The 57,671-nt window shown below is 41.4% G+C and carries 46 protein-coding genes and 5 tRNA genes (2 of these 51 cut by a window edge); 36 read left to right on the forward strand and 15 right to left on the reverse strand.

Annotation, left to right across the window (positions count from 1 at the left end; genetic code table 11):
- Nucleotides 1–254 carry the 5' portion of an ATP-binding protein gene (locus FTU55_RS01675; protein WP_168405100.1) on the reverse strand. Its footprint begins 625 nt before the window's first position, so the window shows 254 of its 879 coding nt (coding positions 1–254); it begins with the start codon at nucleotides 252–254; its stop codon lies beyond the left edge, outside the window.
- Nucleotides 255–434: 180 nt separating this feature from the next.
- Here FTU55_RS01675 and FTU55_RS01680 point away from each other — a divergent pair, with 180 nt between their 5' ends.
- The 6 genes from FTU55_RS01680 (at nucleotide 435) to FTU55_RS01705 (ending at nucleotide 3,345) form a co-directional block, all read left to right on the forward strand.
- Nucleotides 435–1,949, forward strand: coding sequence for a DUF3336 domain-containing protein (locus tag FTU55_RS01680; protein ID WP_005177157.1), 1,515 nt, complete (start codon nucleotides 435–437; stop codon nucleotides 1,947–1,949).
- Nucleotides 1,915–2,751 carry a protein kinase gene (locus tag FTU55_RS01685; protein ID WP_104498224.1) on the forward strand — a complete coding sequence of 279 codons (837 nt, stop codon included), beginning with the start codon at nucleotides 1,915–1,917 and terminating at the stop codon, nucleotides 2,749–2,751. Before FTU55_RS01680 ends, FTU55_RS01685 begins: the two co-directional genes overlap by 35 nt.
- Before the next feature lie 107 nt (nucleotides 2,752–2,858).
- A tRNA-Leu gene (locus FTU55_RS01690) sits at nucleotides 2,859–2,943 on the forward strand.
- Between the two features lie 33 nt (nucleotides 2,944–2,976).
- Nucleotides 2,977–3,050, forward strand: a tRNA-Trp gene (locus tag FTU55_RS01695).
- Between the two features lie 39 nt (nucleotides 3,051–3,089).
- Nucleotides 3,090–3,174, forward strand: a tRNA-Leu gene (locus FTU55_RS01700).
- 86 nt (nucleotides 3,175–3,260) lie between these two features.
- Nucleotides 3,261–3,345 (forward strand) — tRNA-Leu (locus FTU55_RS01705).
- A gap of 158 nt (nucleotides 3,346–3,503) precedes the next feature.
- Here FTU55_RS01705 and FTU55_RS01710 read toward each other — a convergent pair.
- On the reverse strand, nucleotides 3,504–3,707 hold the full coding sequence (locus FTU55_RS01710; protein WP_005177162.1) for a hypothetical protein: 204 nt from the start codon (nucleotides 3,705–3,707) through the stop codon (nucleotides 3,504–3,506).
- Nucleotides 3,708–4,159: 452 nt separating this feature from the next.
- Between FTU55_RS01710 and FTU55_RS01715 the strand changes: the two genes are divergently transcribed.
- Nucleotides 4,160–4,432: a hypothetical protein gene (locus FTU55_RS01715; RefSeq protein ID WP_075166696.1), complete on the forward strand. Its 273-nt coding sequence runs from the start codon at nucleotides 4,160–4,162 to the stop codon at nucleotides 4,430–4,432.
- A gap of 15 nt (nucleotides 4,433–4,447) precedes the next feature.
- On the opposite strand, the gene gloB is transcribed toward FTU55_RS01715, so the two are convergent.
- On the reverse strand, nucleotides 4,448–5,182 hold the full coding sequence (gene gloB / locus FTU55_RS01720) for a hydroxyacylglutathione hydrolase (RefSeq protein ID WP_180045964.1): 735 nt from the start codon (nucleotides 5,180–5,182) through the stop codon (nucleotides 4,448–4,450).
- A gap of 129 nt (nucleotides 5,183–5,311) precedes the next feature.
- On the opposite strand from gloB, the gene FTU55_RS01725 reads away from it, so the two are divergent.
- Entirely contained in the window at nucleotides 5,312–7,288 is a 1,977-nt protein-coding gene (locus tag FTU55_RS01725; protein WP_180045966.1) for an acyltransferase family protein, read from the forward strand.
- 61 nt (nucleotides 7,289–7,349) lie between these two features.
- On the opposite strand, the gene FTU55_RS01730 is transcribed toward FTU55_RS01725, so the two are convergent.
- Nucleotides 7,350–8,582 (reverse strand): pyridoxal phosphate-dependent aminotransferase, encoded by a 1,233-nt coding sequence (locus FTU55_RS01730; protein WP_005177173.1) that lies wholly within the window; start codon nucleotides 8,580–8,582, stop codon nucleotides 7,350–7,352.
- Between the two features lie 155 nt (nucleotides 8,583–8,737).
- Between FTU55_RS01730 and msrB the strand changes: the two genes are divergently transcribed.
- Together msrB and FTU55_RS01740 are read left to right on the forward strand one after the other, a co-directional pair.
- Nucleotides 8,738–9,157, forward strand: coding sequence for a peptide-methionine (R)-S-oxide reductase MsrB (gene msrB / locus FTU55_RS01735; RefSeq protein ID WP_005177175.1), 420 nt, complete (start codon nucleotides 8,738–8,740; stop codon nucleotides 9,155–9,157).
- Nucleotides 9,154–9,636 carry a glutathione peroxidase gene (locus FTU55_RS01740; protein WP_104469920.1) on the forward strand — a complete coding sequence of 161 codons (483 nt, stop codon included), beginning with the start codon at nucleotides 9,154–9,156 and terminating at the stop codon, nucleotides 9,634–9,636. The genes msrB and FTU55_RS01740 overlap by 4 nt, the downstream gene beginning before the upstream one ends.
- Nucleotides 9,637–9,760: 124 nt before the next feature.
- Here FTU55_RS01740 and dapC read toward each other — a convergent pair whose 3' ends face one another.
- From dapC to FTU55_RS01765, 5 genes are all read right to left on the reverse strand, one after another.
- Nucleotides 9,761–10,930, reverse strand: a complete 1,170-nt coding sequence (gene dapC, locus FTU55_RS01745; RefSeq protein ID WP_104511227.1) for a succinyldiaminopimelate transaminase — start codon at nucleotides 10,928–10,930, stop codon at nucleotides 9,761–9,763.
- Between the two features lie 24 nt (nucleotides 10,931–10,954).
- Entirely contained in the window at nucleotides 10,955–13,618 is a 2,664-nt protein-coding gene (glnD, locus tag FTU55_RS01750) for a [protein-PII] uridylyltransferase (protein ID WP_075166700.1), read from the reverse strand.
- A 23-nt stretch (nucleotides 13,619–13,641) separates the two neighbouring features.
- A complete protein-coding gene (gene purT, locus FTU55_RS01755) occupies nucleotides 13,642–14,847 on the reverse strand; it encodes a formate-dependent phosphoribosylglycinamide formyltransferase (protein WP_075166701.1) in 1,206 nt (401 codons plus the stop codon).
- Between the two features lie 189 nt (nucleotides 14,848–15,036).
- Complete coding sequence (ygaH, locus tag FTU55_RS01760; protein ID WP_104472645.1) at nucleotides 15,037–15,384, reverse strand: L-valine transporter subunit YgaH; 348 nt, start codon at nucleotides 15,382–15,384, stop codon at nucleotides 15,037–15,039.
- A complete protein-coding gene (locus tag FTU55_RS01765; RefSeq protein ID WP_045795021.1) occupies nucleotides 15,374–16,132 on the reverse strand; it encodes an AzlC family ABC transporter permease in 759 nt (252 codons plus the stop codon). Before FTU55_RS01765 ends, ygaH begins: the two co-directional genes overlap by 11 nt.
- A gap of 102 nt (nucleotides 16,133–16,234) precedes the next feature.
- Here FTU55_RS01765 and FTU55_RS01770 point away from each other — a divergent pair, with 102 nt between their 5' ends.
- Nucleotides 16,235–16,729, forward strand: a complete 495-nt coding sequence (locus FTU55_RS01770) for a hypothetical protein (protein ID WP_005177204.1) — start codon at nucleotides 16,235–16,237, stop codon at nucleotides 16,727–16,729.
- A 355-nt stretch (nucleotides 16,730–17,084) separates the two neighbouring features.
- On the opposite strand, the gene ychF is transcribed toward FTU55_RS01770, so the two are convergent.
- Both ychF and FTU55_RS01780 read right to left on the reverse strand, forming a co-directional pair.
- Nucleotides 17,085–18,176, reverse strand: a complete 1,092-nt coding sequence (ychF, locus tag FTU55_RS01775) for a redox-regulated ATPase YchF (RefSeq protein WP_005177206.1) — start codon at nucleotides 18,174–18,176, stop codon at nucleotides 17,085–17,087.
- Between the two features lie 22 nt (nucleotides 18,177–18,198).
- The gene (locus FTU55_RS01780) at nucleotides 18,199–18,444 is read right to left on the reverse strand and encodes a hypothetical protein (RefSeq protein ID WP_168390519.1); all 246 of its coding nucleotides are present in this window, start codon (nucleotides 18,442–18,444) and stop codon (nucleotides 18,199–18,201) included.
- A 54-nt stretch (nucleotides 18,445–18,498) separates the two neighbouring features.
- Between FTU55_RS01780 and FTU55_RS01785 the strand changes: the two genes are divergently transcribed.
- The gene (locus tag FTU55_RS01785) at nucleotides 18,499–19,263 is read left to right on the forward strand and encodes a glutathione S-transferase family protein (protein WP_180045968.1); all 765 of its coding nucleotides are present in this window, start codon (nucleotides 18,499–18,501) and stop codon (nucleotides 19,261–19,263) included.
- Between the two features lie 58 nt (nucleotides 19,264–19,321).
- Here the strand turns inward: FTU55_RS01785 and FTU55_RS01790 are convergent, their stop codons facing one another.
- Nucleotides 19,322–20,803 carry a hypothetical protein gene (locus tag FTU55_RS01790; protein ID WP_180045970.1) on the reverse strand — a complete coding sequence of 494 codons (1,482 nt, stop codon included), beginning with the start codon at nucleotides 20,801–20,803 and terminating at the stop codon, nucleotides 19,322–19,324.
- Between the two features lie 400 nt (nucleotides 20,804–21,203).
- Here FTU55_RS01790 and FTU55_RS01795 point away from each other — a divergent pair, with 400 nt between their 5' ends.
- Nucleotides 21,204–21,674, forward strand: a complete 471-nt coding sequence (locus FTU55_RS01795) for an Lrp/AsnC family transcriptional regulator (protein ID WP_005177212.1) — start codon at nucleotides 21,204–21,206, stop codon at nucleotides 21,672–21,674.
- Nucleotides 21,675–21,726: 52 nt separating this feature from the next.
- Here the strand turns inward: FTU55_RS01795 and FTU55_RS01800 are convergent, their stop codons facing one another.
- Together FTU55_RS01800 and FTU55_RS01805 are read right to left on the reverse strand one after the other, a co-directional pair.
- Nucleotides 21,727–22,476 carry a YebC/PmpR family DNA-binding transcriptional regulator gene (locus FTU55_RS01800; protein WP_005177213.1) on the reverse strand — a complete coding sequence of 250 codons (750 nt, stop codon included), beginning with the start codon at nucleotides 22,474–22,476 and terminating at the stop codon, nucleotides 21,727–21,729.
- A gap of 109 nt (nucleotides 22,477–22,585) precedes the next feature.
- Nucleotides 22,586–23,152, reverse strand: a complete 567-nt coding sequence (locus FTU55_RS01805; protein ID WP_005177219.1) for a 1-acyl-sn-glycerol-3-phosphate acyltransferase — start codon at nucleotides 23,150–23,152, stop codon at nucleotides 22,586–22,588.
- Between the two features lie 753 nt (nucleotides 23,153–23,905).
- Between FTU55_RS01805 and FTU55_RS01810 the strand changes: the two genes are divergently transcribed.
- Nucleotides 23,906–23,982, forward strand: a tRNA-Ile gene (locus FTU55_RS01810).
- A gap of 107 nt (nucleotides 23,983–24,089) precedes the next feature.
- On the opposite strand, the gene FTU55_RS01815 is transcribed toward FTU55_RS01810, so the two are convergent.
- Nucleotides 24,090–24,866: a hypothetical protein gene (locus tag FTU55_RS01815; RefSeq protein ID WP_180045972.1), complete on the reverse strand. Its 777-nt coding sequence runs from the start codon at nucleotides 24,864–24,866 to the stop codon at nucleotides 24,090–24,092.
- A gap of 100 nt (nucleotides 24,867–24,966) precedes the next feature.
- Between FTU55_RS01815 and FTU55_RS01820 the strand changes: the two genes are divergently transcribed.
- The 22 genes from FTU55_RS01820 to brxL all read left to right on the forward strand — a co-directional run.
- Nucleotides 24,967–25,206: a helix-turn-helix domain-containing protein gene (locus tag FTU55_RS01820; RefSeq protein WP_019384228.1), complete on the forward strand. Its 240-nt coding sequence runs from the start codon at nucleotides 24,967–24,969 to the stop codon at nucleotides 25,204–25,206.
- 51 nt (nucleotides 25,207–25,257) lie between these two features.
- Nucleotides 25,258–25,710, forward strand: coding sequence for a transporter (locus tag FTU55_RS01825; protein WP_180045974.1), 453 nt, complete (start codon nucleotides 25,258–25,260; stop codon nucleotides 25,708–25,710).
- A 4-nt stretch (nucleotides 25,711–25,714) separates the two neighbouring features.
- Nucleotides 25,715–27,943 (forward strand): hypothetical protein, encoded by a 2,229-nt coding sequence (locus FTU55_RS01830; protein ID WP_257223320.1) that lies wholly within the window; start codon nucleotides 25,715–25,717, stop codon nucleotides 27,941–27,943.
- Entirely contained in the window at nucleotides 27,877–30,429 is a 2,553-nt protein-coding gene (locus FTU55_RS01835; protein ID WP_180045976.1) for a hypothetical protein, read from the forward strand. The genes FTU55_RS01830 and FTU55_RS01835 overlap by 67 nt, the downstream gene beginning before the upstream one ends.
- A gap of 1,429 nt (nucleotides 30,430–31,858) precedes the next feature.
- On the forward strand, nucleotides 31,859–33,217 hold the full coding sequence (locus tag FTU55_RS01840) for an NAD(P)-binding domain-containing protein (protein WP_005177227.1): 1,359 nt from the start codon (nucleotides 31,859–31,861) through the stop codon (nucleotides 33,215–33,217).
- Between the two features lie 72 nt (nucleotides 33,218–33,289).
- Nucleotides 33,290–33,694, forward strand: a complete 405-nt coding sequence (locus FTU55_RS15080) for an IS66 family insertion sequence element accessory protein TnpB (protein ID WP_227523651.1) — start codon at nucleotides 33,290–33,292, stop codon at nucleotides 33,692–33,694.
- The gene (gene tnpB, locus FTU55_RS01850; protein ID WP_180045977.1) at nucleotides 33,691–34,026 is read left to right on the forward strand and encodes an IS66 family insertion sequence element accessory protein TnpB; all 336 of its coding nucleotides are present in this window, start codon (nucleotides 33,691–33,693) and stop codon (nucleotides 34,024–34,026) included. Before FTU55_RS15080 ends, tnpB begins: the two co-directional genes overlap by 4 nt.
- Before the next feature lie 74 nt (nucleotides 34,027–34,100).
- Complete coding sequence (locus FTU55_RS01855) at nucleotides 34,101–35,705, forward strand: IS66 family transposase (RefSeq protein ID WP_180045979.1); 1,605 nt, start codon at nucleotides 34,101–34,103, stop codon at nucleotides 35,703–35,705.
- A 700-nt stretch (nucleotides 35,706–36,405) separates the two neighbouring features.
- On the forward strand, nucleotides 36,406–38,040 hold the full coding sequence (locus FTU55_RS01860; protein ID WP_180045981.1) for an HNH endonuclease: 1,635 nt from the start codon (nucleotides 36,406–36,408) through the stop codon (nucleotides 38,038–38,040).
- Between the two features lie 88 nt (nucleotides 38,041–38,128).
- Complete coding sequence (locus FTU55_RS01865) at nucleotides 38,129–38,713, forward strand: bifunctional 2-polyprenyl-6-hydroxyphenol methylase/3-demethylubiquinol 3-O-methyltransferase UbiG (RefSeq protein WP_180045982.1); 585 nt, start codon at nucleotides 38,129–38,131, stop codon at nucleotides 38,711–38,713.
- A 144-nt stretch (nucleotides 38,714–38,857) separates the two neighbouring features.
- Nucleotides 38,858–39,436: a LexA family transcriptional regulator gene (locus FTU55_RS01870; RefSeq protein WP_180045984.1), complete on the forward strand. Its 579-nt coding sequence runs from the start codon at nucleotides 38,858–38,860 to the stop codon at nucleotides 39,434–39,436.
- Nucleotides 39,433–40,728, forward strand: coding sequence for a Y-family DNA polymerase (locus tag FTU55_RS01875; RefSeq protein ID WP_180045986.1), 1,296 nt, complete (start codon nucleotides 39,433–39,435; stop codon nucleotides 40,726–40,728). Before FTU55_RS01870 ends, FTU55_RS01875 begins: the two co-directional genes overlap by 4 nt.
- A 104-nt stretch (nucleotides 40,729–40,832) precedes the next feature.
- Complete coding sequence (locus FTU55_RS01880; protein ID WP_218949078.1) at nucleotides 40,833–41,834, forward strand: HNH endonuclease domain-containing protein; 1,002 nt, start codon at nucleotides 40,833–40,835, stop codon at nucleotides 41,832–41,834.
- A gap of 118 nt (nucleotides 41,835–41,952) precedes the next feature.
- A complete protein-coding gene (locus FTU55_RS01885; protein WP_180045988.1) occupies nucleotides 41,953–42,840 on the forward strand; it encodes a WYL domain-containing protein in 888 nt (295 codons plus the stop codon).
- Entirely contained in the window at nucleotides 42,830–43,432 is a 603-nt protein-coding gene (locus tag FTU55_RS01890) for a DUF1819 family protein (protein ID WP_180046026.1), read from the forward strand. Before FTU55_RS01885 ends, FTU55_RS01890 begins: the two co-directional genes overlap by 11 nt.
- Nucleotides 43,433–43,453: 21 nt before the next feature.
- Nucleotides 43,454–44,029 carry a DUF1788 domain-containing protein gene (locus FTU55_RS01895; protein WP_180045990.1) on the forward strand — a complete coding sequence of 192 codons (576 nt, stop codon included), beginning with the start codon at nucleotides 43,454–43,456 and terminating at the stop codon, nucleotides 44,027–44,029.
- A 47-nt stretch (nucleotides 44,030–44,076) separates the two neighbouring features.
- Nucleotides 44,077–47,733, forward strand: a complete 3,657-nt coding sequence (brxC, locus tag FTU55_RS01900; RefSeq protein WP_180045992.1) for a BREX system P-loop protein BrxC — start codon at nucleotides 44,077–44,079, stop codon at nucleotides 47,731–47,733.
- A 39-nt stretch (nucleotides 47,734–47,772) separates the two neighbouring features.
- Nucleotides 47,773–51,318: a BREX-1 system adenine-specific DNA-methyltransferase PglX gene (gene pglX, locus FTU55_RS01905; protein WP_180045994.1), complete on the forward strand. Its 3,546-nt coding sequence runs from the start codon at nucleotides 47,773–47,775 to the stop codon at nucleotides 51,316–51,318.
- Nucleotides 51,319–51,320: 2 nt separating this feature from the next.
- Complete coding sequence (locus tag FTU55_RS01910; RefSeq protein ID WP_180045996.1) at nucleotides 51,321–53,258, forward strand: DUF262 domain-containing protein; 1,938 nt, start codon at nucleotides 51,321–51,323, stop codon at nucleotides 53,256–53,258.
- On the forward strand, nucleotides 53,255–54,619 hold the full coding sequence (locus FTU55_RS01915) for a hypothetical protein (protein ID WP_180045998.1): 1,365 nt from the start codon (nucleotides 53,255–53,257) through the stop codon (nucleotides 54,617–54,619). Before FTU55_RS01910 ends, FTU55_RS01915 begins: the two co-directional genes overlap by 4 nt.
- Nucleotides 54,619–57,240, forward strand: coding sequence for a BREX-1 system phosphatase PglZ type A (pglZ, locus tag FTU55_RS01920; protein ID WP_180046000.1), 2,622 nt, complete (start codon nucleotides 54,619–54,621; stop codon nucleotides 57,238–57,240). The genes FTU55_RS01915 and pglZ overlap by 1 nt, the downstream gene beginning before the upstream one ends.
- Nucleotides 57,241–57,271: 31 nt before the next feature.
- Nucleotides 57,272–57,671 carry the beginning of a protease Lon-related BREX system protein BrxL gene (gene brxL / locus FTU55_RS01925; protein WP_257223322.1) on the forward strand. It continues 1,637 nt past the right edge of the window, so the window shows 400 of its 2,037 coding nt (coding positions 1–400); its start codon is at nucleotides 57,272–57,274; the stop codon falls past the right edge of the window.

The following is a 57,671-nucleotide window of genomic DNA, read 5'->3' on the forward strand; positions in this document are numbered from 1 at the left end:
TCATTGGCCGGTAAGCCTTTTAAAAACTGCAAGGTATTTTGAATTACTTTTTCTTTTTGTTTTTCAATGCCTTTTAAATCTTCCAGATAGATTTTTCGTGGCTGGTAAATGGCTTTTAACTGTTGATCCTGCCATTTAAATGCCGATGCAGAAAAATCGGTGGCTTGCTTGAGTTCAGGCAAATGTTGCTGGAGCTGCTGTAAAACGGTTGCAAGCGAGGTGAGAATATTATCGGGTAAATCAATATGCGCCATGATTATTCAGCTTTTCGGTCTAGGTCAAAAGATTATCGGGTGCACAAACGACTGTATACCAAGGCGAAATGATTTAGCAATGAAAACATGAATTATGCAATTGAAGAATGTCTGAAATTTCTGCATAGTTAGGAGACATCGACAGATCAGCGCCTATTCAGCGAAGCGCAGAGGGAAGCTATGTTGTTTAAAGAGTTTAGCCAGGACATTAATCCTCATCAGGCCTATCGGATCAAAAAATTAAAACGAAAAATAGAACATGCCGAGAGTTACGAAGAATGGAAAAATCTGGCACTAAAAATAGATGAAGAATCGGGGGCGCAGGAATGGAAGTATGACAACACCTCGCCGTATTTTGATGCTGAAATTATTGCCCATCGTCTGAATTTATTACGCCGTTACCGCCTGGCAGAGCGCACCAGCGACCTGATGTATATTCTGCGTGAAGGCCTGACCTATGATGTGGCCAATATTGCCCATCCGATGCTGTTTACCGCGACCTATGTCGGCACCAAAAAAATTATTGAAGATTATATTGAAGAAGTCAGCAACAGTCTGGCCTTTATTGCATCCAAAGAATGCCATTTACTCAGTACTCAGGAAAAGATCGAATTTTTTAAAAACTGTCAGGTGGCCTATGGCCAGCCGGCGATTATGTTTTCAGGCGGGGCAACCCTGGGTCTGTTTCATACCGGCGTGTGCAAGGCGCTGCTCGAGCGTGACCTGATGCCGCAAGTGCTGTCCGGTTCCAGTGCTGGGGCGATTATGACCGCCATGCTTGGCATTTCTAAACCATCGGAGATGATGCACATTTTAAATGGCGAATCGTTCTTTACTGAAGCTTTTCATTTTCGCCGCTGGGAAGACATTTTAAAGGGCAATGGCGGTATTGCCGATGTGCGCTATCTAAAAAAATTCCTGCTCACCAACCTGGGTGATGTCACCTTTGAAGAAGCCTTTAAGGTGTCCGGGCTGCATATCAATATTGCAGTCGCACCGTATGATGCATCACAGGAAGCACGCATCATGAACAGTTATACCTCGCCAGATTTGCTGGTCTGGAGTGCGGCTTTGGCTTCCTGTGCGGTGCCGGTGCTGTTTCCGCCGGTGCGTTTAACCAGTAAACGGCAGGATGGTGAACATACACCCTATATGGGCAGAACCCGCTGGGTCGATGGCAGTGTGCGTAGTGATTTCCCGCAGGAAAAAATGGCGCGTTTGTATAATGTGAATTACACCATTGCCAGTCAGGTCAATCCGCATGTGGTGCCGTTTATGCAAACCGATGCCGAGCGTTTCCGTAAAGATATGCTGAGCTGGCCGGAGCGCATTGTGCGCCGTCAAGGCAAAGTGATTAGTAAGGGGATTATGGACTTTACCCGTGAACGTGTCGGTGGTGTGCCGGCGGTACGCCGTCTGCTCGATCATGGCCATGGCATTGTCGATCAGCGTTATTATGGTGATGTGAATATTGTTGGCAAATATGGCTGGCGTCATTATAGCTATATGTTGCAAAATCCGCGTCCACACCTGTTCCGATTGCTGCAACGCGAAGGTGAACGCGCCACCTGGCCAAAAATCTCCATGATTGAAACCCATGCCCGCGTGGGTAAAACCATTCAGCATTGTCTGGAACTTTTAGAATATCAGCAGAACCCCGTTGAACACGCCAAATCCGAATTTATTGCCGTTTAGTCCGGCTGAACTTGAACACTATTGTTTTGAGTTAAAAACCAAGCCGCAAAGCTTCAAGATGGGGCGGCGTCTGTTTCAGTTTCAACAAGGGCAATCCTTATATTGGCTGAAAGCCCAGCAGATGGATGCGCATCCGCAACTGAGCGCGGGTTTTTGCCGAGAGCTGGATTTTTATCGCCAGTTTCAGCAGGCAGATGCACCGGATTTTCTGCTACCTTTCTATTGTGCGCAAAATACCGAAATCCTATGCATCCAGCAGGAGAGCTTTCAGGATTATCTGATTGTGCCGGATGCGCCAGCGTTTTTTGCTTTAGCACCCTCACAATTTAGCCTAAGCCAGATTCAAACACGTTTGCTGCAGGTGTTAGACAGCCTGGAACAGCTAACACGGTTGGGCTATCTACATGCAGATTTAAAAGCCGAACATTGGCGTGAATGGGCAGGGCAGGTCAAATTGATTGATTTTGAACAGCTGCAGGCCATAAATGCTCCAGCAGCGTCAGATATGACTGCCACACCACGCTATATGGCGCCTGAATTATTTCATGGTGAAGCCAAAACATTGGCCAGTGATCTCTATGCATTGGGGATTATTGTCTATGAATGGCTGACTCAGCGCCGTTTACAGGCCAAAAGCTATCAGGATTGGGCCTATTTGCATTGTCAGCAGCTTAAAATTGAGTTACCCGCAGCGTATTTGGGCTTTCAGGACCTGCTTGAGGCGATGCTCAACAAACAAAAAAGCCAGAGAGAAGTCAGTTTTTTGGCCTTAAAAACACTGTTAAGCACTGAAAATGCTTAAGAAAAAACCAAAATAGAGGCTTTTGTTTTTTATTTAAACAAACAAGTGGCTTTTTCATAAAAAGGGCTTGTCATCGGGAAGTGATCTCTATAATATACACAGCCATCGGGGGCGTGGCGAAATTGGTAGACGCACTGGATTTAGGTTCCAGCGCTGCGAGGCGTGAGAGTTCGAGTCTCTCCGCCCCCACCACTTAAATATCAAGTGAGCTTGATTTTAGGTAACAGAGGATTGGTGTAATGGTAGCATGACGGTCTCCAAAACCGTTCGTCAAGGTTCGAATCCTTGATCCTCTGCCAGAATTTTGAGAAATCCAGCATTAAGTTGGTACCCGGTATGGGGGCGTGGCGAAATTGGTAGACGCACTGGATTTAGGTTCCAGCGCTGCGAGGCGTGAGAGTTCGAGTCTCTCCGCCCCCACCACTCAAAATCAGCAAGGTTAAACTCCTCGCTTCTTTTGTTGAACCGGCCAGCTTGAGTATTTCTTCAAAAAAATGGCATCTTTATATGGGGATGTGGCGGAATTGGTAGACGCACTGTGTTCAGGTCGCAGCGCCGCAAGGTGTAAGAGTTCGAGTCTCTTCATCCCCACCAAATTCTGAAAAAGCAGGGCAGATGTCCTGCTTTTTTATTGCCTGTTATTTTGTCAGGCCTTTATCTCGCCCAAAGAAAAGCCCGCAGAACAGACGGTTCAACGGGCTCAAGTTATGAGAACACTTTATTTTTCTCGATCAAAGAGTGCGTAAACGAATTCAGGCTTTTAAGTGGTCCTCAAATTCTTCACCGAGTTGTACGGCTAGTGCATTGCCGGCCAGTTCACCAGTGACCAGACCATATTCTTTTTTAAAACTAAAGGTAAAACCACGGCCATCGGCTAAATTTTTGACTGAATATCCCAGTTTTTCTAACCAAATACGAAAGGCAATTAAATTTTTAGCTTTTACCACTTTTTTCACGAGTGTACTCCCTTATCTTCAATAAAGTATAGATATGGTTATATCAAGATTTTTTAAAGGGCAAAATTCAAGAATGTGTCAAAAAATATTGAGATTGATGATTTTTGCAGCAAAAAAGACAGAATTTGAGCGCCTGAAAAACATGTATTGATGAATAAAGCGGCAGAATTTTAAGCAAATTTTAAATTAATTGATTGATATATTTGATGTATTTTTATTCTAAATTTTCAATATTATCCATTGGCTATTTAAGCCGGCTTGAAATAATTTGTTAAATATTGATGACAACACATCTTTAAGTATTTCTTACAACCTCGGCCCGGCGCGAGATAAAAAGTTGTAGCGATCTGCCGGCTATAATTTGCATACGCTGAGTGATTGATGGCTTTATTTTAAGCCATAGCGGGCCTGGAGATCGGGTATCATAAAGTACAGCCACAGGAGTGAGTAAGATGACGCCAAATACCATTGAAGCTGACGTACAGCAGACCATTCAACAGATGCAGCAACAGGGCCAAACCCCGGTGGCGGTAATGCTAGGCCACGAAGACTGGCTGGTCTTTGCCGAACAATCGCAGGTGGCCTATACTCCATTTGGCAGTGCGCGTCGTTATCAACCAGCATTAGGCGGCTTACTGCTGGTACGCATTGATGAAATGAATGCGGTACGTGTGGTGACACAGACCGAACTGGATGCGTATGCGGCCAGTCACCAGCTATTATAAACCGGTTAAACCGTTTTAAAAATTATCTTTCATTTCACGTAATTTTTGGAATTCTTCGACGCTGTCCACCCGTAAAAAAGGATTGGTCTGCAGTTCCAGTTCAATTGTACTTGGCAAGGTCGGCTGATTTAGCAGGCGTAAATCTTCCACCTGCTGATAACGCTGTTGCAGCGTCAGATTATCCGGTTCAACATGCAGGGCAAATTTGGCATTGGACAGGGTATATTCGTGGGTGCAGTACACTTGGGTGCGCGCTGGTAATGCCGCCAGACGGTTTAAAGAGTGATACATCTGCTCAAAGGTGCCTTCAAAAACCCGGCCGCAGCCCATCGCAAACAGGGTGTCACCGCAAAACAGGGTATCGATGGCATCAATAAAATACACAATATGCCCCAGGGTATGGCCGGGAACCGCCAGTACATCCACCTGCAGATCATGAAATTTAAAATGGGCTTCATGCTGCAAAGGGTGGGTGATAAACGGGATTTTACTCAGCTCTTCGCGTGGTCCATACACTGGAATATTGCGTGATTGCAGCAGCTCCGGCACACCCCCAATATGGTCTTTATGCCAGTGAGTCAGCCAGATCTGGCTTAAATTTAAACCATGCTCACGGCAATACTGTTCCACCGGTTCGGCTTCGGTGGGGTCGACCACAATCACATCTCTGGATATGGTATGTTCCAGCAGCCAAATATAATTCTGTAACTGGTTCTGAATATCCAGCAGACGCACTTTATAGTTGCTCATCCCTCACCCCCACATAATATGATGCCCAGTATAGCCTGAAAGCGATGTTGTCGTCGCTGTGTATCCAAAATTGATCTTTGACTGAAAAGGTCTACAATAAGCCACGTTTCAATTTTCCCCTGCACGTTCATGAGTTTTGCCTATCGCGCCGATATTGACGGTTTAAGAGCGATTGCCGTCCTGTTGGTGATTTTTAATCATATTGGCCTGTCTATTTTCCCCGGTGGTTATATTGGCGTCGATATTTTCTTTGTGATTTCGGGCTATTTAATTACCTTAATTTTAAGCAAAGAAATCCAGAACCAGACTTTCTCAATCGGTCGCTTTTATAAAAAGCGGGTGGTGCGTTTGGCACCGGCCTATTTTACTGTACTGAGTGTGGTGAGTCTGGTGGCCTGGCAGGTGATGCTGCCCGATGAGCTGAGTCGTTATTTCGACAGTGTCTTTTATGCCACGTTTCTGATGGCCAATATTTATATGCAGCGTGAAGTCGGTGATTACTTCAGTCAGAGTGTCAATGAAGTGCCGCTGCTGCATTTATGGTCGTTGGGTGTTGAAGAGCAGTTCTATATTTTCTGGCCGCTGATTCTGCTGTGCTTTATGAAAAGAAGTAACCGGCAATGGGGTCTGCTGATGGTCGGATCTTTTATTCTCATGTCGTTGCTGTATGCGCAGCAGCAGTTGAGCGTGAATGCCGAGAAAGCCTATTACAGTATGCCGGTCCGCGCCTTTGAACTGCTCTTGGGTGCGCTGATCTGCTTTTTGCCACAAATAAAATGGTCAAAATGGCTGGCGCAAACGCTGGTCTGGAGTTGTCTGGCGCTATTGTTAGGCACAGCAATGTGGTTTGATCATGTCACACCATTTCCGGGTGCAATGGCGCTGATCCCATGTCTGGCAACCGCATTGATTATTTATATCGGCCAGAGCGTGCAGTCGCAGAATGTGGTGCTGACCAATCGTTTTAGCCTCTGGATGGGCAAAATTTCCTATCCTTTATATTTATGGCACTGGCCGGTAATTGTACTGTTCAGTATCTATATGCTGCCGGTTAATGCCGGTTATCAGCTGGCCATGGTGCTGCTCAGTATCGCGCTGGCCTATCTGACTTATCGTTATATTGAACAGCCGAGCAAAGGTTTTGTGATGGCTGCCAATTACAAGGTCATTCTGAGCGGTTTTGTGGCGCCGGCGCTCTGTTTTATTGGTCTGGCGCAGCTGGTCAGCCAGCATCAGGGTTTTCCGGAGCGCCTAAGTCCGCAAGTACAAAACCAGATGGCGGCCTTAAACTCGTTTGCGCATGGCATCCGGCAGAAATGTCACAGCTTTCCCAATCCGGAAACGCTGGCCAATCCGCAAGACTGTGTGCTGGGCGTGGAAAAACCGCAGATTGATTTTATGCTGATAGGTGACTCACATGCCAACAGCTATACCGGACTGCTGGATGTCTGGGCCAAAGATGCCGGACTGCGCGGCTATGACAGCACTCAGGATACCACTATTTATTTACCGGGCGTCCAGCGTGGCCGTGGTGAGCATGAAGTGGCTGCCTTTCAAGCCCGCAATGATGCCATTGAGGCGCATTTAAAGCAGCATCATTACCAGTTTGTGGTGATGTCAGCCGCCTTTAGCCAGTATTTAGATGCCGGGCATGATCTGCATCCGAGCGCAGAAGAGGGCAGTCAGGTCGCGGATCATTTAGACAGTTATTTTGCCGGTTTACAGGCCGCGGTAGATAGTGCGCTGGCCAGCAGCGAGCATGTGGTGATGCTGATGGATGTCCCGGTGATTGATCCAGATCAGGCCAATTGTTCATTACGCCGTGAATGGCTGGGGATTGAGCGTGAATGCGCGGTGTCGGCAGAGGAGTTCCAGCAGAGCAATGCACCAATTTATCAGTGGATGAGCGAATTGCAGCAGCAGTATCCACAACTGATTGTGGTCGAGCCGACCAAGGTGCTGTGTGATGCGCAGCAATGTGATTTAAGTGTCGAGGGAACGCCGCTGTACCGAAATCAGGATGATGATCATCTCAGTTTTAAAGGTTCGGAAGCGCTGGGGCAGGCCTATTTACAGCAATACGGCAATCCGCTGAAATCGTTTTAATCTTTCTCGTCTGCACAAAAAAGCCGTGAATTGGTCACGGCTTTTTTTATTGTATTTCAGCTTAGCGGATTTTCGCCAGGAAGCGGCCTAAACGGCTAAGCGCTTCACGTAATTCATTTTCAGCTGGCAGGAACACCACTCGGAAATGATCTGGGGTTGGCCAGTTAAAGCCGGTGCCTTGAACCAGTAGCACTTTCTCGGCTTTCAGGAAATCCAGCATCAGCTTTTCATCATCTTCAATGGCATAGACATTCGGGTCCAGTTTCGGGAAGCAGTACATCGCACCTTCTGGCTTGACGCAAGATACACCTGGAATTTCGTTTAGCATTTCCCAGGCAATATTGCGCTGTTCATACAGACGGCCACCCGGACGGATCAGGTCATTAATTGACTGATAGCCACCAAGCGCGGTCTGAATCGCATATTGCGCCTGATGGTTGGCACACAGACGCATAGAGGCCAGCATGTCCAGACCTTCAATATAGTCGGCTGCGCGTGAACGGTCACCAGTAATGGCCATCCAGCCAGAACGGTAGCCGGCAATACGGTAGGCTTTAGATAAACCGTTGAATGAAATACACAGCTGATCACCAGCCAGGGCTGCAACCGACACATGCTCAATGCCGTCATACACGATTTTGTCGTAAATTTCGTCGGCGAATAAAATCAGGTCATATTTTTTTGCCAGCGCGACAATCTGTTCCAGCACATGACGTGGATAAACCGCACCGGTCGGGTTGTTTGGGTTAATAATCACAATACCGCGGGTATTGGGTGTGATTTTGCTTTCCATATCGGCCAGATCTGGATACCAGTGGTTTTCTTCATCACATTTATAGTGAATGGCCGTACCACCCGACAGATTGACCGCCGCCGTCCATAGTGGATAGTCCGGCATTGGAATCAGCATTTCATCGCCATCATCCAGCAGGCCTTGCATGGCCATTACGATTAGCTCAGACACGCCATTGCCGATATAGACATCATTAACGTGCAGGTCAAAAATGCCTTTTTGCTGATAATACTGGCAAATAGCCTTACGTGCCGGGAAAATCCCTTTGGAGTCGGTATAACCGACTGCATTTGGCAGGTTCAGCGCCACATCGTTAATAATTTCCTGCGGGGCTTCAAAGCCGAAGGGGGCGGGGTTACCAATATTCAGTTTAATAATTTTATGGCCGGCCTCTTCCATTTCATTGGCCGCTCGTAACACAGGTCCGCGAATGTCGTAGCATACATGCTCGAGTTTTGAGGATTTTTTAATTTCGCGAGGAGTCGTGTTACCTGTGGACATAATTCCATCCAATTATATGTTTCTGTTAGCAAAAAATAGATTACGCAATTATCACAATCTATACTGAAATTTAGCTAGATATTTTGCAAGCTCTAGCGTAAATATGGAAGTACTGAAGCATGACATTGAATGTCAAAGATTTAAAGGAGTTAGTGATGGGAAAACTCAATAAAACAGACCGAGAATGGCAAAGAGAGTTATCACCAGAAGAGTTTCGGATTACACGACAAAAAGGAACCGAACCGGCCTTTACAGGGAAATACTGGAACAGCAAACAGGATGGGGTGTATGTGTGCCGTTGCTGTGGAGAAGCCTTATTTTCTTCCGATACCAAATACGACAGCGGCAGTGGCTGGCCAAGTTTCTACCGTCCGATTGCCCCGGGGGTCGTGGAAGAACATAACGATCAGTCGCATGGCATGGTGCGTACCGAAATTGTCTGTCATCATTGTGATGCACATTTGGGCCATGTTTTTGATGATGGACCGCAACCGACCGGCTTGCGCTATTGTGTCAACTCGGCGTCATTAGAACTAAAAACACAAGAAAAAAGTGATGAGGAAACCTATCCATGACCAACATTTATCAGTTTGAGGCTGAGTTGTTAGATGGGAAAAATAAATCATTTGCCGATTATGAAGGCAAGGTTTTATTGGTGGTGAATACCGCCAGCAAATGCGGTTTTACCCCGCAGTTTGCCGGACTGGAAAAGCTGTATGAAAAATATAAGCCCCAAGGCTTTGAGGTGCTCGGCTTTCCCTGTAACCAGTTTGGTGGCCAGGACCCCGGTTCCAATGAGCAGATCGGGGCCTTTTGCCAGAAAAATTATGGGGTCAGCTTTCCCATGTTTGCCAAGGTCGATGTCAAAGGCCCGGAAGCACACGCAATTTTCCGTTATTTAACCAATAACAGCAAAGGCATTTTGGGCAACGGCATCAAGTGGAACTTTACCAAGTTTTTAATTGGTAAAGATGGCAAAGTGCTGAATCGCTATGCACCAACCACCAAGCCGGATGCATTGGAACAGGATATTGAACAGGCTTTACAAGGTTAATACAGGACAAGCGACTTCAGCATCAGCTTTAATTTTGGGGATGATCCTCATCCATGCAAACAGTGTTTAGTCCTGCCTAAAATGAAAAATCCACTCAATAGAGTGGATTTTTTAATATCAGCACCTACAAAATCGCTTTGAGGCGTTGAATCACCTGTTCGCACTGGGCGATATCGGCCACCAAGGCTAAACGGACATGATTTTCACCCGGATTACCTTGCTCGGTTTCACGCGATAAATACCGGCCCGGCAACACTTTAATATGCGCTTTTTCCATCAGCATTTTGGCAAAGGCTTCATCATTATCAACTTTGAGCCAGTAATAGAAACCGGCATCCGGTTTTTGTAAAGGGAGTAGTTGCCCCAGCTCGCTTTGGAACAAGTCAAATTTGGCGCGGTATTGCACGCGGTTGTCTTCAACGTGCTGCTCATCATCCCAAGCCGCAATAGAGGCCAGTTGATGCTGTACCGGCATGGCTGCACCGTGATAGGTACGGTATTGCAAATACGGTTTCAGTAAATCGGCATCGCCGGCAACAAAGCCTGAACGCATCCCCGGCAGATTGGAGCGCTTGGACAGGGAATGGAAAACCACGCAGTTTTTATAGTCGTCGCGGCCTATTTCGGCACAAACTTCGAGCAGGCCAGTCGGTGCTTCATCAAACCACAGTTCTGAATAGCATTCATCTGAGGCAATTACAAAACCGTATTGATCGGACAGTGCAATCAGCTTTTTAAACTGGTCTTTGGACAGTACCGCACCGGTCGGGTTGCCCGGCGTGCAGACAAATAGCAAGGCAGTTTTTTCCCAGACTTCGGCCGGCACGGCATCAAAGTCACCTAAATACTGGTTGTCTTCGGTACAGTTAATGAAATACGGTTTGGCCCCGGCCAGTAAGGTTGCGCCTTCATAAATCTGGTAAAACGGGTTTGGCATCACCACATACGGTGCATCTTCACGTTTCACCAGTGCCTGTACAAAAGAGAAGATCGCTTCACGGGTACCTGAAACCGGTAAAACATGGTGATCTGCACTGATGCTGTTTAGCTTGAAACGGCGACTTAGCCACTGGGCAATGCTGTGGCGTAATTCAGGCAGACCCTTGCTGTTCGGGTAAGTCGATAAATGCTGGAAGTTGTCAATAATGGCCTGTTTTACAAATTCCGGTGCCGGGTGCTTCGGTTCTCCAATTGAGAGGGGAATCAGCGGTAAATCGGCCGGTTGTATATCCTGAAAAAGTCGGTTTAACTTTTCAAATGGATAAGGGTGCAATAAAGACAAACTTGAGTTCATGTAATCGTTACCGATAGGTTGATGTTAATGTTGGCACACCTGATTTGAGGCTTCATCAAGTGCTGCCTTTAATTTGGCCGCAAAGCTTTTGGCTTCTTCTGCATTCATAGGCGTACCATCTTTTTTGGTGACAAAGAAAATATCTTCGGCACGTTCGCCTAGGGTGGCAATTTTAGCAGAATGAATATCCAGCCCCTGCATCATAAACAAGCCGCCGACTTTGGCAAGTAAGCCCGGCTGGTCAAGTGTCGCAATTTCCACCATGTTCTGGTTGAGTGCGGCATTCAGGCTGATGTCGACAGTATTTTCAATATCAAAATGGCGCAGCTGGCGCGGAATCAGGCGCTGCATCAGCCCCGGATATTTGTCTGACTGGCTTAATGCAGTGACCAGTGATTGAATCACGGTGTCCTGACGCTCGGCATCGGTCAGCAGGGTACCAAAACGGTCCAGTACCACATAAGTATCTAAACTAAAGGCTTTGGTGGCGGTAATAATCCGCGCGTCCTGCACATCCAGATTCATGCGGTCTAAAATCGCCACGGTGGTGGCAAACAGGTTTGGCTGATCCTGAGTATAAATAAAGATCTGCACGGCATCTTGCGCATATTTACGATGCGCGCGCATCAGTACTAAAGGTGCCGGATTGTCACTGTGCTGCAAGATGGCGCGGGTATGCCAGGCAATTTCATCGGCGGTTTCTTTCAGGAAGTATTCATCGCCCAGTTCCTGCCAGACTTTTTCCACTTCTTCCAGCGAGAAATCCTCGACCAGTAATTCGCTGGCCGCAAATTTGGTGTCTTCAATCAGCATCTGATAATCCACCGGACGACCCAGGCCGGAACGGATCACATCACGGGCATGGGTATACAGCTGGCGCATCAGCGAGGCGCGCCAGGTGTTCCATAAGGTTGGATTGGTGGCGTTAATATCGGCCACAGTTAGGGTATACAGATAATCCAGATGTTCCATATCGCCCATCAGTTCGGCGAAAGCTTTGACCACATCCGGATCGGAAATATCTTTTTTCTGTGCAGTGACCGACATCAGCAGGTGGTTTTGCACCAGCCAGGCCACCAGATTGCATTCACGTTCGGTAAAGCCATGCGTGCGGCAGAAGGCAATCGCATCGGCGGCGCCAAGTTCACTATGATCGCCACCACGACCTTTGGCAATGTCATGGAAAATTGCGGCCAGATAGACAATGTCACGACGCGCCAGACGCTGGAACACCGAGCTGACCACCGGGAAATCTTTGGCAAATTCCGGTTCTTTAAAGCGGTTCAGGTTGCGAATCAGCAGCAGGGTGTGCGCATCGACGGTATAAATATGGAACAGGTCATATTGCATCAGGCCGGTAATTTGCCCGAAAGCCGGAATATAGTTGCCCAATACACCATAGCGTTTCATTGCCACCATGGTGTCATATAAACGGTACGGCGAGCGTAAAATCGCCATAAACAGCGCCTGATGGACCGGATTATCACGAAAATCGCGGTCAATGCGTTTGGCAGCCAGGGTCAGCAGACGTAAGGTGCGGGCGCGAATACCGGTAATTTCAGGACGATTGGCCAGCAGATAAAAAATTTCCAGAATCGCACTGGGCTTTTCAGAAAAAATCTTGTGATGCTGCACCGCCAGTTTGCCATCGACCAGTTTGAAGTTTTCATTAATTTCTTCAATCTGGCGTTCATATTGCGGCAGACGCGGGGTAATCACCGATTCATTAAAATAGGCCAGTAACATTTCATTTAGCGTCGACACCTGCTGCGCGGTGCGGTAATAACGCTTCATGAACTGTTCAATCGGATAATTGGGTGATTTTCCTTCTTCACGGACATAGCCGAACTTGGCTGCAATATCACGCTGATAATCAAACAGCAGGCGGTTTTCATCGCGTTTGGTCAGCAGGTGCAAATAATGGCGAATTTCCCAGAGGAAACTTTCAGCCTCTTCCAGCACGCCCAGCTCAAACTCGGAAATAAAACCCAGATGCACCAGATCATAAATACGGTTGACACGGAAATGCCGTTTGGCAATCCAGCCAATCTGGTTAATATCGCGGATGCCACCCGGTGCAGTTTTAATATCCGGCTCTAAATTGCTTTCGGTATGGTTGTGCTGAGCATAGCGTTTGGCTTGCTCTTCCATCTTGGCATCAAAAAAGGTTTTATCGGTCCAAGTTTGCGACACAATCCGGCGTGGCCATTTGGCCAGATGTTCATTGCCAATAATCAACCGTGCTTCAATTAAAGCGGTCGCTACGGTCAGGTCATTGGTGGCCTGAATTACGCAATCCTGAATGGTGCGCACGCTAATGCCGGGTTTGAAATTACCGACATCCCACAGTGATGAAATAAAGGTTGAAATCAGTTTTTCCTGTTCCGGCGAGATTTCATCTTCCGAGAGGATCATGATGTCGACATCGGAATAGGGCAACATTTCGCGGCGGCCATAACCCCCCACCGCAAACAGGCCTAAATCGGTCTGGTCCAGTCCGGCATGTTGCCACAGGAATTTCAGTGCCTCATCAATAAAATTGGAGCGCGCCAGAATAATGTCACGGATCGAATGTCCATTTTCAAAACATTCTCCCAGCTGATGTTCAACATCACTTCGCCACTGATTGATGGCCTGAATGTCATGGTTACTTTTTACATAATTCAGCAAGGGTAAGGTGTTGATCATGAACAGCGTTCCGTGTTGTGCGACTAGTTTTGATTGACACTGACGTGTTGTGCAGTAGCATAAGCCAGCTCACGTGCCTGCTCAGTGGTCTCTGCGCGGGCAGTGGCCACACCCATGCGGCGACGCTTGAAGCCTTCCGGTTTGCCAAACAGACGTAAATCAGTATCCGGATGAGCTAAAGCAAGATTCAAGCCAGAAAATGACAGGTTCTGGTCATCTACACCGGCATAAATCACTGCACTGGCAGCCACACTATGACGCGCCGTGTTCACCGGCAAGCCGAGAATCGCACGGGCATGTAATTCGAATTCACTCTGGTATTGCGAGGCCAAAGTGACTAAACCGGTATCGTGTGGACGAGGTGACACTTCACTAAACCACACTTGATCGCCTTTGACAAACAGTTCTACTCCAAAAATACCGCAGCCGCCAAGTGCGCTGGTAACCTTGTGAGCAATGCGTTTGGCTTCTGCTAAGGCCTGGCTGCTCATTGGTTGTGGTTGCCAGCTTTCCACATAATCACCGGCATCCTGACGATGGCCAATCGGGTCGCAGAATGAGGTTTCAATGTCACCAGTTTCTGGATGTTTAGAGCGTACCGTGAGCAGGGTAATTTCAAAATCAAAATCAATCTGCGATTCAACAATCACGGTGCCCTGATTCACACGGCCACCGGTTTGCGCATAGTCCCAGGCGGCATCGACTTCATCAAAGCTTTTTACCCGAGATTGGCCTTTGCCTGAGGAGGACATCACCGGCTTCACAAAGTTTGGGTAGCCAATATCATCACAGGCTGCGCGGAAGCTTTCCAGCGAGTCGGCAAAACGGTAGGCAGAGGTTGGCAGTCCCAGTTCTTCTGCAGCTAGACGGCGAATTCCTTCGCGGTTCATGGTCAGATTGACTGCCTTGGCTGATGGAATCACGGTAGCAACGTTTTGCGCTTCAATATCCAGCAGCACTTCTGTGGCAATGGCTTCAATTTCCGGCACAATCAGATGCGGTTGCACCTGAGCAATCAGCTGTTTCAGCGCGTTAGGATCGGCCATATTAATCGTGTGGGCATGATGCGCCACTTGCATGGCAGGGGCATGATCATATCGGTCGGCGGCATGCACTTCTACACCTAAACGCTGTAAAGAAATCACCACCTCTTTCCCCAATTCTCCTGAACCCAATAGCAATACTTTAAATGCCGAAGCTTGAAGAGGAGTACCAATCGTCACGCTCATGTAATTCATCCATGCTTGATTTTATGGGCTTTTAGCATAGCAGAACTGCACCGCGATGTTAGTGCCGATTCGGAGAAAATCGTGATTTTGTCCAACAATTTTTAGGTGCAGTGAGCAAGAGGTAATATAGCTTTGCGACGCAGCGCAACTGCTGCACTGCGTCAATGTATCTGGTTTTAAAGTCAAAACCTAGAAGGAAAATGGAATATAGGTATAAATCAGGCCATAGGTCACGGCTGCCGTCAGCGTGGCCGGTACAATTTTCTTGTATTTAAAATACAGCCCGGCCAGCACTATAAATCCGACCAGCATGGCAAAACTTTTATTGGGCGTTTCCAGTAACGGTGGCAAGGTCGCGACCACCAGCATTGAACTGATTGCGGCAATACCAATTGAACCCAAAGCAATCTTTAGCCAGAGGGCACCCCGTTTTTGTGAGTCCTGCTGAAACTTCTGAATCACAAAAAACGGTCCAAAGCGTGAAGCAAAATTGGCGATGCCGACCACAATCCCGACCAGAATAATTTCAAGATTCATGTGAGCCTCCTGCGTATGCATCATCCGGTTGTTTTAAGACATAGTGTTTGAACAGACCTGCAAAAATGCCCGATAAAATACCAATAAAGATGGCGGCGGACAGGTCAATGAAATAGCAGGCGATGGCAGATACCACCAAAGTCACACTGACCACAAAGGTATGTTTTTTCTCAAAGGCGGCCAGCAGGAAGCTCAGGAATAGTGCCGGTAACAGGAAATCTAGTGCGGCCTGTAAAAACTGCGGCAGCTTACTGACCTGATCGGCAAACAGACCACCCAGTAAAGAACCGAGCGCCCATGACATCCAGCTAAACAGACTTAAGCCGAGCATCCAGGATTCCGACCATTGTTGCCGCCGCTGCGACAGCTTGATCATGCCGGAAGCAAAGACTTCATCGGTCAGCCCCCAAGCCCAGATCGCAGTTTTCTTTAAATTGAGCCGATCCTGAATCAGGTTGGTTAAGGCCGGGCCATAGAGCAGATGGCGAATATCCAGTGCAATGACAGTCAGGGCGGTCATCCAGATGGAGGTGCCGCTGCCTAACAGAGCCACCACCAGAAACTGGCTGGCACCGGCATACATGGTGCAGGATAAAAACAGGGCTTCCCAGGCGCTAAAACCGAATTGGGTCGCCGAAACGCCAAATGCAAAAGAAACGGGGAGATAAGTAAAAATAATGGCTTGGCTATCTTTAGCGCCTTGCCAAAAACCGGCTGGCTGTGTGGAAAGCGTTTTGTGTTCAGACACGACACACCTGAAGGAGAGTTGAACAAGGAGTCAAATGATGATTGTGTATTGTACCCGAATTCACTAGCATAGTGCCGAAATGTTTGTTGAAGCGAGCCAGATATGTGGATGTTCAAAACACGTCAATTTGTGGTTGCAACTGTACTGGGCAGTAGCCTGTTATTACAGGCCTGTGGGGGCGATCAGTCCGGTGAAAAGCCGGAAATTAAACCTGCACCGAAACTGACCAATGATGCAACGGCGTATGCAGAAGCGGCCTGGAAGCTGATGAATGAGGTGGAACCTTATGTTTATCGCAAACAGCGCAATTTAATAGAAGATAATGTACGCAAACCGGCACGCCAGTTAAGTACCGAATGGCGCATTAACGTCAAAATGACCGATTCAGTCACCGAAGGTAAATATGCTTTATGCCGTAAAGCACTCACCAGCCTGGAAATCTGGGCGCGTGCGACGTTAGAAAGTAGCGCAACGGTAAGCCAGAAACAGGCCGATTATGAACGTGATAAACAGCAATGTGCCGATGCAATTGCCCATCCGGAACTGGGCAATACCGATCCCAAACAAAAAGGCAATGCGATTGCAACAGCATCCTGAAGCATCAATAAGCGGAGTTCTGGCTCCGCTTTTTTAATGGCGCCGCCGTATTAAATTGATCTTTGCAATTAAGAACAGCAATTACACTACACCATCAACCTTGTAATATTCTGGTGCAGTTCTGGAATTGATGAGCACTTGTAGTGCGGAGGAGTGCACTGGAATCAAGCACTTTCGAGAACTGGAAAGCGTAGGGAATTCAATAACATCTCAGTAAATCAAAGAAGATATCAAGATCGGTTCGCTGATTGATTAATTTTCTTGCTTAAATTGTGGTGAGCCAAAGATTGCTCTTCAAAAAAAGAGTATAAAAAAACCCTCAAATATTTGAGGGTTTTTCATTGATATCAGGCGATTACACGTTAAAACGGAAGTGTAAAACATCACCATCTTGTACGATGTAAGTTTTACCCTCTAAACGCCATTTACCTGCTTCTTTGGCACCGGCTTCGCCGTTGTATTGTACGAAATCATCATAGGCCACACATTCAGCACGGATAAAGCCTTTTTCGAAGTCGGTATGAATGACACCTGCCGCTTGTGGAGCGGTTGCACCGACTTTCACCGTCCAGGCACGTACTTCCTGCACACCGGCAGTGAAGTAAGTTTGTAGGCCGAGTAAGCCATAACCTGCACGGATGACCACGTTCAGGCCCGGTTCTTCCATACCCATTGCTTCTAAGAATTCAGCACGTTCATCATCTTCTAATAATGAAATTTCGGCTTCAATCTGGTTGCAGAGTGGTACTACAATCGCATTTTCAGCTGCTGCCAGTTCACGTACTGCATCTAAATGCGGGTTGTTTTCAAAGCCATCTTCCGCCACGTTGGCAATATACATGGTGGGTTTTAAGGTTAATAAACCAAAACCACGAATCAGTTTACGTTCGTCATCGTCCAGATTGGCTGCACGTGCCGGTTTGCCTTCATCCAGTAATGGCAGGATTTTTTCTAGCACGGCTTTGGTCGCAACTGCTTCTTTGTCGCCGCCTTTGGCTGTTTTGGTTAAACGGGTCACGGCTTTCGATACCGTTTCTAAGTCGGCCAGCGCAAGTTCAGTGTTGATGGTGGCAATATCGTCCAGCGGGTCAATTTTACCATTGACGTGAATGACGTTTTCATCTTCAAAACAACGCACCACGTGAGCAATCGCGTCAGTTTCACGGATGTTGGCGAGGAACTGGTTACCCAGACCTTCACCTTTTGAAGCACCTGCAACCAGACCGGCGATATCCACAAATTCCATGGTGGTCGGCAGGACACGTTGTGGGTTTACAATGGCCGCCAGTTTGTCTAAACGCGCATCCGGCACCGGCACAATACCGGTGTTTGGCTCAATGGTACAGAACGGGAAGTTTTCAGCAGCAATTGCAGCTTTGGTTAAGGCGTTGAAAAGAGTCGATTTACCAACGTTAGGCAGACCTACAATACCACAATTAAAACCCATGAAATGACTCACAAAGTGTTATTCAAAAATTGTCGCTGATTTTACATGAAAGCCAGCATAAAGTCAGGTCATGGCGGGGATGTTTGTTGAAAAAGCATATTTCTGAAATATGTGCTGCGGATGGTGGGTAATGCGTGCCGTATCTTTGTTGATTTTTAAACAGGATAGCCTGACCTAAATACGCTTGATGAAGCGTTTGGCCGAATACCGGCGATTTTTGAATAAAAAGCGCATTGTTTTTCAGCAGCAGTATGACTAAAGTAGCCAATGGATGTTGGCTGTTCAAATTATTGAACAAAAAATAAAAATTGACGGAGAAGATATGCGTATTTTGTACCAGTTTCCTTTATCTCATTTTTGTGAAAAAGCACGCTGGTTGCTGGATCATAAGGAACTGGATTATAACGCGCAGAATTTAATTCCGGGTGTGCACCGTGCTTTTGCCAAGCTAAAAACCGGACAAAACAAGCTGCCGATTTTACGCGATCAGGATCAATGGATTGCGGACAGTACCCAAATTGCCCTGTATTTAGATGAGGTGTATCCGGAGCATACCTTATTACGCCCAGACCCGACACAGCGCAATGAAGCACTGGAGATTGACCAGTTGGCCTCGACTCTGGGCTATCACGTTCGTCGCTGGGGCTTGGCACATACTTTATCTGAAAGTGAGCAGCCTTTAGATTTGCTGATTGGTGAAAAAGGTTATTTACGTCAATTTGAAAAATATTCCAAACCGATTATGAAGATGCTGATTTCCAAAGGCTATCAGCTGGATCAGGACAAGGTTGATGAATCGGAACAGGAAATGCGCCGTTTAATAGCCAAATTAAACCAGCGTCTGATAGCCAATGGTGGCGCATATTTTGTCGGTGAGCGTTTAGGCCTGGCGGATATTGCGGTCTGTTCCATGCTGGCTCCGATTCTGGAAATTCAGGATACACCGTGGGAAAAAGAGCAGGGCGAAACCTTGTCTGAACAATTCCTGCAATTTAAACAGGAACTCAGTGATTTACCCTTAGGGCAATATGTACTGAGAATTTATCAGACCGAGCGTCATGCCCGTGTGGACTGGCGCGGTATTTAAACGGCAACCATAAAAATACGCGCCTGTAGCGCGTATTTTTTTGACTTTATCAACTCTATTAAATGAAGGGGGTAGATGAATCCAGATCAATTGCAGGCAGTTGCGGTGCAAGACTAAGCAGGTCAAAGTTGCTGCTACTGCTCTCTGTACTGGTCGATTGCAGAGCTTCCTGAAGTTCAGGCAACAGGTTGTCCAGACTCAGACTGCTGTCTGCTCCTGTGCTGGCACCTTGTAACAGATCTTCCAGATTAAAGTCAGTTGAACCTAATGCATCGCCCAAGCTGTCAGTGAGATTGCCTAGGTCAAAGTCTGTGCCACCGTCAGTCAGACCTTCCAGTAAGCCGCCTAAATCAAAACCACTGCTGATGTCTGTGAGACCGCCAAGTAAGACACTTAAATCAAACTCACTGCTGCTACCTGTCAGACCTTCAAATAACTGGGTCAGTGTTTCAAGGTTCAGATCACCGGTGTTATTGCCGATGAGTCCTTCAAACAGTTCAGAAATCGTTTCAAGGTTAATTTCACCCGTATTGTCACCGATTAAGCCACCGACCAGTTCTGAAATTGCACCAATATCAAAGTCGCCGGCGTCACCGCCAATCAGACTACCGACCAGATCAGCAATGGCTGCAATGTCGAGATCACCTGAACCACCACCAATTAATCCGCTGACTAATCCGGCAATTGCACCGATATCAATATCGCTAGCGCCACCACCGATGAGACCACCGACAAGCTCAGCAATCGCTGCGATGTCGATATCGCCTGAACTACCACCCATCAGACCGCTTACCAGCTCTACGATTGCACCGATATCAAAGTCACCCGTACCGCCGCCAATTAAACCACCAACCAATTCAGCAATCGCTGTGATATCGAGATCGCCTGAACCACCACCGATTAATCCACTGACTAATCCGGCAATTGTACTGATATCAATATCGCCAGCGCCACCACCAATTAAACCGCCAACCAATTCAGCAATCGCTGCAATGTTGATAGCGCCTGAACCACCACCCATCAGGTCGCTCACCAGTTCTACGATTGCGCCGATATCAAAGTCACCAGCACCGCCGCCAATTAAACCACCAACCAATTCAGTAATCGCTGCGATGTCGAGATCATCCGAACCACCACCCATCAGGCCGCTTACCAGTTCTACGATTACGCCAATATCAATATCGCCAGCGCCACCGCCACCGCCAATTAAACCACCAATTAAATTGCTAATTGAGCCCAGATCAAAACTGCCACCATTGGCTTGGGTCAGTTGATTAATCAGGCTAGAAATATCCAAACTGCCGCTATTACTTCCTGTAAACTGGCTGATTAAATTGCTAAGACTGCTGCTGTCCAGGCTGTTTCCAGACAACAGACTTTGCAATAAGCTGTCGAGGGTTGGGGTAGAGGGGCTGGTGAGTTGTCCAAACCAGTTCGACAAGGTCGAGCTGATGCCACTGAAAAAGCTGCTGGTTTGGGTTTCGACAGTTAAAACCGGGCTGAGCTTGCTTTTCAGCAAACTGAAAGATTTAAAAGCCATGAAGACGATTCCTTGTGTTCTTATGTTTTTGTTTTGCTGGTGTTGAAACGCATCTTTTTTTAATCTATTTGTATACACTTGTAAAAGATGAACGTTCTGGAATTAGCTGTATTTGGGCAGAGAAGGCAATTTAAACGCAGTAGAGAGAAGGAAATTTAAACGCAGTAGAGAGAAGGAAATTTTTGAGAAAACAGCGGTTTATTGAAGCTAACCGTTTATCTGTTTTTAAAAGATCAAGATAAATGGCAGAGGTCTGATCCGTTAGGCTACAGTTGTGTCTGCACATCATATCTTGAAAAAAAATTTCAATAGATGAAAAAATAATGAGAAATAAATATTGTTGTGGTACTGATTCGGCTAAAATTATAAAGTGTCATTGCCTGTTAAAAAGAGTATAAAAATGGAACTGGATCGCTTTGATAAGCATATTCTTGAAATTTTAAGTCATGAAGATGTCAATTTAAATGAACTGTCGGAGCGGGTGAATTTGTCGGTGAGTTCGGTACATCGCCGGATTAAAAGCCTGATTGATCATAATATTATTTCAGGTTTAAAGCGGGAAATTAATTACCAGAAACTCGGCTTTAGTCTGCATGTCCTGTTGCAGGTGTCGCTGAGTAAACATGATACCGATACCTTTGCCAAGTTTCTGGAAGAACTGGAAAATATTCCCGAAGTGATTAATGCCTTTTTGGTGACCGGGCAAACCGCTGACTTTATTGTAGAAGTGATTGCGCGGGATATGGAAAACTACAGTGAAATTTTACTCAAACGCATTGGTAAAATTGACCATGTGGTGGCGCTGCATTCGAGCTTCGTGATTAAAGAATATAATGTTTTAAACTGCTCGAATTTGCTCAATAAAGTTTAATTTCTAAGAAATAAAAAACGCGCCAGATGAGCGCGTTTTTTATCTGTAAGTTTTAAGCATCTAAGGCTGCTAAAACGTCATCAGAGAATTCAACGTTGGTATAAACGTTCTGAACATCATCCAGATCTTCAAGCATATCAATCATTTTCATGATTTTTTTAGCCTGGTCGATGTCGGTGATTTCAGCTTTGGTTGATGGGCTCATCACCACTTCAGCATTGTCAGATTTTAAACCTGCTGCTGCTAAAGCATCCTGAACGGTACCAAACGTTTCTGGAGTGGTAATCACCAGAATTTCATCTTCAGAGACTTCAATATCTTCTGCACCGGCTTCTAATGCCACGTCCATGATCTGATCTTCTAAAGACACATCTTCAAACGTAATTTCACCACGTTTGGTGAATAAGAAGGCCACTGAACCGTTGGTGCCTAAGTTACCATCGGTTTTAGAGAAGCAGTGACGAACGTCTGGTACGGTACGGTTTAAGTTGTCGGTCATGGTTTCTACAATCACAGCCACACCGCCGACACCATAACCTTCATAGGTGACTTCTTTTAAGTCATCGTTATCTTCACCGCCAGCACCACGTTGAATCGCACGGTTAATCACATCACGTGTCATGTTGACCGATAATGCTTTTTCGACTACAGCACGTAAGCGAGGGTTGCTCCCTGCATCCGGACCGCCGAGTTTAGCAGCAGTTGTCAGTTCACGAATGTATTTGGTAAACAACTTACCACGACTAGCATCTTGTTTGGCTTTACGATGCTTGATATTGGCCCACTTGGAATGACCCGCCATGCGAAATATGCTCCTTGTAGATTGGCTGTATGCCGATCGAATTGCACAGATTCTACCATAAGCCCTTTTTCTGAAAAAAGGGCAGGGTTTTAAGTTTTAACTGAAAAATTTACGCTGTTTTCACGTCTGGAATAATAATATCCAATCCGGTGTTTTCTTTATAGAGCTGTTTGATCAGCGCGAGATCATGCGCCAGGTCGGTTGGATAAATTTTACCAAAAATCCCGCCTTGCTTGGTTTTAGAGTTGGCATACATCAGCACAATCGGCACATTGGCGGCTTTGGCAATATGCCAGAAACCGGTACGAATTGGCTTACGTGCTTCACCATTTTTGGCACGGGTCGCTTCAGGAGCAATCACCAGATTGAATTTTTCATTGCGCTGGAACAGCTCCACCATTTGTCCCACGATGTCCTGATTGGCTTTACGATCAACCGCAATACCGCCCACGGCTTCAAGTACCGGTTTAAGTGGACCTTTGAATAATTCTTTCTTGATTAAGGTATGAATTTTCATGTCGAAAATTTGGAAGATGGCCAGTGATAGCACTGCATCGAGCATCGAGGTATGCTCAAAACCAATAATGACCTGTTTATCTTCCAGAATATCAGGTTCGACGTTATAGCTCCATCCGGCAACTTTAAATGCAGCTTCGCCAATAAATTTTTTTAACATGGGTACAGAGTAAAACAAACGAAAGCGCATAATTTGTGCTTGTTCGGCTTTAGAGTCAAGGGTTAATTTGTGCAACTGTGCAGAAAAAATAAAGACCTGTTTAGCCGCAGAATATAATCTAACAACTTATTGTTTTTAGATATAAATTAAAAGTTATTAAGACTTAAAATAAATGAGTATATAGAAAATTACTATTAAAAAAGTGAAAAAAAAGCTATTCAGCAGATAATTTAAGCATTAGACTTTTGTCGTAGATAGGTCGTAGTTCAGGCCAATGTCCAACTTTAGGCTTAACCTCAACAGGAATAGCAAAATGACATATTTGACCGCACTAATTGTTGCTTCGCTCATTTTAATGGTGATTGTGCTTTGGTCTATTGCTGAACTTGTGTTCGAATCGCGCAAAGAAAAGTCACTGAACTCAAAAAGAGTTTAAAATTTCAGCAATACGAATACTTTATAAGTTTTTGTACTCACGATATAAAGTTATTTCAAAAAAGTATAATTTTTTATTGATTTATTGCTTTTTTATCTTAAAAAAAATAAATTTCGAATTTACCTCTCATGATATGAGCGCAGTTTCAGTGCAATGCTTGATGAGACGATGTTGTGCAATTTCCTGCTAATTTTTGAGCTTCTGGTTAACTGTTGTCTTACTGTACAAGCGATTTTGAAAGGGCTTGTATTTTAAAAAAATCTTCGATAGTATTCATGGCGCCTGAACTTGTTGATATATAACAATTTCGGTGAAAAGGGCCTATAGCTCAGTTGGTTAGAGCAGCGGACTCATAATCCGTTGGTCGACAGTTCAAGTCTGTCTGGGCCCACCATATAAAACAACCACTTAGGTGTACTAATCCTAAGTGGTTTTTTTGTTTTTAGATTCTGGTAAGCAAATGGTAAGCAGATAAAATCAACTTAAACAAACAGTTTCTTTCTATAGTTCTACTAGGTTTTGATCTGTGCTTGGAATGAAGTCTTGAAGTTTGGGGTGAACACGGAAATCTGCTTCAGCTTTTGTAGATATCTCTTTAACTTCACTAGACCAGTTTTCCTTTCTGTATTCTCGCCAATTTAATTTAATTTTGAGTGGACGACTATATCCTTTTAATTCCATAAGGAAGATCTGATCACATAATTCATCAAATAAAAAGACATGTGAACGATGGAAGTGAGGATTTCTTTTTAGTAATAACTCTAATGAATTTATGAGAAGTGAACAGCAATCATTAGAAAGAGCAGTACTATTAATTGTTACTCCCCAGTGATGCAATAAATACAATGTACATAGGCTGTCGAGTGAGCCATAGCTTGCTATATGTTCTAAGCGACTCTTATCAAAATCTTTAATACGTCGATTGGATGAAATGAACTCTACGATATAGTGAGGTAGAGTAGTTAATTCTAATAATATAAGATCTTCATCAAATATTTGATATTTCAAAATTTTCCACAGGGGATGGTTGATAATTTGAGATGAACCAATACATTTAGATTCAACATTATTTATCTGGTATTTTTGTGGTGTGGATAATCCCCATTTATACTTTGTAAATAAGTTCTGTACCTTGTAATCTTTTTGGTATCCATAAAAAAATTTCTCCATATCATAATCATTTTTATATCTACCAAAGCTTACTAACTGATTATAAAAAAAGTCATACCAACTTATTGTTTTTGCAAAATCTAACCTAGTTCTTCGCGGGCGGCCCATGTATCACTCTGACTGACTAAAGTACAACTTATCTTAACTGAAAATTTAGCAAGAAAAACATATTTTTGCAAAGTATTATTCCAAATTGATTTGTGGTGTTATGACTCTAAATCAACAAGGACACAAAAAAATGTCATTTAAGCATAAACATAAGCCGATTACAGATGATCGGCTTTTATTGACCACTAGAGAGACAGCTAGGCTTTTAGGGTATGCAGAACAGACTTTACGTAAGTGGGCTTTATATGAAAATGGCCCAATTAATCCTATTAGACATGGACGTACTCTTCGTTGGAGTAAGGCGGAAGTCTACAAATTTGCTTGCTTAAAAGAAGACTGATTTTGAAGATGGTATGGACTAATTGCTCATACCTATTTACTAGGTTTCAACATGCAAAAAAAATCATTTGAAGTTCTGATCAAACTCAGAGCACTTTTGATATTAGATTTACCAGACTTTATTCGAGGTTTTATCTTGAATCTTAAAAACAAGCTGGATGCTTACATCAAAAGAACTCTTAACACGGGGGCGAAATCGAATAAAGCCGTTGATGAATTTGAGGTCCTAAAATGGTTAATCCATAAAATTCCTCTAGATCTGCAACAGGTCGACAAGCACAAACAGAAACATGTCCATGCTGTGCTGTTTACCTGTTTTTTTACTCAATTATCCGAAGCCTTAGGTCTGCGGTTATCACAGCATATGCGATCGGATCCAAATCTGCAGCGTCATGTTCAATTGAGTGCCAGCACCTATAAAAAATACTTCAAGTTGCATAAAGACTTGAACCTCAAGTTAGAGCAAAACCAAATTTTCAATTTTTACCCTAAAAAATTATGGTGATTTTATGAGTCAAAATGATAAATCGTCAGAGTTAGACGAAGAAACCAAATTATTGGAAGAATGGGTCAATCAGTCCCTGAGCGAAAAAAAACAAATTTTGAATCAGCTCCTTGCGCAAGATCAGCAGGCACAGGAACTGTATGCTGCTGCTCACAAAATACATGTGGTGATTAAAAATAATCGGATAGTGACACAACAGAAATTATTAGCAGGCTTAACGCAATGGACTAAAAGTGCATCTATAGGACAACTAAGCGACCAACAAAAAGCAGCATTCATCTATTCCTATCTTTTGACTGCAGTCTTGTGCGAAATGCTGAAGGGAATCATCTTGTTAGAGCCTCAGATTACAAGGGATGAAAAGGGTGAAAAAAAGGTTATTCTAAATAATTGTAAAAACAACAATAAAATCAATACAGTATCTTATAATTTAAAACTTCTTTTGCAAAAGCAGTTATCGAATACTGAGAAAAATAAACTGTTGTATAAAAAAGTTACACGAAAACTCCAAGCTATGGATGAATTTGATGCCAACGAGTTAAAAATTCTTTTAGAGCGTAAAACAATAAAAAATGATTTTGAACAGCTTAATCTTGGCCGCTATATTCAACAATTTATTATTGTTTTCAACGAGATTGCCAATAGTAGATTAAATTCAACAGTAATTAATGTTCAGGCTTTAATTAACGATATTAAAAAGGGCATGACCTATAAATCTGATTCAGGCACATCATCGTTGGATGTAGAGAATGAGGATACTGGACAAGATACAGACGTCAATATTTCTGATCCTGAACAGGATGAGATCGCCAAGCGGGTGAAGGGGAGTTTCTCTGACGACAAACAGAAACAGCTTGAAAAGCAAGCTAAGCGAATTCAGCGACGTGACTTAGCCTGTAAAACTAATCCGCTTTATCTGAAACCCAGTTTATTAACTGAGGTATATCAGCGATTGCACGAGTGTTATCAAGAAAATACGAGAAATGATGCATATCAATCGGCTCTAGCTGTGTGTGGTCTGATGTGTCTCTTGACCGGTCTGAGTCCAACGGTCTTTCAAAAGATCAAGTATTTGATTGGTATTGGTAGAATTAAAAAAAAATCAGTCAAAAAAGTCATCCATTATTATTGGGTGATCGATCCTAAGTTGAATGCCAATCATTCCGGTGCCATGCAAGATAAAGCACAGCGTTATAATCGGGCCTTAACTCTAGAATGGCGCATACCAGCACCCTGGATCACCAGTTTAGAGGCTTTAGAGGAACCTGAATTTTGTGTGATTGAGTACAATAATTTTTTGCGGGAAGTCTTTAAAGAGCATCAGATTGGTGAAATCACCTGCGGGATGTTAGAGCGACAAATCTACTTCCATCTGGATATGGAGACTGGTGATAACCTAGTCGCACACTTGTTGGCTAATCGAGATACTCATCATATCGTGCAATGGAACTATGAAGGGCGTCAGATCGATCAAATCGACCAGCATTTTCAAGACTATATTAATGTTCTATTAGACCGTAGAAAAGGTGATCCATGGATTGAGAATGAACACCCTGGCCATATTTTTCATCGTGAGGAACGTATTGGTAGTCAGCGATGCTGGACTGTAGAGGCCGCGAGTGAATTTTTTAATCAGCTTTATCATTTTGTCAAAAACACATTAGCCAATACTCAAGCGAATCTGATCGAGAAGCTGAATGCTTACAGCATTTGGATGTGGCATCTTTCCTTAATCTGCCTGACGGTACGTCCAATAGTCGGCATGCCGGGGTTACTCAAACATTACGATCCTAAGGCACAACTGCTTTATGTGCATGATAAAAAAACTGATTCACGAAAAGTAGGACGTCCTGTTCCTGTTACAGGCTACTGGCAGGATCATTTCAATGCATATCGAAAATATCTGACGCAAACCATCGAGACACTCGGGATAACTAGTTTTAAAGTGAAATTGGAAAATGATGGTTTTATGCTCTATGTCATATCACATCCTCGGATCAAGTCCCAAAAAGGTCAGGTGAATCTTGCGGAAGTCGTGGAGCATTTGGAGTTACAGCCCATGTCTGCTGATTTTGTCACGAATTACCTTAAAGAGACCGTGCAGATTTATAAAAACTGGCCAAGGCATTTCACTAAAAATCATCTCGCCTTGAGTGGTGACATTATATGGCGGAGGAGGGGGACTCTAGAAAAGGACGTGAGGATCAGCCATTTACACAGCTTAATCACGTGAAGCTATTTTTAAAAGGCTTGGAAAAGACCGGTTTTGCCATTTTTAAGCATATGGATTATGTCTTGTGGCAAGAGATTCCTAATCTGGATGTGTTAAGTGCCAGTGTACTGAACAATCAGATCATCACTTCGCCTTTAATCTATGAGCAGTATACACAGCTCTATGATCAACCCGATAACTGGAAAACCATTCAGACCAGAATTAGAAACCTTGGCAAAAATAACCAATTTTTAGAATTGGAGATGCCTACAGTTACAGTCAAAACATTTCATGATCGACGAACCGGTCAACGTCATGAGCTGAAATCCTGGCTTTTATCTTTTCATCAGGAAATCAAACCCAAACAGCTTGCGGATCAACTCCAAGAAAAAATACATAAATCTGAGGACTATAAATCTGCGTATGAGGCTGAAAATGGCGAGTACCTGGATTATGTAGTGGCTATTGCACATTTACGTGTGTGTCAGTGGTTAAAAAACGAATTTGCTTATCAGGAGGGGAAAGCAGCGATTAAAGTCTCAACAATCAAGCGTTACTATAGTAGTTTTGTGCTTGACCTACTTTGTTATGTTCTAGAACAGCAGATCAATCTAGATACAGCCACTGAAGAGCAGTTTGAGGAAATGTATCGCACGATTGTTGAAGAAAAACTGCTGAATGATCAGAAAAATCATAAAACGACCGCCCAAACCAACAACAATAAAAAATACAATACCTCGGGTTATGCCTTTGATCGGCTGAAAGCCTTTCACCAATACTTAGTCAAGAATCATCGTGCACCGATTGTGCAATATTTATATGAACGTCAAAGTGACGGTTTATTTTTAAAAACCAGACTCATTAGTCCGCAGATGTTTCAATTGATGATACGGATTCTTAGAGAATACCCAGAAGCTTTGGGTCTGACTGAGCAGGATGCAACCTGTCTAGAATGGGTCTATACATTGGCATTTAGACTGGGCTTGCGTATTGATGAAGCTGCCGGGATCTGTATCGATGATTTTGTATCTCCGCAGTTACGAAAACATCCTGACAATCGACAGCTCTATTATGTGTTTGAATCCGCTTTAGATCAGCAGAAAGACGATCGATCTGACCATAAAATGAGAAAAACAATGGGTGATACTGATGATCTCACCCTTAGGATTCGTCTAAATTCTGAGCGTGATCTGAAAAGTGATAATGCCACGCGTCAGTTTGATTTAGCTTATTTTTTAGCACCGGACGAGTTCACAGGATTTTGTCGCTTTTATCAAAACCAGTTACCTGGCTCTAAAGCGACTGCAGCAGTCTGCAATAGAAAAATCAAACAGCTCTTTATGCTGGGTGAACAACCTTTATCCAGTACAAATTTATCAAAAATTACCCAGTTGCTGTTTAATACTGTATTAGGGACAAACGATCATCAATATACCTTTCACGCTTTCAGGCATAGTACCGCTTCACATTTGGCTATCCTTTTAAAAGGCAGCATAGCACTGGTACGTTGTTTTACTGACTATGATTCCGAGTTTGGGCGTAAGCTTAAAAAGCACATTTTACCCAATATGAAGGATGCTTCATCGCGTAGTGCCCAAGCCTGGTCTCGACTTGCGCATCTGATGGGGCATGAAGACATTCGGATCACTGCAAGACATTATCTGCATCATCTGAATATCCTGATTGCTGACATGTTTTATCAAGCAAACCGTGAATATTCACCTCAATTGATCAAGGCATTATTAGGCGATAGTCAGTTGATGCATCGCGATTTCAAGGTTGAATTTCAGTCGAATGAAAGAGATATTTTAAAATTGATCAAGAAGATTCATTCACACACAGAAAATAATTCTCAAACTGTTGCATTAAAGAGCAAGAAAAAGCAGAAGCAGCCTCAACAACAGGAAGTGTTTTTATACCGTGAAACGTTTTTAGAGGAATGCCGGAAGTGGCGGGAAAAAAAAGAAAAAGCAACGATCGATCCTGAAGTATTGAAGTTCATTCAATCGATCAGCCAGCCGTTTTCTCTCTATACAAATCACGTCAAAAATGATGCTAATCATGAGGATCTTATCGGTTTTACTTGGAGTAAAATGGTGACATGGTCTACTCTCTATCAGATTGAGCAACCTTTTAACTTAAATGAAAATGTAAACCAGAAAGATCTTAAACATTTTTTTGATTGTTTAGAAAATAAAATTTCACTTGAAAAAGATCGTCCTATTTTGAACTTTAAGGCATCATCTAAAAATGACTTGATTGACTATCAAAGATTCTTAGATTTTATCAATAAAATTTATTCAAAAGATTCACCTAATTTTGAATCGGATAAATATGATCCGAGTGAATTTAATAATGTAAAAATCGGAGAAGTGAAAATAAAAAAATATAAAATATGGAATAAAAAAGATAATAATTTTATTCAAAAGATGCTGTTGCAAAGCGTCTTTTACAAGATGAAAGAGTGCCGAGAGTATCAAAAAAGAGTGCTCAAGGGTTCTATCTGAGGTTGAGCATATGAACGGAAATTTATCAAAAAAAATACATTGAAAACATATGGATATTGTTTTTAACTTTGCAAATTGGTTTTTTGTTAGTATTTCTTTGCAGATAATCTGGTTTTTTGTGTTCAAAAATAGGGAAGTTTAGGGGGGTGATTTCACCCCCATTATTAGCTTTTTTGAGTGGTTTTAGACAGAAATGCAAATCTTTTTGAGAAATTTTTTAATATTTAATCTTTGTTAAAGTTAATAGAGGTATCTCGAAATTATTGTTCCTTTAAAAAAAGTATTTTATTGGTTTTAATGTGATCAATTGGATTAAGTGTTAATTTATAGTAAATGGAGTTTTTATGGTTGTGAAAATCTGTTTTAGGAGTTGATTTTAATTGATTGAAAATTTTGGTATTTTTAAAAGGATGATTCTTGCTTTTAATTTATTTAGTAGGATGCTGTTTAAAACCTAAGTGCTGTGGTTACATAAAGAATAGAAAGATGGAATTACTCTAAAAATATAAATTAGAGACATAACTCTTTCAATAATTTGATGCAACCCAACTTGGTTTCCATCAGACTTTTGCGATGATCACCTGACTACTTTTTCCAGAATGTTCTTCCTAGAAGTTTGAATGTTTTTAAGAATTCATTTACTTATAAAGATCTCTATTTTTTATCTTTCCATGATTCTATGTTTTTTTAGCAGAGTACAAGTATGTGCCAGTCGATCTAAAATGACTTGTCTGTAGCATTTCGTATCATAGACTCCCCATCGGTATACAAGAGTTGTCAAATGGTGTGATGCAATTGAAATAGTAATCTCAGCGTTAAATAATTTAACAGATTTAGAAATCCCATTAATTGAAAAATGGAGGCGAACTAAATGAAGGATACGTATATGGAGGCAGATCATTGTATTCAAGAAGCTTTGCAAGGGAGTATTGTCCACTTAAACGATAATTTATATTTTCAAAGGGCTTTGTTGCATAAATATGTAAGCATCTGATTTAAATAAATTTAATTTTGGATCAAAAAATAATCAAAACTTCTAAAATCATATAGTTATGAAATCTTTGTGCAACAAAGCCGCTGGTTTTTATACTGTTGCACTTGCCGCTTGAATCCGCCAATATTAATGGAATGACTTTAAATTCACTTTTATAACTAAGCAAAGCCACAATTAATCAGAAATTATGATAAGATCAGCTTTCTTAAAAAATGTGTTTTTTATAAAGATGAATTGCTTAGGTAATTTTTACTGTCTTTAGCACATTTTATTATTTTTTCTTTTTTTTAATTCACATCCTATTTTGAACAGATTTTTAATCGCTCAATTTAGGATTGTATTTGCTTATCTTTATAATGCTTATATTTCAAATCCTAAATTGTGACACTCAAAATTGGAGAGGTAATTAAGAACTCAAAACTAATGGAGATAGCAATGGATCGAATTGCAATTATTGGTGCTGGCCCAAGTGGCATGGCCCAATTAAGAGCGTTTCAGTCAGCAAAGGCCAAAGGTCTACAAGTTCCTGAAATTGTATGTTTCGAAAAACAAAATGATTGGGGCGGGCTATGGAACTATACTTGGCGCACTGGTATAGATGAACATGGGGAACCTGTCCACGGCAGTATGTACCGCTATTTATGGTCAAATGGCCCCAAAGAAGCGCTAGAATTTGCCGATTATACTTTTGATGAACATTTCAAAAAACCAATCGCTTCATATCCGCCACGTGCAGTACTGTGGGATTACATCAAAGGCCGTGCAGAAAAAGCACAGGTCAAAGATTTAGTCCGTTTCAATAGTGCCGTTCAGCATATTGCCTATGATGAAACAACGCAAAAATTCACGGTAGATGTCGAAGATTATGCACAACAACAGCACTATTCAGAACAATTTGATTATGTTGTCGTTGCATCTGGACACTTCTCTACCCCACGTGTTCCTGTTTATGAAGGCTTTGATCAATTCCATGGTCGCATTTTGCACGCACACGACTTCCGTGATGCGCTGGAATTTAAAGGTAAGTCTGTGTTATTGGTTGGCAGCAGCTACTCTGCCGAAGACATTGGTTCACAATGTTATAAATACGGTGCTAAGCAAATTTACAGTTGCTATCGCAGTAAAGCCATGGGTTTTAAATGGCCTAAAAACTGGTCTGAAAAGCCACAATTACTGCGTGTAGATGAAAATACTGCTTATTTTGGTGATGGAACATCTGCCAAAATTGATGCCATTATTTTATGCACAGGCTATTTGCACCACTTCCCATTTATTGAAGATAACCTACGCCTCAGAACACATAACTGCCTTTATCCGCAGGGTTTATATCAGGGTGTGGTGTGGGAAAAGAATCCTCGCTTGTTCTACTTGGGCATGCAAGATCAATGGTACACCTTCAATATGTTCGATGCGCAAGCATGGTTTGTCCGTGATGTGATTTTGGGCAAAATTACTTTACCAAGCACGGCAGAAATGCAGAGCCATACGCAGACCTTACATGAAAAAGAGCAGCGCCTATTGAACGATGAACAATCTGCCCGCTTCCAAGGCGATTACATCAAACGCCTGATTGCGCAGACGGACTATCCATCATTCAATATTGATGCAGTGCATGATATTTTCATGCAATGGAAAAAGCATAAAAAAGAAAACATTATGGGCTTTAGAGATAAAGTCTATCGCTCAGTAATGACTGGAAAAATGGCTAAGCCACATCACACGCCATGGTTATATGCGCTAGATGATTCTTTAGAAAGCTATTTGGAAGATGAAGCGCAGCGTGAAGCGATGTAAGGCTTAATCACAAAAAGCCACACAATACGCAGCAAAATAGCCAACAAGCCCCATAAGTTATGGTCATGGGGTTTGTTGTTTGGACTGCCACCACTCTCCGAGACAAATAAGGCCGTACAGCCTTTACGACGTAACAACCCTGATGAACATGAACCTCTCGAAGCAAAGAAAGAAATCCTTTGCCTTAAAGCACCGAACGTTTCAATTGCTTCGGTCGCTTTGCAACATGGATTGAATACAAATCTTGTATCCAAATGGATTCGCTTAATTGATGGTAAGCCAGGGAATGATCGCTCACCACTACCGAATAAACCTGCATTTATTGCCTTATCTTGCTCTGCACCATTAGATCCTACTCCTACTGACATGTTAACGGTTCAAATTACTTTACCCCACTCAAAAGCAGAAATTGGCTTGAAATGGCAAGTATCAGAAATATCTGCTTTAGCAGAATTACTCAAGGCACTTGCAACATGATCCGCATTGATGAAATCTGGCTCTCTACCCAGCCGATGGACATGCGTGCGGGTATGGATACTGCCATGGCTCAGGTGCTGAGAGCCTTTGGCTCGATCAAACCGCATTGCGCCTACCTGTTCTGTAATAAGCGTGGCCATCGCATGAAAGTGCTGGTGCATGATGGATTGGGCATCTGGCTGTGTGCCCGGCGGCTGGAACAGGGAAAATTCCACTGGGCTAAAGTTCACCAGGGTGAAAACGTAGCTCTCAGTCCAGAACAGTTACAGGCATTAATCCAGGGTTTGCCTTGGCAGCGCATTGGACGACAGCAAGTGGTCACGATGCTCTAAACCAAGCTCGGCTATTCTGCTATTCTCCAAACGTTCTATTTCCTCTGCGTCATGACCTCAGGCATACTGCGGTCATGAAAATGCTGCCTGACTTAAGCCAACTGACCCATGAACAACTGCTGGAATTTACCCGGCAGTTGGCGATGCAGCATCAGTCTCTGGCACAATCAAATCAAGAATTAGAAAAATCAAACCAGCAATTGGATGCCAAAGTTCAGCATCTTTCTATTCTCAATCAAAAATACGAGCATGAACTGGCGCTGTTTAAAAAGCATAAATTCGGCAGTAAAAACGAACATCTCACCGCAAAACAAATCCATCTATGGGATGAGGCGGTCGAAGAAGATATCGCAGCCGTTGATCTGGAATTAGAACGATTAAATGCAGATAAAACCGATGCAGCGACACACAAAGCCACAGTCAACAAACCTAAACGTCGACTGCTGCCAGATCATTTACACACCATCCGTATTGAGCATGAACCTGCATCAACCCAATGCAGTTGTGGCTGCCAGTTACGTCGTATCGGCGAAGATATCAGTGAAAAACTGCATTTCAGACCGGCACAGTTCTACAAGGAACAGCATATCCGTGGCAAATGGGTCTGTGATCAGTGTGACACCCTGACTCAGCAAGCGATGCCTGCCTATGTGATTGATAAAGGCATTGCTTCACCTGAACTGCTTAGCCATGTGCTGGTATCGAAGTATGCCGATCATTTACCGCTGTACCGTCAACGTCTGATCTATCAGCGGGCGGGAATCGAGCTTTCTAGATCAACGTTATCTGACTGGATAGGTCGCTGCGGTGTAGAACTGGAACCTCTGGCCAATGCCTTAAAAGAGGTGGTACTACAACAGCAGGTGCTGCATGCAGATGAAACACCGGTCACCATCATGCGGATGGGTGAGAATGATAAAAAACCGAAGAAAGGTTATGTCTGGGCCTATGCCACTACACAGTACAATCCAGTTCAGGCGGTGATCTATGACTTTCAGGATAGTCGTTCAGGCCAGCATGCTGCAGAGTTCTTGAAAGGCTGGCAGGGTTATCTAGTCTGTGATGATTACAGTGGTTATAAAGCACGCTTTAAATCAGGCCAGGTCATTGAGGTGGGCTGCATGGCCCATGCACGTCGTAAATTCCATGAACTGCATGTGACCGGGAAAAGTCAGGTCGCTGAACAGGCATTAGTGCTGATTCAGAAACTGTATGCGATAGAAGCAGAACTCAGGAAAAAGACCGATAGTACAGCAGAACAGCGCCGCGAATACCGGCAACAGCATAGTCAACCGGTGATGCAACAACTGTATGAATGGCTCAACCAACATCATCTGACGGTGCCATCGAGTTCTCCCACCGCCAAGGCGATCAATTACACTCTGAAGCGTTGGCCAGCTTTAAGCCGCTATTTGGATGATGGCAATCTACCGATTTGCAATAATTGGGTAGAGAATCAAATGCGACCTTGGGCCTTAGGGCGCAAGAACTGGCTGTTTGCTGGCTCGCTGCGCAGTGGACAGCGAGCGGCAAATATCATGACTTTAATCCAGTCAGCAAAGCTGAATGGCTTGGATCCGTATGCCTATTTAAGTGATGTGCTGAAAAGGCTGCCGACGCATAAAGCGACCCAAATAGAAGAATTACTACCACATCGCTGGAAATCCAACTCAAATTAAAAAATAGGCATGGGGTTCAGCGGACGCTTACATTTGAACAAGTACAATGGCATAGAATCTCTTGATTCTGCTATCTTGAACGCATTAAATAATATTGCCGATAAGTATCGGGTAAAAGCTATCTTGAGCTATAAATTTTACATCGTGTGAGATTTATTAAACTTTTGCTCAATCTTCTATTAAGAAGAAAAATTTGATTTTTTAATGAGGAAATAGCTTTTGTTTCATAAAATACAAATATATGTTTATTTATTGAGCATTGCTGTTTGACCAATGCCGCTTATATTCATAATATGAATGTGTTACAGCAAAATCTGTAACCAGGCGTGGAAACCTGAACTTACTACAGAAGCACTTAACCGCTTATGCGGTTTTTTGCACTTTATGCTTAGTCTATTGTCATGGTGGGCCAGGCAGGGCAGTTTTTGACTGGCCGTCTTCTGTAGTACGGTATTTCCACCCCTGCTTGGCTTGCCTCCATCTCGTGGAAAGGATGGAAGTAAGTTTTTAATTTACGACTACAGGAACAAGCATGAATACGATCTATCTTAGCCCTCCATTTTCTCAGGCAATCTCAATACTCTTGTTGAGTGCTACAAGTCTATAGCTCAAACCATACATAATATTGAATTAAACCTACTTTCTTTTAAATCTCGTTATCACGCGAGATGTAGGAAAGTATTGCCTAGAGAAAATACAAATGGCACATACCAAGCTATTAACTAATATTATCCAAAGAAAGGTAATGCTGGTTGAAGAAATGTCTCAATCAAATCAGCGTTATAATTTTGAGATATCTCTTACTGATTTTGCAGAACATCCAATCATTGATAGATTATATAAAGCTGATAATCAGCGATCTACTGAGTGTTGGAGTGTTGAAGAAATTCATGGGTTTATAGACGATTGTTTAATGGATCGTAATGTAAATCTTTCTATCTTGTATTGGAAAGATACCAATGAAAATCTCTATGTGATTGACGGTGGGCACCGGCTCTCAATTATCTATGCTTGGGTTAAAAGATATTTTGCTGATGAACAAGTAGAAGATGCGCCTATTTTTACAAATGCACAGAAAAAAGATATCCGCCTAATTCGGAACAATCTTGGTGATTTAGCTGACTTTCAGAAAGTCTGTGAAGATCCAGTGTTAAAAGATAAATTAAAAGATACAAAATTAAGCTTTAGACAAGTTGTAGGTACACCTGAACAAGCTCGTAAAGTATTTCGTTCAATTAACTCGGATACAAAGCGGTTAGATAAGTACGAAGAATTCCATTTGCAGAATAGAGGCAGTGATGCTTTTTATGCAACTTATGCATGCTGTTATATTAATGACAACCGATCGAATTTGGCAGAACTGCAATATGAGCGGATCAACCAGATTATAGAGTTGGGGGAAGAAATCCATGATCACTTGTTCCATACGATTCTACTAGATGCAGATTTGACTCATGGTAGAAAAATAGGCCTGGTAAGTGAATTGCTTAACATTATTGCTGGTGACGCTTCCCAAAACATATACAGTAATGATCAAGGGAGAAGAGTCGAAGAATTAATGCATGAATTGTGGGCTGTTTTATGTCGAATTTCTACACCCACTAAAAGTATAGGAATTCCAAGTTTAGGTTTGCATCCTCGTTTATATTTTTACAAAGATCAAAACTTTCAGATCACTTCATTCTTAGCTTGGTTTGCAATTGTATTTGAAATTGACAAGGGGTTAATGGAGATTGAAGGCAAGAAAGTAAATTATAAAAACTTTATTCGAGTACGCCGTAGTGTTGAGTTTTTACTTTCTAACTTTCCTGTAGCTACTGCTGAAACCGTTGGTAAATATGGTAGTGGCATCAAAGGATATGAGCGGTTACAAACGGTGTATAAAGCATTTATCTGTATCAGCTTGACTATGGAATTAGATTTTGATGATGAAAAAAGGTTAAACACTTTTATTTTATCGATGTGTAAGTCTTTTAAATACATCAATTTCAATGAGTTCTACTTAGAAAGGTTTGTAGGATCTTATGATGAGGAGGTTATTCATAAAGTAGTGGGCTATGTGGAATCACTTAGCCCTGGCAAAAAGAATAAACCGAAAGCATTTTCTTCTTTAACAAAAAAGTTGTTAAGAGATGAATTTGAAGCCCGGAACCATAATCATTGTGAGATTTGTGATGGTTTGATTTATGTGAATTCAACAGAAGCAGATCATCGTATTGCCTTGTCAAAGGGAGGGCATGGAATAATTGAAAACGGCGTTCTTGTTCATCCAATATGTAATAGGATTAAATCAGACCGTAGTCTTGCAGAGGTTAGAGCAGATTTATTTGATTAGTTCATAGATTCGTAAGGGAGCATAGGCTCCCTTCATTTTTATTTTTTTAGTACACTTGGTTCGAAGTATTAGCCTAAGCATATAAGTAATGGAAACTATTGATTATTATAATAACCAGGCAGAGCATTTCATTGCAGCCACTCTAAGTGTTGATATGGAAACTTTATATCAACCTTTTCTAAATAATTTACCAAATAATGCTCACATTTTAGATTTAGGATGTGGTTCTGGTCGTGATACTTTAGCTTTTATAAGGAAAGGGTATAACGTTGATGCTATCGACTATTCAGAAGCATTGGTGAATAAGGCCTCAGAACTTACAGGTATAAATGTTCGCCATCAAAGCTTCTACGAATTAGATGATATTGATCAATATGATGGCGTTTGGGCGTGTGCATCTTTGCTGCATTGTGATCGAGATAAATTGCTTGATGTATTGGTTAGAATTCATCGTGCACTACGCCGTACAGGCATTTGTTATATGTCTTTTAAATACGGCACAACTGACAGAGTACAAGACGGCAGAACATTTACCGATTTAGATGAAGAACAAGCTAGAGAACTGTTAGATCAGTTGGATGGGGTTGAGGTATTAAAACAATGGATTACGCTAGATAAGCGTCCTGATCGTAAAGAAGAATGGCTTAATCTTCTTTGGAAAAAGGTAATTTAAGACCATTCATCGGAAATACAGGAATAAAAGCTGTATGATCCAAGGTATCAGCCAATATGCATCGGACTAGCTCTTGAACTAAAGATATCGATCAGCCTAGAATCTTGAATATTGTTACATTTTTCAAGATTAAATAGGGATTGTATGTCATTCGTGAGCGAGTCAAAACAACATGGTGGACGTCGAGAAGGGGCAGGACGTAAACCAAAACCCGATCAAGCCACTAAAGTCATTCGTGTGCCTGAAGCACGTATTGCTGATATTAAAGCATTTTTAAAAGCAAAACCAAAAGAACACGAAATTCAAAATATTCGCCAATTAGATCCAGTCACGCATGTTGAAATTCTATTGGCCACAGAACGTGTACAAGCGGGTTTTCCATCACCAGCGCAAGACTATATTGATAAAAAACTCGATCTGAATGAACACCTCATTAAGAATGAAACAGCAACCTTTATTGTACGTGTGAATTCTCAATCCATGCTCAATGTCGGAATTGATATTAATGATGAGCTGATTGTAGATCGAAGTATTGAAGCCAAGCATCGGGATATTGTTATTGCGCTCGTTGATAATGAATTTACGGTAAAACGTCTAATCATGGATGCAATGGGTTGCTGGCTTAAAGCAGAGAATGCAGATTATCCTGATATTCACCCTTTAGAAGGGCAGCAATTTGAAATTTGGGGCGTGGTCACTAAACTGATTAAGAACTTTAAATGAGCCGAGAAGAAATCTACGCGCTCGTTGATGTCAATAATTGCTATGTTTCTTGTGAGCGTTTATTTAATCCAAAACTGAATCAGCGACCTGTCATTGTGTTATCGAATAATGATGGCTGTGCTGTGGCGCGTTCTCAAGAAGCCAAAGACTTAGGCATTAAGATGGGTGTGCCATTGTTTCAGATCAAAGACATTGTGGAACAGCATCAAGTCCAAGTACTGTCGAGTAACTATGCTCTCTATGCGGAAATGTCTCATCGCTTTCATACCATCTTAGGTCAATATGTCGCACCTGATGAACAAGAAATCTATTCCATTGATGAGTCATTTTTAAGGCTCACCGCTTATGCCAAGCGTTATGACTTGAATGAATATGCACAACACATGCGGACACGCATCCTACGGTGGATTGGTTTGCCTGTATGTGTGGGTATTGGTAGAACTAAAACTGAAGCAAAGCTTGCTAACTATATGGCTAAAAAGGCTAAACGATTTAATGGAGTCTGTAATCTGGCGCAGATGGATCCCAAACATCGCGACTACTTTTGGAGCTTGATCGATGCGAGTGAGGTCTGGGGTGTAGGACGTCAGCACAGCCAAAAACTCAAGCAATATGGTATCAATACAGTATTAGACTTGGCACAGTGCAATCCACATCGTTTAGGAAAAGCTTTTTCCGTGGTGATGCAACGTACCGTGATGGAATTACAAGGGCAGTCATGTATGGAGTTCGAGCATGCACCAGAGCCACGCAAGCAAATTGTCGCAAGTCGATCTTTTGGTGAAAAAATTACAGCACTAGAGGATTTAAAAGAAGCTTTAGCCAAGTATGTGCAATATGCGGTAAAACGACTTAGATCAGAACAAGCACTTTGTGGCACGATGATTGTCTTTGTACAGTCTAATCCTTTTAATCGACATGCACCGTACTATGGCAAGAGTTTGTCCATTGATCTTGATGAGCCAACTGATAGTGTAACCATGCTTGTACGTACAGCACTTCAACTCCTAGAAAGTGTCTATAAGCAAGATGTCATCTATAAAAAATGTGGTGTCATTCTGACGGATATGTTGGATAAGCAGCATTATATTCCTGCATTATTTGCCGACCATGAGCGTATCCGAAACAATGAAAATTTGATGCAAGCCTATGAACAGATTCAGCAACGCTTTGGCAAGACCAAGATCGCCGTAGGAAGCTGTTATTTGCCGAATCGTAAATGGTCAGGTAAGCGAGAAAGTCTAAGTCGTAATTACTTTAGTTGGGATGGGATGTTGACGATTGATCGTTAATGACTTTTTGATCAATGAGTTAGACGGAAATATTTAAATAAAGTAATCTCATTAATATTAAGAGAAGAGTTAAAAGTCATACAGGATTGTGAGCAGTGATAAGAATGGATTTACCGAATGCACAACAACAACTTAAATTTTTAAAAAACATTCAGCTCATCTTACAATCAGGAAGTTTTAGTAGCACCTATAAATTTGCTTTACTCATTAGCCTTAGCCGATTGGCTATTGAAAAAGGTGAAGATACAGGCACATGTTTGACACTTGAATATACAGATATCGCTGAGAAGTTTGTTGAACTGTACTGGAAGCAGGCTGTACCGTATGTATTTAACGATGAAGGACAACTCATCTTAAATCAAAACAACGGTAAGCAAGCAGCGATTGTAAATCGAATTATTGAACTTCGGCAAAATTACTCATCTCTTGGGCTTTTAAGGCGGGATTCATTAGTATGGTTGAAGTTAGTTAAAGACGTCGCCCGTACAGTAAAAGATATGCCAGTCCGTTACTTACAAAACATCACTGGTCAAAATTTTGAGTTTTTATATCAGCTCGATCAGTGCGGCAAGCAACTCATTCTTCTGCCTCAAGTCATGTTTTGCTTACGACAATTCAGCGAGATCATTGAAGAACTATGTCAGAAACGTTGGATTGACTACATTAGGAAGAACAGTAGCAATGCACCAATCTTGAATAAATTACCGAATCTTGAACAATTCATGTTTGAGCCAAATCGAAATCAATTGAATGCGGTAGCAAATGTATTAGTTGAACTGCAAGACTGTAAATGCTTCTACTGTAATAAGCCGATGCGAAAAGGCAATTATGCAGTCGATCATTTTATTCCATGGTCTATGTATCCATCAGATACAGGTCATAATTTTGTTTTGGCTGATTCAAGCTGTAATTCTAAGAAAAGTAATCTACTCGCATCTGATGAGTTTTTGCATAAGTGGCAAGAACGTAATGAAGAACAGGATTTGATCATTGTGGAACGAATCTCTGTACTTGGATTTCTAACAGATAAAGAACGTTCGCATAAGGTGGCTGATTGGGCTTATGCGCAGGGGCGTGAAAATGGATATGCTGTTTGGAATCTGTAATTTTGACTTTTTATTTTATTTAAATATCTGAAAATATTTAAAACTTTAGTGTAAGGAAACTTTACTGTATATTTTTTATCGTATAAATTAAGCGTAGGATGTTTCTAGAGCTTTTCTCATGGTAGAGAAAAAAAGTGAAGTGCTTGGACGCTTGAAAGCGATTGAATTGCTCGCCTATTGGGAAGGGCGACTTGTTACTAATCGCTTAATCCAGTGGTTTGGTATTAGTCGGCAACAGGCTTCTCTAGATATAAAAACCTATAACACGATTTATAATAAAAATGCTTTAGTACATAACCCATCTGTTAAATCATATATTCCACAATCTAGTTTTCAGCCTGTACTCACGCAAGGAAATTTGAATGAGTATTTGGATCTAATCAGCAGTTTCGATAAAGACTCATTTGCTTATATTTTACAGCCTGAAGATTATGTACTTGCCATTCAATTGCCAGAACGAGCAGTAAAACCAGAAATTGTACGTGTACTGATGCAAGCGATTAAGCATCACCATTGCCTTAAAATTATTTATGCGTCAATGCAGAATCCAGTCTGGCATGAGCGTTTAATCACACCACATAGTTTGATCTATTCAGGATTTAGATGGCATGTAAGAGCTTATTGCTATCAGCATGCAGACTTTAGAGATTTTATCATTTCCCGTATTCATAGAACGCCTACTGTTTTGGAAGAAGATCTGATCAATACAGTCGAGCGAGATACGTTATGGCAAGAGGAAATACAATTTTCTTTAACAGCGAATCCCAGACTAGATTCAGCACAACAATTATTAATCGAATCAGACTTCAATATGCCTGAAGGCGAGCTACCGATTACGGTTAAAAAAGCATTACTACCTTATACCTTACAGCGGTTTCAGGTTGCTCTAAATGAATCTGAAGAGGGAGATGCACTACGTTATCCAATCGTTGTGAAAGCAATGGATCGGAAAAAGCTGAAACCTTATCTATTTATCGAAACAGTTGATGGATGTAATCGTGACTGAGTTTCATTATGAAAATGACCTAAGTGGTGGGTCGTTGATGGTTAGAGAAAGTCGAGCTATTGCGGATCTGCTATTGCAGGGAGCAGATGTTGGGCAATGGGAACACCAACTTTACATTGAAAATATTTTGCAGAAGCGATCTCCAGCATCAATTAAACGTAATGTTTCTACGATTCGTAAACGACTCGAACGTCTGAATCCTGATTTTTGGCAGTTATTGCGTGATGGTGATGATGAATTAGCGAAACAAATAGCGCTGTGTGGCGTGTTAGAGCGTAATCCTTTGCTCGTTGAGTTTATGGAAACGGTCATGAAGGATGCTTATGTTGCACGCTCATTGCAATTAGAAAACTACTATTGGACAGATTTTTTAAATGAACGTGCACAGCGAGATCGCAATATTGCAACTTGGAAAGATTCAAGTAAGAAAAAAATGGGGCAAGTTGCTTTTCGAATTTTGACAGAAGCGGGTTATATCAAAAGTGCACAGTCACTTGAATTACAGCACGTTATGTTGCGCCCAGAAATAATTCAACTTTTAGAACTTAATAATAAACAACGTATTAAAGCATGCATGCAAATGACTTCTTAATGAAGCATGTAGGGGGTGGCTATGAGCCAAGCAGTAGAAGATCGTTTAAATCAGATTCCTGAAAAAATTCTGTCGCAAGAATTTTTAAAGAGCCAAGGCTTAGGTAATGAAATTGGTTTTTGGATTTTTGATTACGATGCGGCAGATGAGTTAAAGGTACGCGCATACATTGATTTGCTCACTGAGAGTTTTTCAAAAAAGCATACGCACGTCAAAGTACTGCACCTAAATTTGCTTCAGGTGTTAAGAGATTATTTGGCAGATTATGATGTCTTGGAAGATAGTTTCGATAGTCAAAAAAGAAATGGTGATGATTCTTTATTATACGATTTAAAAGAATTATTACATGTCGATGAATTTGGTCCATACCTCGTGCAGCAGTACTTTAATGATGAATTCGACATTATTTTTATGTCACGAATTGGTTCTGTTTGGCCCATGCTGAGAGCCCATAACCTACTGAATAAATTACATGCCTTACTAGGACATAAGCCATTGGTGCTGTTCTATCCAGGTGAATACGACGGTCAAATGATGCAGCTCTTTGGCAAAATTCCAAGTGATAGCTATTACAGGGCATTCAAATTAGTACCTTAAAAAAATTGGTAGAAACAAGATAAAAATATTTCGGGGGATGAAACAGAATGAATGTAAAACAATTATTTTATAAACCATTAGATCGTGCCATCAATGGTGTTGTCAAAGCAGATCAAAATGATGATGTCACGGTTTATCAAGAGCTTGATGAATATGTAGTGACAAAAGAGTTAGAAAAACATTTTCGTGACTTTTTTCAGTCCTATGGTACAGATTTATCGGATCCATCGATTGCCAACAGAGTAGGTGTGTGGATCTCAGGTTTCTTTGGCTCAGGTAAGTCTCACTTCTTAAAAACCTTGTCTTATATATTGGCAAACAAAGTTGCGCGAGATGCAGCAGGTAATGAACGAACTGCGGCAGAATTTTTTGATGAAAATAAAATCCATGATGCCTTTATTCGTGCTGATATTGATAAAGCAGTCAGTCATAAGACCGATGTCATTTTATTCAATATTGACAGTAAATCAGATCCAAATGATAGCGATAAAATTCTAAACGTCTTTTTACGTGTATTTAATGAGTATCAAGGGTTTAGTGCAGGTTATCCCCATATTGCCCATTTAGAGCGACACTTAGACCAAATCGGGCTTTACGAGAAGTTTAAACAATCATTCCAGAATGCTTGTGGGAGCGAGTGGGAGAAAAAAAGAAAAGTTTATCGTTTTTCTCAAAGATATATAGAACAAGCATTGTCTGAGACCTTAGGTATTTCAACTGAAGAAGCGAATAAATGGTTTGAAGAGTCTCAGAAGAACTTTAGTGTTTCGATTGAAAGCTTCTGTCAGTGGGTCAAAGAATACTTAGATGCGAAAGGACCTCAGCATCGTATTGTATTTTTAGTTGATGAAGTTGGGCAATTTATTGGTAACGATACGCAGCTCATGCTTCGTCTACAAACGATCACTGAAAACTTAGGCACGATTTGTAAAGGACGTGCATGGATTATCGTGACATCGCAAGCCGATATGGATGCTGTGTTGGGTGAGATGTCTTCGTCTAAGGCGAATGACTTTTCTAAGATTACAGGACGTTTTAAAACACGGTTGTCTTTATCAAGTTCGAATACCGACGAAGTCATTCAAAAGCGTTTATTACGTAAAACTCCTGAAGCTGAACAAGTATTGCATGAGGTCTTTGCACAAAAGGGTGATATTTTAAAAAACCAACTGAGTTTTGATCGTTCTGGACCCACCTTAAAGAATTTTGATGGGCCTCAGAGTTTTGTTGATAACTATCCATTTGTGCCGTATCACTTTCAATTGGTACAAAAAGTCTTTGAACAGATTCGTAAGGTTGGGGCAACAGGTGCACACTTGGCTTACGGTGAGCGCTCGATGTTGGATGCGTTCCAAATGGCAGCCAATGCGGTTGCCACAGAAGAAATTGGCGTGTTAGTCCCGTTCCATTGTTTTTATCGTGCCGTGGAAGGTTTTCTTGATCCTGCCGTAAAACGAACCATTGATAACGCGACATCCAATCCATCATTAGATCAGTTTGATATTGAAATCTTACGTACACTGTTTTTAATTCGTTATGTCGAATTAATTAAAGGAACATTAGACAACTTAGTGACTTTATCGATTGAGAAAATTGATGAAGATAAGTTGGTCTTACGTCAGCGTATTGAAGCGAGCTTACAGCGTTTAGAAAAAGAAAGTTTGATTACGCGTAATGGCGATGAATTCTTATTTTTAACCAATGAAGAACGTGATATCACCAAAAAAATCAAAGCAACGGATTTGTCGAGTTCAGAGGAAAATCAAGAACTGGCAAAAATGTTATTTAAAGAGTTGTTGAGAGATAACAATAAATTCCGTTATTCAAAAAATAAAGTAGATTATAACTTAGGTCGTTATTTAGATGGCTATTGCTTAGATAGTCGTGCTGAAAATGCCTTAAAAGTTGAAATTATTTCGCCGTTGGATGTGAATTATAAGCTGTACACCGATGCCAAATGTATCACTTACAGTGCTGAAGGAGCAGGTCAAGTCCTGTTTAAGTTAGGGGATGATCTACAGTTCTTTAATGAGTTACGGACAAGTTTACGCACAGAAAAATATAACAAAATTAACAATGACGGTTCACAACCTGATATTGCCAAAATTTTGTCAGAACGTATGCGTGAAAACAATGAACGTAAAAAACGTTTACGTGCACGTCTAGAGCAAATGTTGCTCGAAGCTGATTGTTATGTACTTGGACGTTTACAACAGCTGAAGAGTACAGGAGTTGCAGCACGCGTAGATGAAGCATGTGCATATTTACTTGAAAATACCTATACCAAATTGGATTACTTGCAAAACTATCAAGAAAATCCATTGCGGGAATTAAAAGCGGTATTAAGCAGTGATGATATTGCTCAGATTAGTTTGAAATTAGATGGCAGTCAGCCGAATGCCAAAGCAGTGCAAGAAATTGAGCAATATATTTCCTTGCGTGCTACAGGGACACCTCGAATCTATGTTTATGAAATTTTAGATCACTTCATGAAGTTGCCATTTGGTTGGCCAGAAAATGAAATCTTACTGATTTTGGCGCAAATCGCTGTATCGGGTCGGATTACGTTTGAACAAGGCACTGGAACATCAATGCCAAACAAAGACGTATTTGAGGCATTAACCAATAGTAGACGTCTTCGAGAAATTTCTGTCAGTAAAAAACAACAGGTTGACGATCGCATCTTAAAACAAGCTCGCGAATTGGCAAAAGATCTCTTTACCAATCTAGGGCCTGCGACTGAAAAAGATTTATATCAGTTTTATCTTGAACACTTTGGTAATTGGTTAAGTCAGTTAAAGCAATACAAGAGCAAAACGGATTTAGGTACATATCCAGGTAAGAAAACCATTGAAGACTCGATTTTAAGTCTTGAGCGCTTACTGAAAGCCAAAGATAGTTTCCAGTTCTTTAAAGACTTAATCCAAGATGAAGATCTTTATTTGGATTTAGAAGCGAACTATCGTGATTTGCATGAGTTTTATAGTAATCAAATTCATGTATGGCAACAGTTACAACAGGCTTTACTCAAGTTTGAAAAGAACAAAAGCTATTTGGCACAAGATCAAGCTGCCCACCATGCGATGACGCAGTTGTATGAAATTTCTAAATCAGATACACCGTATAGCAGACTCAATCAGGTCAGTGGCTTGATTGGTCAAGTTGATGCGGTGAATGAGCGTATTTTACAAGATAAGCGCAGTGAAGCCATCAGCTCGATTGATCTTAAAATTGCCCAGTTGAGTCATACTATTCAAGACAGTGGTATTGCGACTTCAGAACTGAGCAATCGTTTACTGCGTCCTTTGCAACAGTTGAAGCAAGAGATTGAAAGTGAAAGTAGCGTTGGCAATATCTATGCGTTGCAATCACAACGTGCAGGCGTGTTATTGGATGAAGCTGTTGCAGAACTTGAAGTCGAAGTGATTGCTGAAAAACGCCGTCGTGAGCAAGCGAAAGTGACACCTAATCCAGAGCCTCAACCTCAAGGTGGTGATGGTGATGTCATTGTGAAGCCAGTTGTGCCATCAAAAGTTGAAGTAAAAGTAAAGCCTGTAGTGGAACTGAATGTTGGAAGTGTTTATGAAAAAGTCTCGAAAAATATCTATTTAGAAACTGAAGAAGATGTGACGCGATTTATTCAAGCTTTAGAGCAAGCATTAAAAGCACATGTTAGTGCAGAAAAACGCATTCGCTTACGTTGAGCCTGACTGAATACAGACAATTTTTGAGAATTTATAAAGATGAATACTGCCAATATTAAAAAGTATGCGCCACAGGCACGTGAAGATTTTATTGCTGCAATCACGCAACAAGCAACGAAGTACGGTATTTATGCAGATCGTATTGAAGACGTACAGCGCAATGGTGATGTTGCATTGATTGATGACGGTGTATTTCCTGCATCAATCATTAAACCACGTGAACAGCTTATTCAGCGCATAGAAGCACATGGCTTTGAACAGACCATCGATTACATTGCCTATAGTTGGTTTAACCGTTTATGTGCCATTCGTTATTTAGAAGTACATGACTTTTTAGCGCATGGACGCCGTGTGCTCAGTAGTGCTGATGGTAGCGCAGGCTTACCGCAAATTTTGGAAGACTGTTTAGATATTGATTTACCCGGTTTAAGCCAAGAACGTATTGCAGAGCTGAAACTAGCAGGGAACAAAGACGAAGAGTTATATCGTGAGTTATTACTCGCACAATGTCGTCGTTTACACGATGCGATGCCATTGTTATTTGAACCCTTGGCGAATGATACAGAACTGTTGTTACCAGATAATTTAACCAAAACAGATTCATTGATTCGTAGTCTAGTCAGCAGTGTTCCTGAGGAAGACTGGGCGAATATTGAAATTATTGGTTGGTTATATCAGTTCTATATTTCTGCCAAGAAAGATCAAGTGATTGGCAAGGTGGTGAAAACCGAAGATATACCTGCTGCAACACAGTTGTTTACGCCAAATTGGATTGTGAAATATTTGGTACAAAACAGTGTGGGTCGTTTATGGATGATGGCGAACCCTGTAAGTAGCACCAAAGCCGAATGGGAATATTACATTCAACCTGCTGAGCAAACTGAAGATGTTCAAAAGCAACTGAATGCTTTGATTCAAACCCGTATTGATGAAGATGGGATTCAATTGAACCCTGAAAGCATCACGGTGTTGGATCCTGCCTGCGGTTCGGGGCATATTTTGGTGGAAGCCTATGACTGTTTAAAAGCCATGTATTTGGAGCGTGGCTACCGCAGTCGTGATATTCCTCGTTTGATTTTAGAAAAGAATTTATTCGGTTTAGATATTGATAACCGTGCTGCACAGCTTGCCAGTTTTGCATTGTTGATGAAAGCCCGTGAGGATGACCGCACCTTACTGCGTAATCCACCAAAGCTGAATATCTTAGCGCTACAAAATAGTCAGCCAAATCGAGTAGAACAATTGGCTCAGGACTTAAGCCAATTTGATATTCGTTTGGAGGAAGTACAACATTTAACGGATACTTTTGAACATGCTAAAACATTTGGTTCATTAATTCAGGTAGACGAAGCATTACCAAGTAAGTGGCTATTCATAGAAAGTAAATTGAAAAAAGCACTTGAAAGTGGAGATATATTTGCTGAGCAAGCAGCCAATGAATTAATGCCTCTAGTTACGCAAGCCCAATTATTAGCCAAGCAATATGATGCTGTGATTGCCAATCCGCCGTATATGGGCGGTAAGGGTATGAATGGTGACCTTAAAGAGTTTGCTAAAGATCATTTCCCTGATAGTAAGTCTGATTTATTTGCCATGTTTATAGAGCGTGGTTTTGGTTGGTGTAAAGATACAGGTTTCAATAGCATGGTCACTATGCAAAGTTGGATGTTTTTGTCTTCTTATGAGGCGATGCGTGAAAAGCTACTGACTAATAGAACACTGTCTAATATGGTACATATGGGCAATGGTGTGATGGGGATTGCTTTTGGTACAGCGGCAACGGTGTTCTTTAATCATCATTTAAATAGTTATGAAGGAAGTTTTTCTTATTGTGAAAACGATGACTTAAATGAAGAAGGGATACCAAAAACCTTTCCTGTAGCCAATAATAGATTGAAAAATGCTAAGCTTGATGATTTTAAGAAAATTCCAGGTAGTCCTATTGCTTATTGGGTAAGTGATAATGTCAGAACTTCTTTTAAACAAAAAAATGTCAAAGATTATTTGATTCCGAAACAGGGATTAGCAACTGGAAATAATGAGAAATTTTTAAGATTTTGGTGGGAAATTTCTAAAAATAAAACTTTATATGATGTAAGTAGTTTGGATAATGCCAAAGAAACTTCAGCTACGTGGTTTCCTTATAGTAAAGGTGGTGAATCGAAAAAATGGTATGGTTCAAATGAATATGTTGTCTATTTTCCAAATGGTGGTGATGAAATAAGAAATTATAAAGATGCTCAAGGACGAGAGTTATCAAGATTTCGTGCCGCTACCTACTATTTTAAAGAGGCAATAACATGGAGTTTGACTTCTAGTTCGGCGAATGGATTTGCTTCTAGATATAGGCCTGTAGGCTATGTCTTTGATATTAATGGTATGTCTGCATTTGGAGATAGTATCAAACAAGTATTATCTCTTTTTAATAGCAAGGTTGGGACATATCTATTAAATTTAATCAATCCAACAATGGCTTATCAAATTGGCGATATTGGAAAATTACCGATTCAAGACAAAATATTAGAAAAATCGATATTAGAGAGGTCAGAGTTAGCAATTGTAAGCTCTAAAAAAAATTGGGACTCTTACGATATTTCATGGGACTTTACTCAAAACCCAATTATTCGTACCCAACAACCAACTTTAGAACAAGCATTTAACACATGGCAACAGCAAAACAGCCACGCCGTTGCTGAAATGAAACGCTTGGAAGAAGAAAACAATAAACTGTTTATTGAAGCCTACGGTTTACAGGATGAATTGACGCCTGACGTGCCTGATGAGCAAATCACCCTAACCCGTGCCGACCGTGAAAAAGACACACAACGCTTAGTGTCTTATGCCATTGGTTGCATGATGGGACGCTATAGCTTAGACGAACCGGGCTTAATTTATGCCCATGCAGGTAACGAAGGCTTTGATCCAAACCGTTATAAGAAATTCAAAGCAGATGCCGATGGGATTATTCCACTGACAGAAATGGGTTGGTTTGACAAAGACGAAGCTGACTATCGAATCAAAGAGTTTTTAAGCGCAGTTTGGGGCAAAGATACTGAAGCTGAAAACCTGCTGTGGTTAGCTGAAGGACTTGCGAAAAAGAACAACGAAACACCTGAAGAAGCAGTGCGTCGTTACCTCGCGACCAAGTTCTATAAAGATCACTTGCAGACTTATAAAAAACGTCCGATTTACTGGATGTTTAGCAGTGGCAAACTCGGTGCATTCCAAGCGCTTGTCTATTTGCACCGTTATAACGAAAGCACACTGGCACGTATGCGTACTGAATATGTCATGCCACTGATTTCTAAAATGGCAGCTTATGCCAAAACGTTGGAAGACAGCAAAGAAGCCAGCAGTTCAGCAGCAGAAACCAATAGAATCGAAAAACAACTTCTAGCACTGCATAAACAACAGGCAGAACTGAGTACATTTGAAGAGAATCTACGTCACTTAGCTGATCAACGCATTACGCTAGATTTAGATGATGGTGTGAAAGTGAATTATGGCAAGTTTGAATGTAAAACGGACAATAATAAAACTGCTTACCTGTTAGCAGATGTGAAAGCAGTGACGGGGGAGAAATAAACATGAATGCATTAGTAACTTTAAGCAGTATTTTTGAACAACGTATTATTCGTATTCCTGACTATCAGCGTGGCTATGCTTGGCAGGATCAACAGCTTAATGATTTTTGGGAAGACTTAATTCATTTGTCTCCTGAACGTGTGCATTACACGGGTGTATTGACCCTAGAACCTGTCGAAGAAGAAAATTGGAAACGTTGGGAAAATGATCTTTGGATTATTGAAGGTAAGGGCTATAAACCTTTTTATATTGTCGATGGACAACAACGACTTACGACTTCTGTCATCTTAATTCAAGCCATTTTGGAAAGTGTTCCGAATTATGCTGAGTTAAATTTCCAAACTGTAGATGAAATTAAACAAAAATACGTACTTCACTCAGCGACCACAGGTATTCGTAAGTCATTCTTGTTTGGCTATGAAAAAGATAATCCGAGTGATGAGTTTTTAAGAACCAATATTTTCTTAGAACATTCAGCATCGAATAATGATGAGCAGACCTTCTATACCCGAAACCTGTCATACGCCAAAGACTTCTTTAAAAAGAAATTGATCTCTTTAAGCCCAGAAAAGATTGCAGAAATTTTCAAAAAACTGACACAGAAATTCAAATTCAACCTATATGAAATTGATGCTGAAATTGATGTGTTTGTGACTTTTGAAACCATGAATAACCGAGGTAAGCCATTATCAAATCTTGAATTACTCAAGAACAGATTAATCTATTTATCGACGTTATTCCCTAAACAAAGTGGTAGTGCAGAATTACGTAATAATATTAATTTGACATGGAAAACCATCTATGAATATTTAGGGCGTAATCCTGAGAAATTATTAAGTGACGAGGACTTTTTACGTAATCATTGGATTATGTACTTTAAGTTTACTCGTCAGACAGGTGATGACTATAAGATTTATCTACTGAATGAAAAATTCACTGTTCAGAATGTCACCCATCCAAAACATGAAAAAGATCAGCTTACTGTAGAAGAAATTAATGCTTATGTGATGAGTTTGCAGCAAGCAGTGAAACCATGGTTCTACATGCATAATCCTTCGTATCCTTTGAAAGATTATACGGACGAAACCAATCATAAGTTAATAGATCGCTTGGTACGCCTAGGATATAAGTCATTTAAACCTTTGGTATTAGCAGCTTTCTGTCGTGGTAGTGATTTTAAAGATATTAATTGGTTACTTAGAGCAGTAGAGCGTTATATCTTTACCATCTTTACCTTAAGTCGCCGCCGTGGACATACAGGCGACTCTACGTTTTTAAACAAAGCAAAAGAATATTTGAATTATCATATTGATACTGAAACTTTGGTCAATGAGTTGAATGCTTGGGTTGATTCGTACTTCTCAGCAAATAAATTCCGTGAATATATTGCTGAAAATTATGAAGTGGGTCGTCAAGGTTTCTATCATTGGGATGGGGTACGTTATTTCCTATTTGAATATGAACAGTCCTTAAAAGAAAAGGGTAAAAACTCAACAGGTAAATTAACTTGGAAAGAATTTACGACCCGTTTAGAAGATCATATTACCTTAGAGCATATTTATCCTCAGACAGATACTGATCCATATTGGGTAAGTCATTTTGGGCATCTAAATAGTCAAGAGCGTACGTATCTCACGCATTCATTAGGGAATTTATTGCCACTATCACGTGCTAAGAACTCTTCACTACAGAACGATCGCTTTAGTTTAAAGAAAAATGATGGCAAAGGTGTAGGTTATTACAACGGTTCTGTTTCTGAAAATGAGGTTAATACTGAGGATGATTGGACACCAGTTGAAATCAAAGAACGAGGTATTGCACTTCTTAAATTTATGGAAACACGTTGGTTGGTTGAACTAGGCGATGATGCATTTAAGGCAAAGCTATTGCATGTTGATTTCGTAAATACTGACGCTAAAGAACCTGAGGCAACAGTATGAACTTAGATCAAATTAATCTAGTTAAAAAGTATCTCGATGAGTATAACAATCTGAACTTAGCAAAGTTAATTTCAGAAACTTACATTGATGAAAATTTGGATCAAGTGTACATCGGCAGTTATTCCGTACAAGAGTTTCTACATGCTTCCAGTAAGGTTTTTAAACAGTTTGAAGAAGAACTTGATACGACATTTGCCAAAGCTCTACCTTTTTCTTACCAATTTCAAAATGAGTATGGTGGGGCTGATTTAAATCAGGATCTGTCAAAGTATTTGTCCTATACGAAAAATAAACAGTTTGATGCTGCTGTGACTCATTTAAATCGCTTGATACATTATCAAGCGATTAATGGCTTTTGGGAAAAAAGTAAAAGAAAATATTTCCGCACTTCAGAAATAAATGTGCAACAAGACAAAGAACGTATTGAATTGATTTCGAATCAATTAGAAGCTGTTTCTGAAAGATTAGACCTGTTGGTTCTTGAGATCCATAATCGAAAGAATGACTTAGAAAAGTTTACATCAACTAAGCAAAATGAACTTACTGAAATTGAATCTCTAGTCACGGCAAGTCGTAATCGCACTGAAGAAATTACAAATCTACAAAGCCAAGCAGCCGTTCTCATAGAACGAATTAATGCTTTACTAGAAGCTTCGAATCAAAAAAAATCAAGTTCTGATCAATTACTCTCAGAATCTAAATCTCAATTACAAAGTTTGAAGAATTCATTTGAAGAGCTTGTAGGTAGTATTGAAGCACAACAGTCAGAGTATGAAACTTTAAAAGCTAATTTTGAATCTAAATTAAGTTTTGTTGAAAGTAAGCATCAGTACTTTACCGAGAGGAATGAATATTTAGATGATTTAATTGGGAGAGAAGTTGGAGCTTCTTTATTTGAAACGTTTAAACAGCGTAAGACTGAGCTTGATAAGCCAATATTTTTTTGGAAATATAGTATCCCAGTCATTGCTGTTGTCTCAATAGCTTGGATCTTTTATTTATTTTGGGGGACTACACCGGGAGAGTTAAGCTGGCAATTCCTTTTAATCAACTCATTAAAAACATTGCCAGTACTAGGTATTCTATTTTTTACAATTTCTCAGTATACGAAAGAACGTAATTTTCAAGAAGAATATGCCTTTAAATCTGCTGTTGCTTTGACTGTTAAATCTTACGCAGAACAACTCAAAGATGAATCTAATCAAGATAAATTGATTATGGAGTCTGTGCAGACCATTTATACCCCACCTAGTCCGAAGAACTCAAAAGTATTAATCAATGAGAGTTCTTCATTAGAAAATTTAAAACAAATGATTGATCAGGTGAAGGAAATAAAAAGTATTGTTGGGGATGGTAAATAATGAACTTAGATCAAATCAAACAAGGTCTAGAACAGGCTTTTTTTACTGAAAATCACCGCATCGTCTTTTGGTATGACGCTGAACAGTCATTTACTGAGGAAATCAAAGCACTTGATTTAGATGCAGTAAAAGTCGTCAATATGGCACATGAATCGGTGCTAGAAACCAAGTTCAATTTAGAACTCGAAGATACGCAAAGTAAATATTTACTGTATTTTCCAAGTGCAGAGCCAGATTCACTTAAAGATTGGATGCTCGATATGAAACTCTATTCACGTAGTTTCTATGCAGACCGATTCTCCATTATTTTTAATGAGCTAGGCTTAACGAAGCAAAGTGTCAGAGCACATTTAGCTCAACGTGAAAAGTTCCTCGCCAGTCGTTCACGCATTGATGCACTCAAAAAACATGTGCAACCTGAACATGATGAACAAGCACTTGATTTAGCGATGGTGGCTGCTTTGGTGAAGTCCGAGAGCAATGAATGGCTGCATATCTTATTTGCATTGGCAAATGAAGCCGTACAGGAAAATACAGGTTTAGAGGATAATCCTTCATCATTAGATGAAATCCAAAAATACGGCTTAGTTCCTGCATGGGTAATGACATTACAAACTGAAGTCGGTTACCAAGCTTCAGTGGAGGAACTCCAAGGTGAAGAAAACTTTAAACTTGGTCAGTTCTTGATTCGCTTATTGGTGACAGGGTTCTGTGAAAGTTCAGGTCAAGTGCCGGATTGGGCAAAGTCTTTACAGCTTTCAAATGGCATTGCAAGATCAACGGCACGTGCGATTTTGTCACGATGGAAAGATAGCAGTAAGTACTCAAAATCTTTTGATGAAATTTCGGGTTGGGTCGCAAATGCAATTGATATCCAATCTAAAATTCGAAATTTCCAATTAAATGATTTAGTTGATAGTGCAATTTTTGAAGTGGTCGAACAAAAGATCATTAGAGACATTGCTCAGCAGATCCCAAATGCACATCAACCAGAACTAAATCATTTCCAAAAGCTGATTTCTAAACGTTTAGATGGACACTGGGCATCACAACATCAAGAGGATGAGAAACGCAGAAAATACCGTACCATTTATATCGCATTAAAAGCAGCGATTCGACTGTTTGAACTGCGCTTGGGGTATTTGAATGGATTTAACTTCGCAACCTGTGAAATTCTATATAAAGCCTATGAACAGAACTTGTATGCGTTCGATCAGGCATATCGTCATTATGTAGAAGCATCACAACGTGCCCACGTAGAAATTCTAAAATATTTAGATGATGAAGTCGAAAATTGTTATGCCTATTGGTATATCGACCGTCTAGCTAAAAACTGGGGTGAATGTTTAGAAGCAGAACAAGGTTTAAAACATTGGTCGATTCCGAAAGTCAGTCACCAGTATCATTTCTTCAAAGATCAGGTGAAGCCATTACTATCAGATAAAACCGGTAGACGCGTGGCGGTGATTATTAGCGATGCATTGAGATATGAAGCAGCGCAGGAGCTTTGCGAACGAATTAATGACAAGCGTTATTCGGAAGCAAGCCTAAGCTCACAATTGGGAGTGTTACCAAGTTATACCACCTTAGGTATGGCATCATTGTTGCCACATGAAACCTTAGAATATAAAGATAATGTTTCAGATGATGTTTTTGTAGATGGTCTTTCATCCAAGGGTACACAGGCACGTGCAAAAATTCTTGCATCCAAAAATGCGACAGCATTTACAGCGGACGTGGTCAAAGCATGGAAGAAGGATGACGGTCGAAAAGAACTAAGCCAGTATGATTTTGTGTACATATATCACAATATGATTGATGCACGTGGTGATAATGTTTCAACAGAATCAGAAACATTCAATGCTGTAGAAGATGCGATCACGGACTTAACGGAGCTGACGCATAAAATTCTCAGTAACTTTAATATTTCACGTGTGATTGTCACGGCAGACCATGGTTTCTTATTCCAACAGAGTAAATTGGATTCTGCAGATCGAACAGCAATTGTAGATAAGCCCGTTAACGTACTGAAAAGTAAAAAACGCTACGTGATTGCCAAGTCTTTACCTGAAACAAATGAAGCATGGAAGGGGTCGACGCAAGATACGGCACAGTCCATTTCGCCAACAGATTTTTGGATTCCGAAGGGTGCCAACCGATTCCATTTTGTAGGTGGATCTCGTTTTGTACATGGTGGTGCAATGCTACAGGAAATTGTTGTACCTGTGATTACCGTGAAGAGCCTTCGTGATAAAAAAGCAGAGGAGAAGACCACACGCAAAGTCAAAGTGATTTCACCGACAACAAGCCTAAAAATGGTCAATAACATTCAGAAATTTGAATTTTTACAGACCGAAGAAGTTGGTGGTGTGCTCACAGCAAATACCATCACTGTTGCGATTTATGATGGTGACAAACAAGTATCTAGTGAAGAAACTATAACCTTCGACGCCAGTGGCGATAATTTTAATGATCGTAAGAAGCACGTGCTTTTATCATTGTTAGGCAATAACTTTGATCGAAATAAAGATTACTTCTTAATCATAAAAGACAAGCAACTCGGTACTGAGAATTATAGGTACAAGGTCAGTATTGATTTAATTACTGATGACTTTTTCTAAAAAATTGAATTGGAAGAATAAAATGAATTCGATGCTAGAGCAGGATAAAGAATTAGATCAGCTTTTAAATGAGCACTTTGCTGGACGCGTTGTACGTAAAGACCTGACCAAATTGATCAAAGAAGGGGCAAATGTCCCTGTCTATGTGTTGGAATATTTGTTAGGGATGTACTGCGCTTCGAATGATCCAGAGATCATTGAGCAAGGGCTGAAAAATGTTAAAACCATTTTAGCTGAAAACTATGTCCGGCCAGATGAAGCTGAAAAAGTGAAGTCTTTGGTCCGTGAGCGTGGTAGTTATAAAGTGATTGATCGGGTCACGGTAAAGCTTAATGAACGCAAAGATAAATATGAAGCATCATTCAGTAATTTGGGGATTCGAGATGCGGAAATTTCAGCAGGTATCGTCAAAGAGTATGAAAAGCTTTTAG

It is taken from the genome of Acinetobacter sp. YH12117 (genome assembly GCF_013418865.1).
Lineage (GTDB): Bacteria > Pseudomonadota > Gammaproteobacteria > Pseudomonadales > Moraxellaceae > Acinetobacter > Acinetobacter indicus.

Excerpts from the sequence above, each read along its gene's own strand:
- FTU55_RS01870 (WP_180045984.1), top strand. The coding sequence starts at position 38,858 with ATGTCATTCGTGAGCGAGTCAAAACAACATGGTGGACGTCGAGAAGGG.
- glnD (WP_075166700.1), bottom strand. The coding sequence starts at position 13,618 with ATGATCAACACCTTACCCTTGCTGAATTATGTAAAAAGTAACCATGAC.
- FTU55_RS01795 (WP_005177212.1), top strand. The coding sequence starts at position 21,204 with ATGGAACTGGATCGCTTTGATAAGCATATTCTTGAAATTTTAAGTCAT.
- FTU55_RS01790 (WP_180045970.1), bottom strand. The coding sequence starts at position 20,803 with ATGGCTTTTAAATCTTTCAGTTTGCTGAAAAGCAAGCTCAGCCCGGTT.
- FTU55_RS01725 (WP_180045966.1), top strand. The coding sequence starts at position 5,312 with ATGAGTTTTGCCTATCGCGCCGATATTGACGGTTTAAGAGCGATTGCC.
- FTU55_RS01880 (WP_218949078.1), top strand. The coding sequence starts at position 40,833 with ATGGATTTACCGAATGCACAACAACAACTTAAATTTTTAAAAAACATT.
- FTU55_RS01885 (WP_180045988.1), top strand. The coding sequence starts at position 41,953 with ATGGTAGAGAAAAAAAGTGAAGTGCTTGGACGCTTGAAAGCGATTGAA.
- FTU55_RS01800 (WP_005177213.1), bottom strand. The coding sequence starts at position 22,476 with ATGGCGGGTCATTCCAAGTGGGCCAATATCAAGCATCGTAAAGCCAAA.
- msrB (WP_005177175.1), top strand. The coding sequence starts at position 8,738 with ATGGGAAAACTCAATAAAACAGACCGAGAATGGCAAAGAGAGTTATCA.
- FTU55_RS01785 (WP_180045968.1), top strand. The coding sequence starts at position 18,499 with ATGCGTATTTTGTACCAGTTTCCTTTATCTCATTTTTGTGAAAAAGCA.
- purT (WP_075166701.1), bottom strand. The coding sequence starts at position 14,847 with ATGAGCGTGACGATTGGTACTCCTCTTCAAGCTTCGGCATTTAAAGTA.
- FTU55_RS01910 (WP_180045996.1), top strand. The coding sequence starts at position 51,321 with ATGAATGCATTAGTAACTTTAAGCAGTATTTTTGAACAACGTATTATT.
- tnpB (WP_180045977.1), top strand. The coding sequence starts at position 33,691 with ATGATCCGCATTGATGAAATCTGGCTCTCTACCCAGCCGATGGACATG.
- gloB (WP_180045964.1), bottom strand. The coding sequence starts at position 5,182 with ATGAGCAACTATAAAGTGCGTCTGCTGGATATTCAGAACCAGTTACAG.
- FTU55_RS01830 (WP_257223320.1), top strand. The coding sequence starts at position 25,715 with ATGAGTCAAAATGATAAATCGTCAGAGTTAGACGAAGAAACCAAATTA.
- FTU55_RS01805 (WP_005177219.1), bottom strand. The coding sequence starts at position 23,152 with ATGTTAAAAAAATTTATTGGCGAAGCTGCATTTAAAGTTGCCGGATGG.
- FTU55_RS01915 (WP_180045998.1), top strand. The coding sequence starts at position 53,255 with ATGAACTTAGATCAAATTAATCTAGTTAAAAAGTATCTCGATGAGTAT.
- FTU55_RS01770 (WP_005177204.1), top strand. The coding sequence starts at position 16,235 with ATGTGGATGTTCAAAACACGTCAATTTGTGGTTGCAACTGTACTGGGC.
- FTU55_RS01865 (WP_180045982.1), top strand. The coding sequence starts at position 38,129 with ATGGAAACTATTGATTATTATAATAACCAGGCAGAGCATTTCATTGCA.
- FTU55_RS01840 (WP_005177227.1), top strand. The coding sequence starts at position 31,859 with ATGGATCGAATTGCAATTATTGGTGCTGGCCCAAGTGGCATGGCCCAA.
- FTU55_RS01835 (WP_180045976.1), top strand. The coding sequence starts at position 27,877 with ATGGCGGAGGAGGGGGACTCTAGAAAAGGACGTGAGGATCAGCCATTT.
- FTU55_RS01860 (WP_180045981.1), top strand. The coding sequence starts at position 36,406 with ATGGCACATACCAAGCTATTAACTAATATTATCCAAAGAAAGGTAATG.
- dapC (WP_104511227.1), bottom strand. The coding sequence starts at position 10,930 with ATGAACTCAAGTTTGTCTTTATTGCACCCTTATCCATTTGAAAAGTTA.
- FTU55_RS01895 (WP_180045990.1), top strand. The coding sequence starts at position 43,454 with ATGAGCCAAGCAGTAGAAGATCGTTTAAATCAGATTCCTGAAAAAATT.
- FTU55_RS01715 (WP_075166696.1), top strand. The coding sequence starts at position 4,160 with ATGACGCCAAATACCATTGAAGCTGACGTACAGCAGACCATTCAACAG.
- FTU55_RS01815 (WP_180045972.1), bottom strand. The coding sequence starts at position 24,866 with ATGGGCCGCCCGCGAAGAACTAGGTTAGATTTTGCAAAAACAATAAGT.
- FTU55_RS01825 (WP_180045974.1), top strand. The coding sequence starts at position 25,258 with ATGCAAAAAAAATCATTTGAAGTTCTGATCAAACTCAGAGCACTTTTG.
- FTU55_RS01875 (WP_180045986.1), top strand. The coding sequence starts at position 39,433 with ATGAGCCGAGAAGAAATCTACGCGCTCGTTGATGTCAATAATTGCTAT.
- FTU55_RS01855 (WP_180045979.1), top strand. The coding sequence starts at position 34,101 with ATGAAAATGCTGCCTGACTTAAGCCAACTGACCCATGAACAACTGCTG.
- brxC (WP_180045992.1), top strand. The coding sequence starts at position 44,077 with ATGAATGTAAAACAATTATTTTATAAACCATTAGATCGTGCCATCAAT.
- FTU55_RS01740 (WP_104469920.1), top strand. The coding sequence starts at position 9,154 with ATGACCAACATTTATCAGTTTGAGGCTGAGTTGTTAGATGGGAAAAAT.
- FTU55_RS01730 (WP_005177173.1), bottom strand. The coding sequence starts at position 8,582 with ATGTCCACAGGTAACACGACTCCTCGCGAAATTAAAAAATCCTCAAAA.
- pglX (WP_180045994.1), top strand. The coding sequence starts at position 47,773 with ATGAATACTGCCAATATTAAAAAGTATGCGCCACAGGCACGTGAAGAT.
- FTU55_RS01820 (WP_019384228.1), top strand. The coding sequence starts at position 24,967 with ATGACTCTAAATCAACAAGGACACAAAAAAATGTCATTTAAGCATAAA.
- ygaH (WP_104472645.1), bottom strand. The coding sequence starts at position 15,384 with ATGAATCTTGAAATTATTCTGGTCGGGATTGTGGTCGGCATCGCCAAT.
- ychF (WP_005177206.1), bottom strand. The coding sequence starts at position 18,176 with ATGGGTTTTAATTGTGGTATTGTAGGTCTGCCTAACGTTGGTAAATCG.
- FTU55_RS01680 (WP_005177157.1), top strand. The coding sequence starts at position 435 with ATGTTGTTTAAAGAGTTTAGCCAGGACATTAATCCTCATCAGGCCTAT.
- pglZ (WP_180046000.1), top strand. The coding sequence starts at position 54,619 with ATGAACTTAGATCAAATCAAACAAGGTCTAGAACAGGCTTTTTTTACT.